Below are 57,671 nucleotides of genomic sequence, written 5' to 3'. Positions count from 1 at the left end.
GTAAATCGCTGTATTTAGTAATAACTTCAATCGCCGGACGTTGTTCATTGGCATTGAGACGGTGTTCATTGGTCACAACCTTAACTTGTGACCAATGACTTGTTACCAGAGGCATTAAAAACAGATAATTAACTTGTCTTTGTTTAGGGTTCGGACAATTAGAGCGATTACAAGACCATCAACCGCTAAATGTGACTTGGATACTTATACGTTGTTTCTGCTGGCAGAATCGAAATATCCAGGCTGCACCCGTTTGGCAGAAATCATGGAAGATTTGTCGCATGATAGTGTCAATAGATTTTTGTTACGTGAGCGATATGAACCCAAGGATTTATTTGAAGAAATAAAGCCAAACATCAATCTAATGGGAGGCACTTTAAGTGGAGATGATACAGTAATTGACAAGCCTCATAGTGACCCAAAAATAACAGAATTAATTGGTTACTATTACTCAGGTAGACATCATCGTGCTGTCAAAGGAATTCAGTTAATCACCTTGTATTACACGGATTTGTTAGGTAAATCTGTGCCTGTAAATTACCGCATTTATAACAAACAAGACCAGAAGACTAAATAGGTTGGCGGGGTAAACGACCCTGCAACTGTAATTGAGCCAGGCGATTAGAAGTTAAGGGAACAAGCGGATGAAACAGGTGTTTTGTCGGTGCTTCTTGATCTACGTGGTCAGCTTGTGCCAAGCGAAGATGGTTTTCATCGAGCAAAATAGGAAAAGAGAAATCTCCAGCTAGTTGGTTGTTTTGCAGTATCAACTGTTGCAAAATAGCCGCGCTATACTGACTACGCAATACGCCGATCACTTTGCCAGTATCAGGATTGCGGATCGGCAGATCGGCTAGTGCTGATGGAGTAATTTGAGGCGATCGCTTTTGTAAAGGCTGACTGCAACCACTCAAAAAACGGGCGCTACTAAAACCAAAGCCAGCCAATCCTAAAAATTTTAGGAACTCACGACGGTTGATTCGTCTTTGTCGAAATTGCTTAACTGCTTTAGCTACAGCTAAACGTTGTTGATAATCTGCGTCATTCATGAAAATGTATCTGAGGGAATTTTTTAAAAGTATTATTGAATCAAGTAATACCAATTTAAGAAAAGAATGCGACAGATAGAAATCAGGAAAGTCTTACTGGAGCTAGATTTCTTAATTGCGTTAGCGCAGCGTTAGCGAGCCTGCGAGCGTCATTGCGAATTGCGAATTGGTATAAGGTAAAACTATTGTCAACACCTCAGTAGTTAGTATTCCCAGATACGCTCAGAAATTTCAAAATACTGGAATTTCCATCACAAACTCAGTACCTTCACCCACAACAGAATTACAAATCAACTTACCACTGTGGGTTTCTTCGACAATTTGTTTAGCTATAGCCAAGCCTAAACCTGTACCTTTACCTACAGCTTTTGTTGTAAATAAATGGTCAAAGATTTTGCGTTTTACCTCTTCGCTCATGCCTTTACCATTATCAGTAATGGAGATTTTCACAAATTTATCTACTATTGATGTGGTAATTGTAATGGAGTTAGGGTCAGCCTGAATTTCCTCAAAATTACGGCCGTGACTCCATTCCTCTAATGCGTCAATGGCATTAGCCAAAATATTCATGAATACCTGATTTAATTGCCCAGGGAAACATTCAACTTGGGGTAGATTACCGTAATTAGTTATTACTTCAATTGCTGGACGTTGTTCGTTAGCTTTGAGACGATGTTTGAGAATCAAAATTGTACTATCAATACCTTCGTGAAGATTAAATGGCACTTTGTATTCTCTATCAGCACGGGAGAAAGTGCGTAGAGAAGTGCTGATATTTTTTAATCTGTCGCAAGCCATTGTCATAGAATCCAGCATTTTAGGCAAGTCTTCTATGGTATATTCCAAGTCAATTTCTGACTCGTGGTCGAGGATTTCTTCAGTTTTATCAGGTAAAGTTGCTTGATAAATTTTTAAATGTTCGATAATATCGGCAAAGGTGGGTTTAGCTTGTTTGAGACTGGCAGCAATAAATCCTAAAGGATTATTCATTTCGTGAGCGACACCAGCAACTAAGTTACCCAAGGCGGACATTTTTTCACTTTGAATAATTTGTAATTGGGCTTGTTGTAAATCTTGTAATGCTTTTTGTAGCTCTTGTGCTTTTTGTTGAATTTGGACTTCGGCAAGTTTGCGCTCAGTAATATCATCTGCTAGGGAAGCAACTCCAATTAACTCACCGTCTGCATTGACAAGCGGATTGTTATACCAAGCACAAATAATAGTTTTACCATCCTTGGTAATATTTTCATTGATACAGTAATTGCCACCTTGCTGCAATAAAAGATCGGTGGTAACCTGATTGATTTGTGTTTGAATCGGGGGAGGAATAATCAATTGGACTGAACTACCCAAAACTTCCTGTTTGCTATAACCAAATATTTTTTCTGCGGCTGGATTCCAGTCAGTAACACAGAAATTAGTATCCCACTCTATGACTGCCAGTGGAGTTTGTTGTACCAATAACTGGAGGCGTTGTCCTGATGCTTGCAAGCGAATCTGTGCAGAATTTAACTCATCCAGCGATCGCTCTAGCTGTTGTTTTGATTCCTGAGAATGTTGATAAAGTTGGGCATTTTCTAGAGAAATGGCAGCTTGAGCGCAAAGTAAATTCAGGAGTTCGATGCGATCGCTCGTGAACGCTCCCTTTAGGAAATTATTTTCTAGATATAAAATCCCCAGTAATTTACCTTGATGCAAAATCGGGCTACACAAAATACTTTGAGGCTGTTGACGGATAATATAGGGGTCATTGGCAAAGGCGATATCTGCGGTTGCATCCAATAAAACAACAGTTTGTTGACTGTGCTTGACTTTATAAATCAGCTTGTGGGGAATATCTTGTCTGTCTTCAATGGCAAGACTTTGCAACACAATGGGTTTTGTTCCTTGGGTAATTGCCCCTTGAATTAGCAGATGATTGTCTTGCAACAGCATCAACAGGCATTTATCAGCCCCAGCATTTTCGATGATGATGGAAAGTAATGATGCAAGTAGTTTGTCCAGTTCAATTTCACCAGAGATCGTCTGAGATGCTTTGAGAATTGCTTTTAAATCGAGAGTATCGGAGACACTGCTGCTGGATGTACCCGAACTAGTAGATGTCACAGTCCCCAAGGCGAAGATAGTTTCTTTAGTTGAAAGAGGCGAACGGCTTTGCTGTAATATGGGTGCAAACAATTGGGGATAACGTTTTTCTAAGTCCGCGACTTTGGCTTTTGCACCCCAACGGGCATAACAATAGTAAGCTTCAATCATATATTCTTGAGCTATACGCTGTTTGTCCCAATCAAGATAAAATTTGGCGGCGAGTTCGTTAGCTAGTGCTTCTTCTTGGATATATTCGTTAGCTTTCGCCCCAGAAATTGCCTTGTCATAAAATTCAGTTGCAGCGATTTTTTCACCCAAAACCCGATGACGTTCAGCCTCCACTAGATACCATTTATGCAAGTGATTCATGGTTGCTTGTTGCGCCCATTGATGCAGAATATTTTGATGGCTTTGCATCTGAAGCAGAATGTCTGCTGACTCGGTTGGCGACTGACTGGGTAAAAGTGCTAGATGTGTGAGGGCAGCATAAAAGTGGAAAATGCCAGTATGCACAGATCCGGCTGCTGCCATAAAATAGGGCTGGATTTGGTGAATATAGTCAAGGGCATTCTGATAATTGCTAAACAAGTAGGCAAGCATCAGTTTGTAGACATAGCCAAAAGCGATAGGCACGAGATCGTTGTCCTGCTGATGCTTCGGCCACATTAGTGTTTCATTGTAAAAAGTGCCAATCAAGTTATCAGGTTGGCTGACTGTTTCTTGCAAATTCTCCACTACTTGATGCACTGAGTTTACTAGAATACAAGCCGCATCCTGTTTCACTTGGGTCAAAAAAAGGCTGTAAGGAGGTAATTCGGCAGACAAAGTATCTAAGTTAACATTAGCGAACAATGAGATATGGGCATGACCTTGCATATTATAGCCAGCGTAGAGAAAATTCCCAGTTTCCATACAACCTGTATAGGCTTCTTTCATCGTCAATAGCGTTGTTAAAAGTGATTGTTGGCGATGTTGGATAAAACCTCCAAAAATGCCGGCGACAAGGCATTTCATAGCCTGATTATTGAACTTTTCATGTAACGAGATAGCTAAATAACCAAACTTGTAGCCAACTTCCACCTCATTAAAAAAAGCACATAATACCATGCCATAAATTACATATCCTATGGTTGAGGCGGGATGATTACCAAATTGCAGCGATAAGCGTACCATTGTTGCACTCAACAGGGGTAGTAAACTCGGATTACCAACCAATATGGGTGCAAACAAAATTTTCAACAATTGCATTGCTGCGATCGCTTTGGGTTCACTCATCATGGGTAAGTCGATGAGTGACTCGATTTCTCTGCCGTTGAGTTGGCCTTGCAAGTCTTGTAAGGCTTGGCTAATCTTTGCTTCGTCTGCTTGTGTGGGTAAATCTATGCCAAATTCTGCTAGTGCATCTCTGGCGATGGCGATCGCTTCTAACATCTGGCTGCGAGCTGTTTGGGCTGCGATTTGAATTTCAAAAATCTTCACTTTGTCAAAAATCGTTTTTGCCTGCTGCAATACTAGTGCAGCCTGTTGTTCCATGCTCTCAAAATCACCATTTAAATAACTGGCTTCGGCAGCTGCTACATACAAATTTAGGGCTAATTCATATTGTGTTTGCCAGCAGTCGGACTCTAAAAGGGCGATCGCAATTTGGAAATACTCGGTAGCGGCGGTATAAGCAGTAGCGGTTTGAGCTTTTACCCCAGCTTGAAAGTTTAATTGGGCTAGGGTTTGGCGATCGTTTGCTTGAGTGATCAATCCCAGCCCTTGATTTAAATGCCCAACAATATCAAAGATTCTTTCTTCTTGCTCATTCTCTAACAATCGTTGTTGAAGTAAGCGTCCAATTTGTAGATGAGTTGTTTGTTTTTGGTCATCAGGAATCAGAGAATAAGCGGCTTGTTGCACTCGGTCATGTAGAAATTTGTAATTAACGTTTTGTTGATTTTCTGGAGTAGATGCTTGAGTTTCTTGCCCGACATAAAACTTATAAACATCACCAATTGGTAAGATTAATCCTTCTTGTAATGCTTTCCATAAACAAGCTGCTGTTTCAATTTCCGATTGTGATGAAACAATGGCTAAAGTTGCTAAATCAAATTGATTACCAATACAAGCCGCTAACTGCAATATATTTTGTGTTGATGGCGGTAGTTTTTGCAATTGCAGACTCATAAAAGCCACAACATCATCTGTAACTGATTGCGCCTTGACTTCAGCTATATCACATTGCCAACAGCCTAATCCAAAATCAAATTTAACCAGTCCATCTTGATGTAATGCTTTCAAAAACTGGGTAACAAAAAATGGATTACCTTGAGTTTTTCGATAGATTAATTCAGAAAAATTCCATACCAATTCTTCTGGACATTTAAGTGTGTCAGCAACTAATTTATTGACTTCAACTTTACTTAAGGGTGCTAAGGTAATTGTGTTAATTGTTGCCTGTGTTTTCTGAATTTCACTCAAGGTCAGCATTAATGGATGTGCTGGGTAAACTTCGTTATCACGATATGCACCAATGATGAAAAGATGACCAGTATCTGTCATTAATAGCTGCATTAATTTTAATGATGCAGAATCAGCCCATTGCAAATCATCAAGGAATATTACTAAGGGATGTTCTTTAGTAGTAAAAACTTGGGTGAATTTTTGAAATAATAAGTTAAAGCGATTTTCGGCGGCTGTTCCTGATAGTTCTGGGGCTGGTGGTTGTTGTCCAATAATTTTTTCTAATTCGGGAATAACTTCAATAATTACCTGTCCATTTTCCCCAACAGCCTCTAATATTTGATTTCTCCATTGCTGAATCTGTACATCACTTTCAGTCAATAATTGCCCCATTAAATCACGAAATGCTTGGACAAATGCACTAAAGGGAATATTGCGTTGAAATTGGTCGTATTTACCTTTAATAAAATAGCCCCGTTGTCTAACAATCGGTTTATGCACTTCATTAACAACGGCTGTTTTCCCAATTCCAGAAAAACCCGCTACCAACATCATTTCTGTTGCGCCTTGGCTGACTCTCTCAAAGGCTTCAAGTAGAGTTTTTACTTCGGTTTCTCTGCCATAAAGTTTATCAGGGATGATGAAGCGATCGCACACATCACGCTGTGCAATTTCAAAACTTTCAATCTCACCAGTTTCTTTTAATTGAGTTAGACATCTTTCTAAATCAAATTTCAATCCTAATGCACTCTGATATCTATCTTCAGCATTTTTCGCCATCAGTTTACTGACAACTTCTGAGATAACTGAAGGGATATCTGGATGAATTTCATGTATGAGTGTGGGAACTTTCGCAATATGAGAATGCACCAATTCCATCGCATCATTAGATGCAAACGGTAATTCTCCTGTTAATAGTTCATAGAAAGTCACACCCAGGGAATAAAAATCTGTGCGATAGTCAATTCCCCGATTCATTCTCCCGGTCTGTTCGGGAGAGATATAAGCTAATGTTCCTTCTAAAACATTGGGGTTAACTAGAGTTTGGGTTTCTCTGGGTAATAATGAAGCAATACTAAAGTCAATTAATTTAACTTGCTTAGTTTGAGGATTAATTAATATATTGCTGGGTTTAATATCTTTATGAATAATTCGCTCGTGGTAGAGTAGGTTGAGGATGTCGCACAGTGCGATCGCTATTGCTAAAAACTCCTCTAAAGAGGTAACACCCTGATTTTCCGTAAAATAATCCTTGAGAGAAATTCCGCCAAAGTCTTCCATAACTAACATATAGCCATTATGTAGGGACTCAAGGCTATATGTTTGGATAATTAGAGGTGAGTTGAGATTTTTGCCAATGGTGTATTGATTGCGAAATAGCAACAATTCGCTAAAACTGGGATAAGGATTTTTCAGTAGTTTGATTACTACTGGTACTGAGTCACTGTCTCTGACTGCACGATAAACTAGCGTTCTGGAACCATTGTAAAGTTCTTGTGTAAGTTGATATCCCGGAATAATCACAAGATTGCTCACCATATTACATTTATCTGATAATTTCTCAATCTAGTATTCCCAGATGGATGAATTTATCTGTAACTTATAGCTAAAATTTAAACAAGTTAATCTACATAAATACGTGTATTCACTGACAACACGTCGGCAACATAGAGGACTGATATTTGATTTGGGAAAAAATCAGTACATTCAGATCAGGCTTCTTTCCTACTCCCGACTCCCCATTCCCTATTCCCTACCTACACAAATAAATTCAGAAATCAAACCGGATTCCTATAACTTATAAATGTGGATTTGTTTGACAATCTTCCGAAGCTTGCCTATTAGGAAGTCTATTACTTTAGCAACACATTTGGTAATCAGTGAAGAGTCACACCCAAAGAATAAAAATCGGTCTTTTGAGTAAGAATTCTTTCACCTTAAAGTTTCTAGCGATCGCTTATCTGATGATTGCACACTAGGCCATACCTGCGGTAAGTTCTTAAGATAGCGTGCGGTAAGTTCTTAAGATAGCGTACTGATAAAGATAAACAATCACAATCTACAGTTGCAAATGCGAGTTTTATCAAAAGCCCGTGACGAGGATTGAACTCGTGACCTCACCCTTACCAAGGGTGTGCTCTACCACTGAGCCACACGGGCTTAACATATCTTTGGAGTTATGAGCTATAATGCTGTTAACTCTGCTGAATACTCAGTCATTATAACTCATAATTTCACTTTGAGAAGGTGGGCCGGGCTGGATTTGAACCAGCGTAGGCGTAAACCAACGGATTTACAGTCCGTCTCCATTAACCACTCGGACACCGACCCGCATGTCCCACGATTTATTATCTTAGCAGTAGATTTTCATAACTGCAAGGGGAGCGAGAAAAGTTTTTAGCTAAAACAAAAAGAAGCCTCTCGCTCACTGCGACAGCAGGAGCGATGAGATGAATTTTTGGGTGGCGACGAACTGACCCCTAACCAATTCCAGCCTTCGGCTTGACAGGACAAGGGGTCGGTGAGGAGTCACCATGATCCCTTGTTTTTCTGGTATAATTATTTTGGTTAACTTCGCCCGTATTGGTGTCTGATAAGCCTCTGCCCAGTGGCACTGCGATCATTGGTAAGCGACTCCGTTGCACAGCATAAAAGTAAGTAGGCACATCTTGATTAATACAAATTACCTTCGGGTTTGTCCGATAGAGCAAATAGCGCAAAGTTTGGCGGTGTCGGTTTCCGTCCCGCCAAACTTTGCAAGACAGCCAGCATCTCATCCAGGACAGTGAAATTTGTAGGGTACAAGGTAAGAAATTGCATAGTCTGCGGTAGGGCATTCCGTGGACTCAAAACAAAGCTCATCGCCTCCGTTCGCGTAGCGTCTCCGTCAGGAGAAGCAATAGCTGGATTGGATGAGAAGCCCACACTGTATGCTTGCATCAGTGTGGGAGTATGTCACTCAGTTTCCAGAGATGTGTGTAGGGTGAGGATAATCATACCCACCCTTGGTTACTATCTTTGACTGCGACTAGAGATTAACTTAATAGTTCGCCTGTTTCTTGTAAAGAGTGTAAGCGTTGGTAAATACCTTCATGACGCAGTAGTTCTTCGTGGCTACCAACTTCCGCAATTCTGCCTTTTTCTAACACTACAATTTTGTCGGCTTCGCGGACTGTACTCAAACGGTGAGCAATCACAATTGTGGTACAAGTCCCTTGAATCGATCGCATTGCTAATTGAATGGAACGTTCTGATTCATAATCTAAGCTGGAGGTAGCTTCGTCAAAAATCAGCACATCTGGTTTAACTAACAACGCCCTCGCAATTCCGAGGCGCTGTCTTTGTCCGCCAGATAGCCTCACGCCACGTTCCCCAACAACGGTGTAATAGCCTTGGGGTAGGGTCTGGAGTACCTCATCAACTCTGGCAATCTTACAGGCTTCTTGCACCTCTTCCAAGGTGGCGTTTGCTCTACCGTAGGTGAGGTTATCCAAAATTGTGCCGTTAAAAACATCTACCTCTTGGTGAACGATCGCCAATCTGCGTCTATACTTACCCACATCCAAGGTACGAATATCCCGCCCATCAATCAGAATTTGACCATCTTGAGGTTCAAAATACCGTAATAGTAGTTTCACTAAAGTTGATTTACCAGAACCAGAACGCCCAACTAAAGCGACTGTTTGGTAAGGTTCAATCAATAAGTTGATGTCTTGTAATACTTTACGGTTAGCATCATATCCAAAACTCACTTGTGAGAACTCTAATTTCCCTGTAAATGTATAGGGTGATTCTGTCTCGGTTTCTGCATTTAATAAACTAGCTGCATCTGATCCTGTTGGTGCTTGCAAAAATTCGTGAAACCGCAACATTGAAGAATAGCGGCGTGCAAAAACTTCTGCTAAGGTGCTAATTGGTTCGAGTTCAGCATAAGCCATGCTAGAAAGAGTCAAGGTCATCACAAAATGACCGAGAGAAATTCGACCATTAACTGTGGCTGCTAAAGTTAACCCCAAAATCATAAACACACAAAACTGAATGACGCTTCTCTGCCAAGTAGCCAGTTTCACGTAATCTTTGTGGATACGATAATCAACTACTGTCAGTTCCCTTTGCAAACGCATATTTTGGCGTTTAAGTTCTTGGCTTTCTGTAGCAAATGCTTTGACTGTTTTGATATTTGTGATGATTTCTGATGTGCGACTTTCTGTATCTTCAGCGTATCTATCTACACGGCTTTCATGCCAGATTATTCGCTGTAAATCTTTTAAACTAAAACCGAGGATAACTACAAAAGAAATCAGATATAACAGCGCAATTCGCCACTCAATTAACAAGATAAACACAAAAATTCCCAACACACGTAATAATTTGGGAATCAACTGTCCGGCAATTTCTGGATAAGTCCAAGTGTGGTTGGAAATACCTCTTGCTACTCTGCCGGCAATGCGTCCAGGATTATTTACATCATAGAATTCTAAAGGGAGAGTGAGAATTTTTTCTATAGCTGTTTGACTTTTAGTGCGACGCAACTTTAAGGCGATATCCCAATGAAACCAATGAGTTAACCAAGGTTGTGTAGGCGCTCGCACTACCGTTACGATAAAAATTAAACCGAGTAAAACTACCAAAGATAGGGTTTTACCGACTGGGTAATTGGTAACTTCAGAAATAGATGCGATCGCACTTTGTAAAGGTTTATCTAACGGTTGGTTAGACAAAACATTTAAAATCTGCCCAATCGCATAGGGGACAATCAAATCAATAATTTCGTAAATGCTCGATGCAGTAATACTGAAAAGGCTCAGTTTCCAGTGGGGACGATAATAGTTGAGAATATCTCGAAATGTTGCCATGATCTATTCTGTCCAAGAGTGCGATCGTGAGCTTGGAACACTATACTACATACGTATTACAAAATAGTCAAGAGCTAATTTAGCAAATCATTCTTCTGGGTGATAATTATCTTCTACAGGAAAAAATTCTAAGCGATAGCGATAAAGCGCAACTGGTTGAGAAACCGCCCGAAAATAATCTGGATCTTGGGGAGAAAGATAAACAGCAGTAACTTGATCTGCCTCAATAGTAGGATTAGTTGTCACTAATTTATGGTAAGCAGTTGTAGATTCTACAGAATTAAAATAAGGGCGAGAACTGCCTTTAAATAGTTGTTGAAAAACTTCTGCTGTGATGTATTTATACTCGGAAATACTTTCTATAGCCCGTGCTGTGACAATCGAGACTAATTGCCGTTCTCCACGTAAAAGTGTAATTTGGCGATTAGGCGAATCTGGATCAACCTTCACAGATAATACTGCCTCTTTACCTAAATAAGCCTTAGCCAAATTCAAACTATTAAATGCTCTATCTGCTACTAAAACTGGTGGTAAATTATTGATTTGTGGAATAAATTTTATACCAGTTTCTATTGATGGTTTTGTTTTAATAAATCTGACAATAAAACTTACAGGCTGATTCAGTTGTTTACGGTTACTTTCAAAGCCAGGAGTAACAATATCTGGTGCTAATGGCGCTGCTAAATCTGCTAATGTACTTGTCACTTTCCAAGTACCAGCCATCCATTCAGGATAAGCTAAATCATCAGAAGCTGGCTGTACAGAAGTTAATTTTTTCCACTGAGGAAAGTTTTCTAAATGTTCAGATAATTCACCAGCTATTGCATTTCCACTCCAGCCCAGCAGAAATAAAACAATTAAGCAAAAACTACAAATTGCCTTCATTGTAATTTGGACGACTTGTGTGTACACCGTAGCCTTAAAAAGGGGGAATTTATTTCAAGTTTCCCCTTTTTAAGGGAGCCACTGGGTTGGACAGGTTCCCCGAATCCCTCAGTGGCTTGGATTTAGGGGGAATCTAAAATGTTTTGCAACTAACGAGATAGTTTTTAAAACATTTTCTAAAGTCAATAGTCTAAAGTCAAGAGTTGAAAGTTGATAATTTTTTACCATTGACTATTGACTATTAACTATTAGCTAAAATCTCGCAGCATTTTTTTCAATTCGAGATTATGCAGTTCTTCTTGTCCAATCATGCCACGGGCAAATTCTTCTAAATAGACACTAGCATTGCTGACAGTATCTAAGAGAGTTTTGTACAATTCTAATGCTTTCTTTTCATGAGACAAGCTTTCTGCCAAAATGTCTCTGACGGAATGCTTATAAGTTTCTTCCATTGGGGCAATTCTCAGGGTGGGATGTCCATCTAAACCTGTGAGAATTTCCCCGACTTGTTGAGCATGAAGTAAAGATTCACTGGCTTGGGCTTTGAAAAAAGCCACAATGGGAATACGATTCGGGCCAGTCACCATCAAGGAATAATGTGTGTAGCGTACTACTCCTGCTAACTCAAATTCCATTATGGTGTTGAGGAGTTCTATAGTCTTAGTTTGGTCGAGTTCTTGCATCAGTTGTTAAGTTCAGCAATATATAAATGGAGCCTGATGAGTCATTAATTAGGAATGAAGCACAGGAAACTTTTACGTTTCATCTCTAATTATTTGCTCATGGCTCACTTATTTTAAACGTTTGACTCTCTACTTTTTTGTTAGTTTAGAGTCTATCGCTGTGCTTGTGTACTTGATTTATCAATGATTTTTTGAGAATTCTGCTCAATGGTTTTGATTAACTGAGTCACTTCTACGGGGGTTTTGACTGGTTTGGCGGGAGGAACGGCGCTAGGCCAAACTTTTACCAAGTCACTGAAACTAGCTTCTATGGCTTTATTTGCATCGGGGCTACTTTGCGCTACTTGGCTAGAAATACTTTTATATAAGTCATCGGCATAAACCACAAAACCACGAGAGTCTTGATATTCAATGGCTGCGGCTATTTTACCATCTGCGATCGCTGCCCCATATTCAGAGTTAGCAGCATCCAACAAGCCATTAATTACCTGAAGCACAAATCCTGGCTTTGTGCGTTGCGCTTCTGGTAGAACTGCGATCGCACCATCTACAGATTCTACAGAAGCAGTAAAATCAGTTTTAACTTTGGCATTCTTGGGATTTGATTTGACTAAATCTTGCAAACTCACCAAAGTTGTCTTGAATTCTTTCACTTTGCGTTCATTCAACTGATCTTCGACATCCACATAAATTTCCTCAACTGGATGTCCAATATGAGGTTCGGCTTGTTTTGGCAGGTTTTTGTCTAACAATTCTTGGGCTACTAACAGGTGTCCTTTCATTAAGCCTAACTTGGTCATGTAATCGACATCTTTGGCTTCACCTGTTAACACAACTTCCTGAACCGTTACTTGGTCTTTAATTTGGTCGAACTGTTCTTGGGTAATTACTTTTTTAGTCACTAAATCTTCGGGACTAGCATAAGGACGACTAGCTTGAATTTTGTTTGATAAAGCCGGTACACCTAATTTTGCTTCAAATTTATCTAATTCTGACAATATCGCTGTATTAATATTAATTTTTGCTTTGCCGCCATGACCGCTATGAGTTGTCGCTTCTGTGACTTGGGCTGTTGAGGGTGAAGTGGTTGCTGGCGCAGAGGGATTTTCTGCGGTTGGGGTGTTGTTACAAGCACTCAGGCTGACAATTGCAGCAGTAGCAATAGTTAAACAAAAGTATTTAAATTTTTTCATGTTTTTAACAGCTTGTATGACTTAGTGTCGTAGATTTAGCTATGCTCATTTTCTAGCTAATGCCATACTTTAGCAACTAGTGATTAAAATTTTGTATGTATTTTAATGTTTTTTTCAATATATTTGAGATATAAAGCTACTAACATTACTGTTTGTTGTTGATTTGACGTAAATTCACTCGTTGAATTTAGTTAAGAAGTTTTGCGAGGAGGTTGCGAAGATTTATCAGCAATTACTTCAAATTGACCCATGCAACCATTTTCTGCGATCGCATCTTGATGAGGATGGAACATATACTTACCTGGATAGCGGAAAGCAAATTCTAAAATGTGCCGTTCTGCAACACCCATCGTAATCACATCCGTCTTCTCACTGGGAGTCATCGTCATTCCACTGCGGTACACATCAAAGAAGTTGGCGTGTAAGTGAAAAGTCACCGCCGGATCATATTCAATGATGTTAAGAACATACAAACGAATCAATTGATTTTGATAAATTGGGATGGGATTATCCATGAAGTGATGTGGTAATCCGTTAAAAGCATAATATTCATTGTGGCTGTCGTCATTGACATCATATCCAGCCATGACTAACACCATCTCATCAGCCGGGGGGCGCGGTGTGGGAGGATCAATAATAAACATCCCATATAAACCCTTGGCAATATGACGAGTCACTGGTGCAATATGGCAGTGGTATAAGTGAACCCCATAAGGTTCTGCGTCAAATTCATAAATTGCTGCACTACCATTGCTGACTGGACGAATACCGTCCATCTCTGCGGGATGAACACCATGAAAATGTAGAGAGTGAGAATGTCCCGCCTTATTGAGAAATAGTATCCGCACACGTTCGCCTTGCTTCGCCCGTAACGTCGGCCCTGGAATACGACCATTTAAATCCCAAACATTATAGGAAACAGCACTATTAAGCTGAATGACAGAAGTCCCCGCAGTTAACTGAAATTCTCTGACAGTCCGTCCGTTCTCCTGCTTCACTACGCCATAATCGAAATTTCGTAGCATCTGCATAGGATTTGTAGTTTGGCTTGTTGCTGCTATTGCCAACGGTGGGACTTTGACTATCGACTTGCTTTGTGCATTCAGAGTATGCCAAAGTGCAGCAGTACCAGCAACCCCAGCACCGCATATTCCCAGTTTCAGCAGTTGACGACGGCTGAATAGTTGCTCTTTACCCAGAAGCAAGTTGTTGGGCATCACCTTAAAATCACAAAAATGGCACAAAAAAAGTTGCAAAATATTTGCAACTAATTTCTTCAATAGTATAAGAATTAAGAATAACTGTCAATAATTGACGATTATAGATTGACATCTATCTGTAGTTATAAATCTCAGTTAGAGGTATGAATTTTGTCTGTGCGAAGCTGTAGATAATTACCCTAAATGATTTACCAACATCTATCTCCCTTGTCTACCTTGTCTCTCTGATTAATATCTAAAATAGGATGCCTATATATCCCCCAGACTCTAGCTCCTAACCTCTCATGTAAAATCGAATGTATATCAAGATGAACGTGCAATCATGTCAGATTTAAGAGCAGAGTTAACAGAAGGTTTAGATGAGGCGGAATGGGATTGGTTAATTCCCCATGTGCAGCGCGATGCAGTGATTTTGGTAGCACAAGGGCTAAGTTTGTTAGATGTAGGAGAAGCGATCGCAAATGATAACACCCAATCTGTACAACAGTGGATTGATGAGCAACTAATTACCAAACCTTCCGTAGACCAAGTGGGAATATGGAATGGCGATCGTCAAAAACGCTTTAATACTCTAATAGTACAGCCCTTTGTGCTAGTACAAGAAATGGCTGCATAGGCAACTAACAAAGTAAAAAGTAAAAAGTAAAAAATAGATTTTTGCTCTTTTACTTTTTATCTTCTACTCTCAATTCTGGATTTACCACCCTTGCTAGGATCATTTGCACCAGTATAACCAGTTGCTACCCACATTAACGCTCTAGCTCCATCACGGATAGATTTTTCTATCGGTTCCGGTGGCGATTTTGAAGGAACAGAAACTGGCTGAAAGTCAATTCCTCGGCTACCTAAGATGATCTCACCAATAACCGAAGCACGACGCATGTGGAAATCAGAAGTAATCAAATAAACTCTTTTTATCCCCTTGGCTTTCAAATCATCTACTAAGCTGGTAAAATTAGTAACTGTATCTACCGCTTCATAATCCAAGTGTAATCTCTTGGGATCAACACCAGCCTTGACAAATACACTGCGAGTTGTTCTAGGGGGACTTCCACCCGTAATCCAGATGGGTAACTTCGGATGCTTACGTACAAACTCCGCAGTAAATTTCTCTCTTTCTAATTTTTTGGTTGAACCACCCAATACCAATACTGCTTGAGGTGGCTGGGTTTGTTTTTGAACTTCTTTGTAACCGAACCAAAATAATATCGGTAAGGTAAGAACCATAAACCGAAAAGATTTACCTGTAAACAAAAAATTGTTCTTCAAGGCTCTATGATTTCGTGTGACTAAGACGTAGATTCTCTGAATAAGCTAAAAGTATAAGTTAGACTAGCAGATTTTTAGCAAATCTACCCTGTTTTGTCTAGGGAATTTGCTGTTTATGCCTACCGAACTGGACATAAAACCAATCAGCAGGTATTTAAGAGTTAAATTCACACAAATTCGGAAGATTCCGTAAAAACTGCTGACCAAATTTGTTGAACTTTACTTTGATACAACGACGGGACTGGTGCGTCTCGAACGCACGGCCTAGCGCTTAGGAGGCGCTCGCTCTATCCAACTGAGCTACAGCCCCAACTACGAAGCATAAATATAATAGCAGTAGTTTCAGCTAGAGTGCCACGAACTGTCCCAAGAACCACCACCTATTTCTAAACCACACAGAGAACTCTGTGATTTTAGGATAATTTGAGATTGTTTGTCACTAATTTTTCGCAACTCCAAATTCAGATTTCCTTGCATAGTATCTCGACAACAGTGCATTAAGCCATTTGTTGTCGGCGCACGTAGGGGTGTACCTGGTAGATGCGTAGTTCCTGTCAACTCAACCTCGTAGTTTAAATTTCTAGCGTGCATTTGCCATCTACCCCAAGGTTGAATTTTCCATTGCACTTGGGAGTTCCAAGGGACAAATTCATAAAATTTGCCTTGATAATGCACTCCAATCATGGCGACAGATTCCATCCACCACAATACACCGCGTCTACCACCACCTGCGGTTAATGCTAAGTCAGGTTCGCCATCAAAGCAATTACAGTTGAGCCAAAACCATTTTTGCGGAAACGCCCCGCCCCAGTTTTTCTCACCATAGGCTGGCGCGTTGGTAAATTCATAAATTTTGCCGTTCCAGTCTATCCAACCACTAGCTAAACCGTGCGCCATTAAAATTTGCCAGCCCGGTTCAAAAATCTGTGAAAATGACAGCCAGCCAGCAGTTGATTGCTGAAGACTATTGTGATTTCCCCAACCATATATCGGCTGAATTTCGTACAACCAGCGACAATAAAAACCCGTTGCAGGATCACGAATGATTCCCTGATTGATCTTAGCTGTGGCTTGGTAACCTTCTTGAATATGTTGTGCAAATTCTGTGGGTAAAAGGTATATGGGTTGAGTGCTGAGGTTGGTTTTTCCCCAATGTCCTAAAGCTAAGACATCTCGACTAGCCCAAAATTTTTCTACATCGGGAAAAGTCCGGCATAAATACTCATCGTTTGGGCCGAGGACTTGGGCTGCACCACCACTATAAGCTTTACCACCAGTGGGATCTTCAATGGAGTACATGAAAGCAAAGGTTTGTCCGCAGTCTGGCAAGGTTACACGATAATACCAGCCTTCAAAAAAACGGCGATCGCTACCATCCCAATGATAGCCACTATGGGGTGTCTGAGATTTGCTGGGACAGGAAAACATCTATTTAATGTATGTGCTAGTTGACTATTTTTTAGTATGAGCGATCGCCTGTCAGCAAGCTTGACCATTTTGAAGTAACAGGTAATGAGTAATGGGTATTAAGTAGTGAGTAATAAGTAAGTTTTTGACTCATTACTCATTACTTCTTTCAATCAGTTGCCGTATCCACCCCATACTCATTCTTTTGGCAGATGATTAACTCCCGACTCTAGATAGAACCGTCGATGTAATTGCAGAATGTATGCTGAATATCATTAAAAGCCAAGTAAAAAAAAGAACTAAACTTTTGGAAGTTCTTTGTAAATTATTATGGCAATTGCTTTTTTAGCAAAGGTTTAGCTTTGTCAACCAATATTTTAGGAGTGTAATTAATATTATGACAAATTCAGGCGATCGTGAAACTTATAACAGCGAAACTAAACAACAATCTTACACCGATAATTATGGTAACACTCACACCAACGTGACCCGCACCAGTGAAAGTGTTAACAACAATGTGAGTTCTTACAGTAATGGTTACGCCAATGGTCGAGAAATTGAGCGTAATTACCAACAAGCTAATTTAGCCGCTCGTGACAATGAAAATGCCTCTCGTGGTTTGCTATTAGGAATTTTGCTCACATCTTTAGCTGGCTTAATTGTTGGTGCATTTTGGTACTTTAATCAACCCAGAGAAACAGTAATTAACGAAACTCAACCAGTCGTAACCCCTTCACCTAACAGTGGGCTTCCATCTCCCCAACCACAACAAACCACAATTATTGAAAGAACCAGAGAAGTACCTATTGTAGTTCCTCAACAGCAAGTGCCACCAGTCAATATACCTGCTCAATCAGACATTAATATCACCGTTCCATCTCAACAGCCGTCCAATTCAGAAACACAAACTACCCCTCGCCAAGATAGTACTAACAACTCGGCCGATGGGAGTCAAACGAATACATCTAAAACTGTCATACCTCAAAGCTCAGATCAACCCAACGGCTCATCAAATACCAATTCTTCTACTACTGATAATATTGGTAGCGACAAGAATCAGTCTAGATAATTATCCCCTCCTTACGGTGTACACGGAAACTCTCTCTGGGCAAACTTGTGTGTACACCGTAGCTCACAAACTAGGAGTAGGGAGTAGGAAAGAGCGTACTGATTTTTTTCAGAAATCAAATATGAGTTCCATAGGCGGTAGGGAGATATTAAGAAAAGTTAAGCAAAATGCTAACTTTTACTAAATTTATTTGATTTATAGGGGCTACTTATCAAATACTGTAAAAAATAGAGTTACCAAATTAATTATTTGGTAACAATCAGCGTGAAAAATTACCCCTGAATTACAATTAAAGTCGTGATTCCGCCTATGGAAGCTTTATTTTGTTTGTCTCCCCGTTACCGTCTTGATGATGAGTTTCCTTGGTTAGAAGGGATTGATCCCAGCCGCCAATATTGGATTGCAGTCAACGGAGACAAAAGTTTAACCATAGCTATTCCTGGGTTAGTGGTTGATTCCATCAGCGATTTTAAACAGGCTATCCGCCAATTTCGTGCTTTACAACCAGGAGAGAAAATGACTTTGGTCAGAATGGCTGAAGCTTGTAAGATTTACTGTGTTAGCCTGAATTGCTATGCGATCGAAATGGAAGTTAATAATGTTCCTGTTTGGCACTTGTTTGATCAAGAAACTTTAGATAGCCTGCTTATGACAGCGCATCCTGATTGGATATGCGCTCCAGCAGATGTTGAATTGGGTAGAAAATTGTTAATGCGCTCTTTGCAGTTAGCAGTGGCTACTAAGAGTTAGGGTCTAATGGCTAGGGATTAGAGGTTAGTATTTTTGACGCTGCACTGATAAGTTTTGAAATAAGAACTAAATCAGAAAAACTTGTTTTCTAGCCACTAGCCTCTAAACTCTAACCCCTATTTTGTGGCTGTAACGCTAATAATTCTTGGGGAGAAGCTAAGAGTTTGATTTTGGTATAAGTAATTTGCCGTTGTTGGTTCAAGATAAATAGCCAGATAACATTTACACCACACCAAGAGGTTTGAGCTTTACCTGTTACTTGAACTTGGATGTGGTTATTTTCTATATTTTCAATAATTCCTTCACGGGGATAGGCTTGAAGTCCTTGGGCTTCTTGTTGTAAATAAGCTGCGATCGCATCTTTCCCCACAATACCAGACTCAAAAGGCGGATACATCACACCATCTTCAGAAAACAGTGCGGCTGTTTGTTGAAATTGACCCGCATTGAGACTGGCAAAATAATCTAAGATGCAAGGTTCTGTAATTCCTGCAATTTGAATTGCACTTATAGATTCAGCAGTTTTCATAAAATTAGTAGTATTAAGCTAACTAAAAATTAATTTGAATATAAAAGTAAAAATAAAAAAAGCTGCTTTTGAAGTAGATTGTTAACTTGCACTATTCCTCAAGAAAGAATTTGTTCCCAGATAAAAATCTGGGAACAGTGTTTGGCAAATCATTGAGGTTGGGAGGATATCACAGATTAGTCAGCTAAAGGGTCAACACCCATTTCAGTAACTACTTTGCGAAGAACAGTAATTTGTTGACCAAAATCTAATTCTTTGATTGCTTCTAATACTTGTCCACCATCACGAGAAAGCTTGTAGTCGCTTGGTACTGGTACAACAAAACCCTTGACCATTAACTCTGACAATTCATACCAAAAAGCTAACTTGGTGTTATTGCTCAAAATACCATAAGAGCGAGTGAGGGCAGTATTTTTCTTGGCAACCAAGTCACGCATAAAGTTTAGTTGCTCTGTGTGGGAAATCTGCTTGATTTGATTCAGTAGACCTTCAGCTAACTGTAAACGAGCTGCACCTGTAGCTGCTGGTGTAATAGAACGTCCCATTTCTGTGTAAGCATACCACAGCACTGCTAGTTGGTCATCCACACTTAGGTTTTGAAATACGGTAATGGTGGAAGTCACGGCATCAACAGCCTGGATGCTGTAGTTAACAGCATTGGAGAAGCGGGTTGAAGCTGAATCAGAAGTGAATGTCATGATGGCACCACAGTTGATTAGTTAAGTGTGCTGAGAATCTAGTCAGAGGTTTGCAGTATTTTTTGTGGCTTTGCCTCTGACATTTCCATGTTGCATCATTTATTTACAAACCGCAAATAAAATTTACAAATAGGTGGGCTGGCAAATTTTCTATGGCAGATTTGACAGTAGAGTGTATAATTAAGCAACCAAAATTTGAGCAGAGTTTAGCTCAAACACATGAATCAAAATTCTGTAACTAGCCAAGCAGTCAAAGAAAAAGCTGTAGAATTAGGCTTCCACAAAGTGGGAATTGCTGCTGTAGAAGGGGTAGATCATACAGAAGTTCAAAGACTGCAAGCATGGATAGCACTGGGTTATCACGCTGATATGGAGTGGATGGATAATCCCAAGCGGCAAGATATTCGTTTAGTGATGTCAGAAGCGCGATCGCTTGTGTGTGTGGCACTGAATTATTACACTCCACATCAACGCCCCGAAGGTGAAGAATACGCCAAAATATCCCGCTACGGTTGGGGACGAGACTATCACAAAGTAATGCACAAGAAACTCAAGCAGCTAAATAGCTGGTTAGAATCTCTGGGTGAAGGTGTAAAAGCCAGGTACTATGCAGATACTGGCCCTGTGCAGGATAAAGTCTGGGCGCAAAAAGCAGGAATTGGCTGGATTGCTAAAAATGGGAATGTGATTACCAGAGAGTATGGCTCTTGGGTATTTTTGGGAGAAATTGTGACCAACTTAGAACTAGAATGCGATCGCCCCCATACACAACATTGCGGTAGCTGTACTCGTTGTTTAACAGCTTGCCCCACTGGTGCAATTACGCAACCCTTTGTAGTAGATGCTAATCGCTGTATTGCGTATCATACAATAGAAAATCGGGGGGAAAAATTACCAGAGGCGATCGCACCACACTTGCAAGGCTGGGTTGCAGGTTGTGATATTTGCCAAGATGTTTGTCCTTGGAATCAGCGATTTGCCCAGACAACCGACGTGGCAGATTTTCAACCTTATCCTGGGAATATCGCGCCCAAGCTGATAGAATTAGCAAAAATCTCAGATGAGGAGTGGGATCAACAATTTCCGGCATCAGCGTTGCGGCGGATTAAGCCAGAAATGTTAAGACGGAATGCCCGTGCTAATCTTGACGCATCTAGGCAAAATAATGACTCAGAAAGTAATCGTTTTTGATTTTGATGGCACAATTGCAGATACAGTAGATGCTCTTGTTGGTATTGCCAATCGTTTAGCGACAGAATTTGGTTATAAACAAATCACTCCTGAACAACTCGCTCATTTGAGAAATTTAACTTCTAGAGAAATTATTAAATACTCAGGCGTATCTCTCCTAAAGATTCCGTTTCTCCTCAGAAAAGTTAAATCAGAACTCAAGAATAAAATTCACGAATTTCAGCCAATTCCTGGAATTAAAGAAGCACTCACAGAACTGAAAGATCATGGTTATCAGTTAGGAATTATCACATCTAACTCTAAAGAAAATGTTACAGCTTTTCTGAATAACCACGAATTAGATAACCTATTTGATTTCATTTATTCTGGAGTCACAATTTTTGGCAAAACAACCATCATCAATAATTTATTAAAGCAAAAACAACTCTCAACTCAAGCTGTAATTTACGTTGGTGATGAAACTAGAGATATCGAAGCATCCAAAAAAGCCAATATTAAGGTAGTGGCTGTCACTTGGGGGTTTAACTCTCCAGAAGTCTTATTAAAGCAAAAACCTGACTTTTTAATCAATCATCCTAGCGAACTGCTAGATGTTATTCAAAATTGTTGTTAATTTTCCTGTGTGATCTAGCAGATGTCTAAGTATAAACCTATTAATCCCAATGCTTCCAGCAATCAATACTTTCCTCATCTATGAGGCTAAGGCTATGAAATTAAAAATGAAGTATGAAAGATAAAGTAGAACAATTCATACTTCACACTTCATACTTCATACTTCATACCTTAGATGGCTATTTTTTAGGTTGACCTTTTTCTATAGCTTGTTTGACTAAATCATCACTAACATTAGATACGCCTTCATTATCAGAACGCCCAACTTCTTTAGCTAATTCTAAATAATCATCGGGGTTCCCTGTAGGCTGTGCTTCAGTGGTTCTATCTTCAGCTTCGGGAATTTCTAATTTAGGTGCAGTTGCAGCTTGGGCGGCGGCTTCTCCTTCGGGAGTGCGATCTATTTCACTGATGCTAAACTGCTGTGCGGCTGCGTAATCAGCATCAAAATCGACTTTTTGTAATTTTTCCTCGCCACTAGCCATATTTTCGGCTGTTAATTGTGCATCATGGGTAGTAGCTTCATTAGGATTGGGTTTTATTGTATCAGCCATAATTTAACACCTTGTGTAATTTGATTAAATTCTGGGGCGATTGTATCAAGGTAAATTTATGAATTACTGCCACCTAGAGAGAGATTATTACCTCTATTACAAGACAGAGATAAGTTTTAATCCTCTATTAAAATAAGTCTTTCTCTGGGAGGGAGATTGTAATTACAAAACCTTGTTAACTCTTAGTTTGATATGTTAATTTCCTGGTGATAAATCATGACTGCAAATTACGAAAATAATGCTACTCAAGCATTAAGCAACGCAACCCAAAGTGTGGTAAAAGCTTTTAATAAGTTAGATACTGATGCTAAATTAGCATGGTTTTATCTGGTTTATGAAAACATGGGTGACTCTATTACTCCTGCGGCTCCGGCTGCTGCTGAACCAGAATTAGCACCGCTTTTATTAAATGATTATTTACAACTTTCTGAGGAAGCACAATTAAATGTAATGCGGGATATAGTTAACCGCAAAGACACAGAATATTCCCGCGCCTATGGTGCATTAAAAGAAAATAATCAATTATTAGTTTGGTATGTTTGGGCAGTAGCAATGGGTGATACAGTAGTTGATTTTCCTGATGATTACGAAACTGGTAATGCAATTAATGATTTGCTGTCTCAAATTGAAGGATTAGATTTTGAAGCACAAATGTCAGTTTTTAGAACCATAGCGGGTGAAATGGGCTACAGTGATGTCCAACCCATTGAAACACAAGCAGAAACTGGTAAAACTTCCAGTCTGTAAAGAGGCTAGGGGCTAGGGGCTAGTAGTCCACCAACCCAATATTGCTGTGTAGACCCTGTAAGGGAGCAGGGGAGCAGGGGGGAATGAAGGTACTCTCTACCCTGCCCCTCTGCCAGCCACCACACAAAGTTCTCTTGGCAGACTACTAGAGGCTAGATAAAAAGAACAATGCGAAATAATGTATGTAGAGGGGAGGCTAGGATCTGGGGACTAGAGGTTAGATAAAAAGCCTGTAGTGGCGTAACTTCAATATCTCAAAATTAATACCTTTCCTAGCCTCTAACCTCTAGTACAGGTCGGCGTAAATAAACAGACCACACTTCGGCTACGCTCAGTGACCATAAAAAATTGCTAAAAGGCTTGTGGTATCGTTATTCTTTCTTTTTCCTTTTGCCTTTTTACTTTTGCCTTGTTGTACTAACCTCTAGCCTCTAACCTCTAGCCTCTAACCTCTAACCAGCCAAGTGAGTCAAATCATTGGGTGTGAGATGAGAGTGTATGATTTCACCATCGCGGAACCAAACAATGCGCTGAGTTTGTCGGGCGACATCTGGTTCGTGAGTTACCATGACTACGGTGATCCCACTGGCGTTTAATTCGGTGAAAATGTCTAGTACCTCTTGGGTGGTGCGAGAGTCAAGTGCGCCTGTGGGTTCATCGGCGAGGAGAACGACGGGACGGTTGACAATAGCACGGGCGATCGCTACTCTTTGTTGTTGTCCTCCTGAGAGTTGATTTGGTTTGTTGTTTAGGCGCTTTTCTAAACCAACTCTGGTTAAGGCGACAACGGCGCGATCGCGTCTTTCTGTGGGGTTAACATTAGCATAAGCCATTGGCAACATCACGTTTTCTAAGGCTGTCAGTTGGGGTAATAGATGGAATTGTTGAAAGACAAACCCCAATTTTTTGTTGCGGATATGTGCCAAAGCTTTATCATCCATTTGGGCAACATCAACGTTATCTAAATAGTAATGTCCGTCTGTGGGGCGGTCTAAACAGCCGATAATATTCATGGCTGTGGATTTACCTGAACCAGAAGGCCCCATAATTGAACAATACTCGCCCTCGTTGATGGTCAAGTTGACATTGTTCAGTGCTTTGACTTCAGTTTCGCCACTACCGTAGGTTTTAAAGATATTTTCTAAACGAATGATTGCCGATTTTGGTACAGGGTTAGGAACTAGAGAATCGGTAAGAGAAGCAGTTGCCATAAATATAGTAATTAGGTTTGATTTTTGAAATTATCTTTACAGGTTAGGAGTAGAAAGTGGGGAGTGGGGAGTGGGGAGTAGGAAAGAGCGGTTATTTTTTACAGGACTTACGCACCAAAATTGTCTGTAGGGATTGGGTGCGGGGGTGAAAGGGTATGGGGCGTAAGGGGTTTTGAATACTTACACCCTTACACCCTCATACCCCCGCACCCTGTTCTAAAACCCTACTTTTTCGTTTTTTGCGTAAGTCCTATTTTAATTAGAAGTCCCTTACCTGCCATATCACCCTACAGGAAGAATAGGGTTTATCTAATCATAATGATAAACTTTTTCAATAAATTGCATAGTTTTGTGACTGACTGATCTAGCTATACTACCGAAGAGTGTTGGTTTGAAAGGCTTTTATCCCTGAATTAACTAACTTAATTTTAAACTTGACTATTCTAGAAGGTTAAGAGAGACTAACTAATGACAGATGTAATGACTTATTAAAATAATAACTTTTGTAAATTTTCTGAGATATTTATATTGAGAGATGGAACATTAGTTAAAAAATGGCAAGTTTGTGTCTAAGTAACAATGTTCCCTGGACAGGATTCTTAGCATTGTGCTAGGGGGTACAGTCCAAGCTTACTATCGTGGTTGGCCAAAAGCATGGAGACATTAGAATTCATAATTTATCCAGACGGTCGGGTACAAGAGAAAGTCACTGGCATTGTGGGTGCTTCTTGTGCTGAAGTAACAGAGGCAATAGAAGCACAGCTGGGGCAAGTACTTAATCAAGAGCCAACCTCAGAATATTTCGCCAATCAGTTACACCAATCGAATCAGGCGAATACGCAAGCTACTTACAGCGAATGGTAAGTTTTCTAACAGTTTATTGTCGTTGATTTACAACCACCATGTCACACTTTAGCCAAATTAAGACTCAAATCCGTAACCTTGATTCTTTAAAAGATGCGCTAACCGATTTGGGCATCGACTGGAAACCAGGCCCCCGCGAGGTACGTGGCTATCGCGGTCAAACCCATCCTGCGGAAGTCACCATTGAGCAGGAAAATGGCTATGACATCGGCTTTAGATGGAATGGCAAAGAATACGAATTAGTAGCTGACTTGCAGTACTGGCAACAAAATCTGTCTGTAGATGGTTTCTTGCGCCAAGTCACCCAACGTTATGCTTACCAAACAGTGGTTAAGGAAACTGCATTGGCTGGTTTTCAAGTTGCTGAACAACAAAAAAATGCAGACGGTTCTATTCGCTTAGTAGTACAACGCTGGAGTGCGTAATGGCTGATTTTCTGCCTTCGCCGGAGGAACAGGAAGATAATCGTTCCGGTTTGGAACCAGAATTAGGGGGTTTTTTGCGGGATAACCCAGAACGTTCTGGTTTAGAGCCGGAGTTGGGTGGAGTGTTACGCCAAAAGGGTGTTTATGTTGACGAAATCACCTGTATTGGTTGTAAACACTGCGCTCATGTTGCGCGAAATACTTTTTACATTGAACCAGATTACGGGCGATCGCGCGTAATTCGCCAAGACGGGGACGCGGAAGAAGTCATCCAAGAAGCAATTGACACTTGTCCGGTTGATTGTATCCATTGGGTAAATTACACAGAACTGAGAAACTTAGAAGATGAGCGCAAATATCAAGTAATTCCTGTTGTTGGTTATCCGGTAGATATGGCAGTTGCCACTTCTGAAAAACGGCGTAAAAAACAAAAACTCAAAAACAAAAAATCCCGTTATTAAAATAAACAAATTAAATAATTACAAAAAAGGGCTGGTTTATCCAGTCCTTTTTTCGTAGCTGGGGAGGGGGGAGTAGGAAACCTGGATTTCTCTCTTGTGAGAGAAATCCAGGGGTGTGGGAGGTGTGGGAAGTGTGGGAGGATGGTGAAGAAATCTTTCCCCCCACACTCCCCACACTCCCCTCTCTCCCCTCTCTCCCAACACTCCCTGTGCCTCTAGAATGTGTCACGCTGGTAGTACATATTTTCAAGCCTTGTTTGTCCCAGCGAGAATGTCTAATCAAGTTTGGTTATCACAGTTGCGAAAAAACAGAGCGATCGCAGTTATCCGTGCGCCCAAAATCGAAATAGGAGAAAAAATGGCGATGGCGGTAGCATCTGGAGGAATGCAGCTAATTGAGATTACCTGGACTAGCGAACGCGCCGCAGAATTGATCGCTAAATTACGGATGAAATTACCAGATTGTCTAATTGGCACAGGTACACTGTTCAACGTGCAGCAGTTACAAGATGCGATCGCGGCTGGGGCGCAATTCTTATTTTCACCCCATATTGATATTGAAATGATTCACACCGCAGTCGCTAAAGATGTGCCAATCATTCCAGGGGCGCTGACTCCTACAGAAATTGTCACAGCTTGGCATCACGGTGCTAGTTGTGTGAAAGTTTTTCCTGTGCAAGCAGTAGGCGGAGCCAGTTATATCAAAAGTTTACAGGCTCCCTTGGGTCATATTCCTTTAATTCCTACAGGTGGAGTCAGCCTAGAAAATGCTTCCGAATTTATCCAAGCTGGGGCTGTTGCTGTGGGCTTAAGTAGTGAATTGTTTCCAAAACAGTTGGTAGCAGCAGAAAATTGGCAAGCGATCGCCCAATCTGCCAGTAACCTGATGCAGAATTTAGCGTAGCAAAATACACATCTACTGATTTTTTAGGCTACAAAGTAAAAAGGAAAAAATTCTTAAGACTACCTGGTAAAAGTGCATACATCATGAAAAGTCTGATTGATTCTCACCCAATGCACCACTTCAAAAAATTAGTGATTGGTGCAGCAGTATGTTTGAGTGTGATTGGTGTTTGCACAAATACAGTCACAGCCAGTTCCAAAAACGAGACAATTAAACAAAACATCCAAACCTTACAAAAATCCGACCAACGTTGGATACAGGTTAATCTTGCAACTCAAAGATTAACAGCCTGGGAAGGCGGAAAAGCTGTTTACGCAGTTACTATTTCCACAGGCAAAAAGTCCACTCCCACACGTACTGGCAGCTTTACAATTCAGTCTAAACATAAATCAACCCGAATGCGTGGTAGAGATTATGACGTTCCCAACGTACCCTATGCAATGTTTTACCAAGGTAACTACGGAATCCACGGAGCTTACTGGCATAAAAAATTTGGTACACCTGTAAGTCATGGTTGCATCAATGTCGCACCGAACCATGCTAAGTGGTTATTTAATTGGGCATCCGTCGGAACACCTGTTGTCATTCACAAATAACCTAGATTAATGCACAAAGCTAGGGTATTGGGTGAGGCTGCTGATTTTGTAGCTTTTCAGAGGTGAAAAATTCATGCCCAATCCTTTCCCGAATGAGTAAAATTTGCAGTGGGAAAAGTTATTTTCGCATTCTTTAAGTAATAAGTAATGGGTAATCAGTAAATACTCATTACTCATTACTTATTACTCATCACTCATCCTAAAATCAAACCTCTACCTGTTTGATTTCTGCATTTGTTACTTGGTCTAGTTCGATAAACTTTGGCCCCATAATAATAACTATCACCATCATTAATAGACTCGTCACCATAATAATGCTCACTACATTAGGGTCGGAAAAATTACTCGTACCCACTAATAATGCTGCGGCAAAATTGCGTTGGGCAGTTCCCACGCCTAGCACACGTTGGGTATCAATTCCAGGTCCGCCTAAAAGATAACCAACACTAAAGGAGAAAATAATAAAGACCGCACAAACAAAGATTGCACCTGTTTTTAATAATGTGATGATATCGTTAGTATGAATAAATAGTCTGACTACCAGACCTAAAAGTAATCCAGCACTAGATAACTTGAAAAAAATTGGCTGGATAATGGGAGCGATCGCAGTAAATTTAGCTTTGATCAATAATCCAATTACTAATGGGCTAACCATCAGCAATAACAAGGGTTTGCCAATATCCCAAGAGTTAATTTCTACACCTTGCACCACTAATGGCAGTACAATCGGCATATAAAAAATAGTGCCAAGCATCAACAGCATCATTAATCCTACAGAAAAGGCGATATTACCCTTAACTATTTGAGCTAGTTTCGGCAAAGCTGGCGGCCCCGATGCTACTGCCATGACTAGTAGACCATCTTTTAACGGTTCACTTAAAGGTACTATTTGTACTAGCAAATAGATAAAAAGTGGCACTAAAACAAAATTCGCCAGCAGAGATGACACAACAAGCCGGGGACTGCGAAGAGGTTCCCAAATTTGTTGTAGCGTTAAACTTAAACCTGCACCCAACATAGTGCAAACAATGAATGTGAACAGTGCAAGCTTGTCAGTTAATACTAATAGTTCATTCATGATTTAATTCATCGTGCAGAATAAAATATTTAGGGATATGGCAATCCTAAATGAGTCGTGAAAAACATAGATATAGAAACGAACCGCCAAGGACGCAAAGGTAAGAAAGAAGAAAAAGATATAGAAATTTTACAAATGATTTAGGACTGCTATATAGGGAACAGAGAACAGGGAATAGCAAAAGAAGACAAAGATTCGAGTTGTATTAAAGCCCATTCCCCAATCACAGTTAGTGAGCGAACTTGTACTGAGCGTAGCCGAACCACTACTCCCCACTCCCCATTCCCTACTCCCACTCTCTATTACTTCAACTCCAAACTGACTTGTTGTAAGTTACCAGTAAAAGCAAAGGGTACTTGATAACTATCTACAACTGGAGTACCTGTATCTCTGCCAATATCAAAAGTTTCGTCTAGGGCTAAACGGTAAGCGATGGTTTTTTCTATGCGTCCTTCGGCTACCTGTTGGTCGTTAATGAAAAGTTTGCCGATGCCGCCTGCACCTACACCACCGTCATAATCAAAGTTGAACCGCAGTGTAGATTTACCAGGAGGTAACTTTTCTGGGGCTTGGATGATGTAACGGGCAGTATTGGCGTAGTTGTAGATATATGTGGGCTTACCATCTTCTAGGAAGAAACTCCAACCAGCAAAGCGTCCACCTTGGGTTAAAAGGACACCTTCAGCACCATTTTCAGGAATTTCTACGTTAGCTGTGATGTTGAAAGAGCGATTTTTGAGATTGGGGGCGCTACCTTCGGGAATGCCCACTGTACCAGGATAGTAGGTGAAAGTGGTGCGTCCTTTGGTGAGGCTGGGGCGAATTTTCACATCAAATCTTTCGGCGATGCGATCGTCTAACGGTAATACTTGATGTTTGCGGGCTTCTTTTAAAAACAACTTTTGCAGTTTTTCTAGCTTCTGGGGGTTTTGCTTGGCTAGATTCTTCGCTTCGCTGAAATCTTCGGCAATGTTGTACAGTTCCCACTCATCTGTCTCAAAGCTGCCTTTTACCGTCCGTTCCCAAGGTAAGCGACCATGACGCGCAGCTGCTACCCAACCTTCATGGTAAATTGCTCGGTTGCCCAGCATCTCGAAGTATTGAGTTTCTCGATGGGAGGGCGCATCAGCTTGGTTAAAGGTGTATGCAAGGCTAGTACCTTCGATCGCTTGTTGTTTGACACCATTAACTTCTTTGGGGACAGCAATTCCCGCTACTTCTAAAATGGTGGGGGCAATATCAATTACATGATGAAATTGACTGCGAATACTACCTTGGTCTTTGATATTGTCGCCCCAGGAAATTACCAAGGGGTTGCGAGTCCCGCCAAAATGAGAGGCGATTTGCTTTGTCCATTGGAAAGGCGTGTTAACTGCCCAAGCCCAAGCCGCCGGAAAATGGTTGAAGGTTTTGGGGCTACCCAAGTCATCATAAGCAGCTAGTAGTTGTTGGAGATTTTCGGGTACACCGTTGAAAACTTGCAGTTCGTTGACGCTACCTGTTAAACCACCTTCGGCACTCGCACCGTTATCTCCAACGACATAAATAACTAAGGTGTTATCTAGTTCACCGAGTTGGTCAACGGCATTAATTAATTTGCCGACTTCATAATCTGTATGTGCTAAAAATCCAGCAAATACTTCAGCCATGTGGGCATAGAGTTTTTGCTGTTCGGCGGAGAGGGAATCCCACGCTGGCAATTCTTGGGGGCGGGGTGTAAGTTGGGCGTTGGCAGGAATTACACCCTGTTGTTTTTGACGGGCAAAGGTTTCTTGGCGTAATTTATCCCAGCCTTGGTTAAATTTGCCTTTGTACTTTTCAATCCACTCTTTGGGGGCGTGGTGGGGTGCGTGGGTGGCTCCGGTGGCGAGGTAGGCGAAAAAGGGTTTTTCTGGCGCGATGGATTGTTGATTGCGAATCCAGGCGATCGCATGGTCTACTAAGTCAGGTGTTAGGTGATAATCTGGCTTGTTGGGTTTGTCTACACGTTTAGTATTTTCGACCAAAGCCGGACTCCACTGGTTAGTATCACCACCAAGAAAGCCGTAAAAATACTCAAACCCTAACCCGGTAGGCCAGCGATCAAAAGGCCCGGCGGCACTGGTTTCAAAGTCTGGTGTATTGTGCCATTTCCCAAAAGCTGAGGTGTTGTAGCCATTTTGTCGCAGGATTTCGGCAACGGTGGCAGCACTTTTCGGCAAAATTGTTGTGTAGCCAGGATAACCTGTAGCTAATTCTTCTACTACCCCTGTATTGACTGAATGGTGATTGCGTCCAGTTAACAAAGCTGCTCTGGTAGGCGAACACAGGGCTGTGGTGTGAAATTGGTTGTAGCGTAATCCTCTTTCGGCGAGGCGAGTTAGGTTAGGCGTATCCACCGGGCCGCCAAAGGTGCTGGCTTGTCCAAAACCGACATCATCTAGAATTACTAGCAAGACGTTGGGGGCTTTGGCTGGGGCGGTGATGGGTTGGGGAAAGTCTGGTTGTGATTCTTTATAGGTGAGGCCAATTTTACCTTTGAATTCTGGGAAGGGAACGGGTAAAACTTCTGATGTAGCTGCAAAGGCGGGGCTATTGACCATCAACAAAGTGATGAGCAAAGATAAAGCGATCGCCTTTGCTATTTCTCTGAACAATTCCCAATGCTTGGATTTAAACTTCATTCTGCATCCTTTCTGTAGTCAAATTCATTACTAAGCGAAACCCAATATGAGTTGTTCCCGTATCGGGTGCTTGAGATTCTCGCGCCGCCGGACGGAAGCGGCTGCAATAGTTAGGCGCACACAAATAAGACCCACCTTTGATAACGTGTAGAGCAATTTCTGTGGGTTTATTCGGGTCAAAGCTGGTTTCTGGGCCTGTGGGATTGAGCGTGTGGGTTTTGTGGTTGTGTCCCGGTTGAAACCAATCGCTCGTCCATTCCCAAACATTACCTGTCATGTCGTACAGACCATAACCGTTAGGCGAAAAGGAACCAACGGGTGCAATACCGACATAACCATCTTTTTTAGTATTAAAAAAGGGAAAAATGCCTTGCCAAGTGTTGGCTTTTTTCGCGGAATACTGGTCGCCCCAAGTATAAGTTGCATTATCTAATCCTCCATGAGCCGCATATTCCCATTGCGCTTCTGTCGGGAGTGATTTACCTGCCCATTGGGCGTAGGCTAGGGCATCTGTGTAGGCAATATGCACGACTGGATAGTTATCTTGATTTGTGATGGCACTTTCCACTCCAAAAGGATGTTGCCAATTCGCCCCAGTCTGCCAATGCCACCAACTTAAATACTTTGCGCCTGGTTGGGCTATTTCAAACACCAGAGAACCCGGTAATCTCTGTTCATCTGGCAAATCAGGAAACTGTTCTTTGGGTAAAGGACGCTCGGCAATGGTGACATATCCTGTTGCTTTGACGAAGGCTGCAAATTGGGCGTTAGTTACTTCATATCTATCAATACAAAAGGAACTAACTTTGACTTCTTGTGCGGAGAGTTCTTCTAGATAACCGGAATTATCAGATCCCATCGTGAATGTGCCACCGGGAATCATCACCATTTCTGCTGGACAGGAATTGGAACTAGTGGCAAAGGCTGGAGGCGTGATGAGTGAGAGTGCGATCGCTACTCCCGTAATTAACCACAACCCTAAAAAACTTTTCCTTGACTTAAACATTCTGAAAACTATGACTTCGGCTCGGCAGCAATAACTAAATTGCACTTTTCATTAAAAACATCCAAAGTGATTCACAATAGTATTTACTGCTCAAAAAAACAAATTAAAATTCAAACTAAACTTTATACAAACTCATACTGCATAAAGCTTACGCAGATTAAGAACAATATTAATAATTGCTAAAAACCGAACTTTTGATAAAAAGCTAAGTAGGTCGGATCTAAATAAAATTAACTAGTTAAATTCGTCATTTGCCCTAACTTGTGAATTGGCCTTTAGGCATTTTCATCTGACTAGCCGCTAACACGTCCATATCATCTGTCAAGATTTAAGACAAATTGACACTGTATTACCTAGTTCCGTTTATTTTTACCGACTTACTTAAATTTAAATATTGGTCTCATCTGCTTAAACTACTGCATACCTATCGGGATATCGTATTTAAGTACAATAATGAAACTACAGCTTAAACAAAAATAAGTCAATAACCTTGTTGATTCTCAATTGAGTGGGACTTACGCAGTGAGATCAAAAACCAAGGGTTTTGAGAAGGCTGAGGAGTTTCGTCGTGAGCGTCAGCCGAACAGTGTAATTATTCACAACCCTCATACCCAATCTTCACAGACCAACTTTGTGGGTAAATCCTGAATTTTATAGAGAAGGAAATACAGCATAATTTTAACTATTGACCCTTGACCATTGACCAATGAGCAAAAAGCAAAAATTTCCCTACTTGGTAGGCTCTAAGTGGACAGCACAGAAAAAAGTAGACGGTTGGAGACACTTTCAAGTCGCTAACCGCAAAAATCAAGGTAAGTGGGTTTATGCGGAAATGGTTGCATCCTGTGACCCTAATGTTCGTTTCTGGATTAACGCCAAACTCTTACAAGACCGTTCTCAGTGGCTGGCTGGCTGGCAATCATTACAAGAAATGGAAGCAATTTATAGCGGTTCTAAGTTTATTGAGGGGTGAAGGGTCAGATTTTAGCATTATTGACTGAGTATAAGTACTCAAATTACCAAAATTTTTAGTCAAAAGCCTTAATTTTATAATTTTTCACAAATGCAGTACCGAGCGTTAAAAATTAGCCTTGAGATAGTCTACTGAGTGGCTAAACAAGGCTAATTTGCGCTCTAAAAAACTCGTATTGCTACTCATCACATTGGGTTAGGGATTTTCCTCTCCACTGCCAACCCTACGCCCATATCGATTAGGCATTAAAAGGAGAAGATTCAATAAAAACCTTATGCCAAGGGAGTTTGAATATTTTTGTCTATTGTAACTATTTTTATATAAATAAATAAATAAAATATTTAAAAAACAATTTTTTAGAATTAATAAAGATTTTTTATAGATTTTAAAATCAAAATTAAATTATTATTAGCCAATAAACCTTTTTGCTTCATTTTTTAGATTTATGCCCCCTTTATTTTCTATGCAATTTCGTCAATAATGACACTCAACTACCTCACACATTGCCATCGGCGGCTAGGTGAAGGCCAATGTTTGAGCCAAAAGTTTGACAAAAAACTATAAGAGGCAAATAACAGTGAAACTAGCAGTCTACGGAAAAGGCGGTATTGGCAAGTCAACAACTAGCTGTAACATATCTGTCGCTTTAGCCAAACGGGGCAAAAAAGTGCTGCAAATTGGTTGCGACCCGAAACACGACAGCACCTTTACCCTGACTGGATTTTTGATTCCGACAATTATCGACACTCTCCAGTCCAAAGATTATCACTACGAAGATGTTTGGCCAGAAGATGTCATTTACAAAGGCTATGGCGGTGTTGACTGCGTAGAAGCTGGCGGCCCTCCTGCGGGTGCAGGGTGTGGTGGCTACGTAGTTGGGGAGACCGTAAAATTACTGAAAGAACTCAACGCCTTTGATGAATACGATGTAATTTTATTTGATGTGCTGGGTGATGTAGTTTGTGGTGGCTTTGCGGCTCCTTTAAACTATGCAGATTACTGCATGATCGTTACTGATAATGGCTTTGATGCTTTATTTGCAGCAAATCGAATTGCCGCTTCCGTCAGAGAAAAAGCCCGGACTCACCCATTGCGTTTAGCTGGTTTAATTGGCAATCGGACATCAAAGCGTGACTTGATTAATAAATATGTAGAATCAGTCCCCATGCCTGTTCTAGAGGTTTTACCTTTAATTGAAGATATCCGCGTTTCTCGCGTCAAAGGTAAGACATTATTTGAAATGGCAGAGTCAGATCCTTCCCTGAACTACGTTTGCGACTATTACCTCAACATTGCTGACCAAATTTTGGCAAGACCAGAGGGAGTAGTACCGAACGACGCTCCCGATCGCGAATTGTTCTCTTTGTTGTCTGATTTTTATCTAAATCCGCGTAAACCACAGGTTCCTAATTCAGAAGAGGAATTAGACTTGATGATTGTATAAATCACCAAGTTCTCAGGATGAGGGACAAATATGGCTTTCTTTAGTAGCTTTACAGATTCAATTAGACAAAAGTGGTTGCAGTTCTTCCAGGTTAACCGTGACTGGATTACCTTGCACATGGAAGTCGAGTCAGTGTATACCCCCGATGGCGGCAAGCGACCACCTTCTTACCTCATCCTGGGAGTTGTGAACGCGCTAGAACCAAAACTAGCGCAGTTGATGATGCCCTTTTCCAAATTGAATGCTGATGCTGACACCTTAATTGAAGTGTTGGAACTGCATTTTGACCCAGACATTGTCCTTGGTAATCGCTTGAGTAATCCTCCAGTTGAACCAGAGACAAACCAAGAAGAGTCAACAATTGTGCTGCCAGATGACAATGTTGATGATGAAACCTTAGCAATTTCTCATCTCAACGGTTTTGGTTTAGATGCTAGTGAATTAAAGGATAAGGAACCCAACCAAGAATTAAATGATGTTTCCTTGTCTAATGAACAGAACGGCAAACATGAGCCTCAAGCTGCGATGCCTTTGGCAACGTCTTCGACGAACGCACTTGAGACTGATGATTTTGGCGATGTTTCCTTTAAAAGTGACACCACATCAGCAACCAAACTAGATGAAGAAATTCTCGGCGACTTAAACCCACCAGATGAAAACGCTTTTAATGATGTTTTGTCTGATGTTTGGGGTGATGAAACCGGATTGCAAAAGGGTGAAGAAAATAATGATTTTCTAGGGGAAGAATTACCAACTGGTGTTTTTGATGACTCAGAAATTGCCCGTCTCTTCCCCAACAGTTAATAGTTACTGTTTCAGTTGAATTTAGGGATTGCTCACTGTGCTGTACAGAGTAGGGAGTAGGGAGTAAGCAGTAGAGAGTAGGGTATGATCATCCTCTCACTACTTATTCACTCCCCAACTCTTCCTATTGCTGACCCTACATTCATCTGCCTTTAAATTACAAGGGGAGAAAACCAAAATGACTGTCGCGCAACAACCAGAAGCTTTAAACTTTGAGTGCGAAACTGGGAATTACCACACCTTCTGTCCGATTAGCTGCGTGGCGTGGTTGTACCAAAAGATTGAAGATAGCTTCTTCTTGGTGATTGGGACAAAAACCTGTGGCTATTTTCTCCAAAATGCAATGGGGGTGATGATTTTTGCTGAACCCCGTTATGCAATGGCAGAGTTAGAAGAAGGTGATATTTCAGCACAGTTAAATGACTATGAAGAATTAAAGCGGTTGTGTGAGCAAATAAAACGCGATCGCAACCCCAGTGTAATTGTCTGGATTGGCACTTGCACCACAGAAATTATCAAAATGGACTTGGAAGGTTTAGCACCCAAGTTAGAAAGCGAAATAGGCATTCCCATTGTTGTCGCCCGTGCCAACGGTTTAGATTACGCTTTTACCCAAGGTGAAGACACTGTTTTAGCCGCAATGGCACATCGCTGTCCTACCCAAGCGCCCATAACCGAAAATGAGAAAAACGAGCGCAACGCCATTCAAAAACTGCTCAACTTTGGTAAGAAAAAAGAAGATGTAGTTCAAGAAGAATCAGAATACGTAGATCATCCACCTCTAGTTCTTTTCGGCTCCCTCCCTGATCCAGTTGTTACCCAGTTAACCCTAGAATTAAAGAAACAAGGCATCAAAGTTTCTGGCTGGCTACCAGCTAAACGCTTCACAGAACTACCCGTGCTAGAAGAAGGATATTACGTTGCAGGTGTTAACCCCTTCCTCAGCCGCACAGCTACCACCTTAATGCGTCGCCGCAAATGCAAATTAATTGGCGCACCCTTCCCCATCGGCCCTGATGGAACTCGCGCCTGGATAGAGAAAATTTGCTCAGTGTTTGGCATTACACCCAAAGGACTAGAAGAACGAGAAGCACAAATCTGGGCAGGCTTAGAAGACTACGTAAAACTAATTCGTGGCAAGTCTGTATTCTTCATGGGTGATAACCTGCTAGAAGTCTCCTTAGCGCGGTTCTTGGTACGTTGTGGAATGACAGTCCATGAAGTTGGCATTCCTTACATGGATAAGCGTTACCAAGCAGCAGAATTGGCAATGTTAGAGCAAGCTTGTCAAGAAATGGGTGTACCTTTACCCAAGATTGTCGAAAAACCAGATAATTACAACCAAGTGCAGCGCATTTATGAGTTAAAACCCGACTTAGTAATTACTGGAATGGCTCACGCTAACCCATTAGAAGCACGCGGCATTAATACCAAGTGGTCAGTAGAGTTTACCTTTGCTCAAATTCATGGTTTTAGCAATGCCCGTGACATCTTAGAGTTAGTCACTCGCCCACTGCGTCGCAATAATAATTTGAAAGACTTGGGTTGGGATAAGTTAGTCAGAGAAGAAGCCAAGATTTAAGTTGTGTGTGGCAATTTAATCAATAAACCATAGCAATCCTAAATCATTTGTGAACTTCTTTTTCTTCTCTTTGTTCTCTTTCTTTGTGTCCTACCCTGCGGGAAGCCGCTATCGCGTCTATGAGTCCTTTGCGGTTCGTTAAAAAGAATATTTTTTCACAACTCATACCAATTAACGGAATTACTGATACAAATCACTTTATCTGTACTTCTGCTTCCGGTCGCCGAGCAAAATCGAGGCGATGGTTGGATATATGTATCATGTTTAAGGTGAAATAGTATCAGAAAAGATTGCTATATCAGGCGAACAAAAGTTCGCCTTTTTGCTTTTTATTTCGGTCAAAGGTGTAAAGAATGTCTAATTTAACTAACTCCCTAAATCAAATTCTGAAATGGTTAGAAAACAACCAACCTGAATTTGCATCCTCATTCTTACCGGGATTAAGTTGAGATTGGTAGGTTGGGTGAAGCGAAGCATAACCCAACAAAGGTTAGGCTAAACTTATAGAAATTTAAAATCAGTTTAATGCGTAAGTTAGGCTTTAATTCGCCTTATTAACCCCTGTAGTAACAAGATTAGCTCCTGAAAAAATCAGATTGAGCAAATTATCAGACTTATTAACTTGAGCAGGTTGTCCAGTTATCTCTCTTAACCAAGTAACAACCTGTTTAGTTCCGACTTCTCGAATTACACCGCCAACTCGTTCTAATGTTCCATTTGCTAAACCTTTAACAACCCAATCAGCAAGCATAAAGGTTACCTGTAACTGGTAGATTCACAATTTTCTCCTCATTCTTGACATTCACAATCTCTCCTCAATTAAGTATTCCCAGTTACACCTACTAAAATTGATGACTACACTCAGCAAACAAGTCTAAGCCAGTTAGTGGGGTGTTGCATAAATGCCATATAGCTTTAGGAAAAAGCCCAGCCTATGGTTTCCCTACTTCAGCCAAGTGGCATGTGTAGGTGTTTAAAACCCTTATACCCCTTATTTACAGATAACCCTGGTACGTAATTCACATCATTAAAAAGTTAAATTTTTAACACTTACCAGTAAAATAGTTAAATTTTTAACATACTCAAGTACAAATACTTAAGAATTTAAAATTACAATATTTGTTTGCTGATAAATTGTTTAGACAAAATAAATTACTCATTAAAGATTGATTCAAACCTTTATTTAGCAAGCAATAGATATCAAAGTAATTATTTATCAACTACTTAAATATCTTTGCATAAGTATTTAAAATAGTTGCTTTATAAAGTTAAAGATTTGAATTACTATCTGGATATTTAATACCAGCTATGTCAAGATAAATTTCTAGCTTCATATTCTTATTCCCGGAACTTTAGATGAGCATCTCACCAGCTAGATTCAAAAAACCTTACATTAAATTGCTGAATGAATATCTAACATCTAGAGTTATTCATTTGAGAATGAGTCTGGGTTACTACAAATTTGCTATCAATTATCAAACCTATCTCTTTTGAAGATGACTGCTTGTTAGTAAATAAATTTTGAATAACAATACCTTGATATCTAATGAGATTCATTTGTTCCTTGTACCTTTAAGTATGTAGTTAGTTAATACATAATTTATGCTCATACTCAATCTTGTACTGCTCTAACATCTCAAAGGAACAACTGAAAAAACAGATATCCTAATATGTCGAATTTTCCACCATCCCAGTAAATACCTTGATTTTTAGTTTTATCAATGTCATCTACCCATATTTAATCTCGCATTTTCTGACCAAAAACGAATCTGTAAATATAATGAATACTCAAAAATTTTCTACTCCTAAAACTGTTGTTTCTTTAATCGATTTGGTTTTTCAGCAATATCAAGATGAATTGGCTGTCATTGTAGAAGATCAGCAGTTTAGTTATGGTGAGTTGCAGCGACGGACAGAACAGTTATCTCAATACTTAACAGCCCAAGGTTGGCTACAACCTAACAGTTTAGTTGGACTTTGTATTGAACCTTCTTTTGAAATGATTGTTGCAATCTGTGCCATTTTAAAAGCAGGTGCAGCGTTTGTACCGCTTGATCCTGATTTACCTCGTCAGCGACTCAGCTATATGATTGCTGATGCTAAATTAACTACAATTTTGACACAGCAAAAGTTTGCTTTTGACCTTGAGCCAGCTATGCGGCAGAGTGGTTTGGATGGAAAAATGTGTTTTTTAGACACTCCTACTGTCTGGCAACCTTTAACCACGTCCTTTGCGTTAGACCCCGTAGAGTCTGAGCAATTGGCATATATAATTTATACATCTGGCTCCACTGGTATACCTAAAGGCGTAATGTTGACCCATCAAGGTTTGCTCAATCTTGCAGAAGCTAGTTGTAGCACTTTTAATATCACACCGGGCTTGCGCTTGCTTCAGTTTGCTTCTATCAGTTTTGATGCCGCAGTTTGGGAAATCTTCACAGCATTATGTGGTGGAGCAACTTTGGTATTAGGTGCAAGAGAGCAAATGCTTCCTGGACAACTCTTGGCAAACTTCATCACAAAACATCAGGTGCATTGGGTGATGTTATCTCCTTCTGTACTTGCAACACTCACACCTTTCCGCAATCACTTAACTGATTTACGTATGGTTGTGGTAGGTGGTGAAGTTTGTCCTGTCTCGCTTGCTCAAGCTTGGATATCACCCCAAACTCGCTTTTTCAATGCTTACGGGCCAACAGAAATTACTGTTTGCTGTACAATGTACGAGTTTCAGCCACAGGATATTAATCTACCTATTGGTTATGCACTGCCAAATGTAGAGCTATATGTTCTTGATGAAGAACTTCAACTTTGTCGGCCTGGTGAAAAAGGTGAGCTATATGTAGGCGGGATGGGAGTAGCCAAAGGCTATCTCGACAAACCTGAAATTACCAGTTCTCGTTTTCTGGATAACCCGTTTGGTGTGGGCAAAATTTATAAAACGGGCGATGTTGTTTATGAAGATGCCGATCATCCTGGATTAATACACTATGCAGGTAGGTCTGATCATCAGGTAAAAATTCGGGGCAAGCGCATAGAAATAGAAGCCATTGAAATGATACTTGCTCAACATCCAGGAGTACAGACGAATGCAGTTAAGGCAATTAAAACTACACGTATAGAAAGTAGTGATGTAGCAGAAAATTACGGTATATCAATGCTGGTTGCATACGTCGTGCCGAAAGCTGGGCAGTTTTTGACAGAAAAGCACTTACAACGCTTTGCAGCCGAGCAACTACCAGATTATATGGTGCCTACACGTTTTGTATTTATGGATGAATTACCTTTGCTACCTAATCGCAGCAAAGTAGACCGAAATTCTTTACCAGAATTGCCTCAAACACCATCTTTTGTTACCGATACGATGGACAACTCCATCAAAATTGCAGTAGTGTTTGACGAAGCTTTAGAGTTACCGACTGGAACTTGCAAGCCTCACTCTAATTTCTTTGAGATGGGTGGTAGTTCCCTGTGCATAGCGCATGTTTTATATGGGCTGGAACGGGATTTTGGTGTGACTATTCCTTCTCGCTTAATTTATGAATATCCCACACCATCGGATGTAGCAAGATTATTAGAGCAATTTAAACTCAAAAGTGAAAGCGTCACTCATGATAGACACATTGATTTAAAGGCAGAAGCTGTACTTTCACCAAATTTGAATACATCGATTTGGCAACAACCACCACAAGCTAAATATGACTGTGCATTGATTACAGGTGCAACAGGTTTTCTGGGCGCACACTTGCTGGATGAACTGTTGAGAAGAGGTAGCTATAGAAAAATCTATTGCTTGATTAGAGCAGAAAGCCAAGCCATTGCGATTGAAAGGCTACGTACCACTTTCATACAATATCAGTTACCAACGGCGAAACTTGAGCAGGTAAATGTTCTTAATGGCGATCTCGAACAACCACAGTTGCAACTATCAACACAATTATTTGACCAACTGGGTGACGAAGTTGATCAAATTTACCATGTAGCTGCTGATACTAATTACATCAAACCTTACTCATTGATCAAAAAGCCCAATGTTGATGGAACTGCAAATATCCTGGCGTTAGCAGCGCATCGTCGGCATAAAACTCTGCATTACTTATCTACTTTGGCTGTTTATGGCTCAATCACTTCATTACTAGGTATAAATGATGTCGTAGAAGACCTTGACATTGACCTATGTGAAGGAATTATGTCTGTAGAGTATGGATATGTACGCTCAAAGTGGGTTGCAGAAAGAATGCTACACTCAGCCAAAGAACAAGGATTAGCAGTTTCGATTTACCGCCCTGGTTTTATTTCTGGACACAGACAAACCAAAATCGCTAACCTGAATGATATGTTTTACCGCTTTGTGAGTGGTTGTATTCAGATGGGTATGTATCCAGAGTTTCCTGAAAAACGTTGGGTTCCGACACCTGTAGACTATGTGGCTGAAGCGATCGCTCATCTTTCACTGGATACAAAATATACTGGTGGTCAGTACAATATCCTTGTCCCTCAAGAAAAGGAATTAAGTCATTTAGAAATATTTGAATACATTGAGGAGTTGGGCTATCCTCTACAAAAGATTTCGCCAAAAAATTGGTTGAATGCACTATCTACTCTACCAACTACGAATCCTTTACATCCATTAATTTCATTCTTCCAAGAGAAAGTATATCAAGACCGTAGCACTATTTTGGAGGTACACCATCGCACTCCCAACTTCCTGACAGAAAATGTTCTTCAAGCTATCGAGGGTACTAATATTGAATGTCCAGCAATAGACAAAAATCTGATTAGACAATACTTACCCAACTTTGATAGACATTTCTTAAGTAGACAGCTCCAAAATCCAGCCGCCCTCAATTATTAGTAGTTAACTAGATTCCCAATTTTAAAGCAAAATTGGGAATCTGAGTCTTATACTTCTACAAAATCATAGGCTGAATAGAGTACCACAATTCTTAATTTGTAACTCAGGAAAAGATAGTTAACCTTTTAAATATTTTGTGTTTATTCACAAAGGTAATAATTATGTTAGCAGTGGATTCAATATCAGGGTATGACTTAAACGAAATGCTCCATGAAGGAGATGATACCATTATTTATCGTGCTAGATCAGTATATGACCAACAACCGATTATTCTGAAAATACTGAAAGCCGATTATCCTTCCATAGATGCGATCGCTCGTTTGAGACATGAATATAAAGTTACCGCTAACCTAGATTTAGCAGGTGTAATTAAAACCTTAAGGCTAGAAACTCATAAAAATAGACTGGCGATCGTATTTGAAGATATCAATGGCTACTCATTAAAACAACTGCTAAGTCACAGCAAACAAGACTTAAAGAGTTTTATGAGCATTGCAATTCAATTAGCTAAAGCTCTAGTATCTGTACATAGTTGTAATATTATTCATAAAGATATTAAACCTGCCAACATCATCATTAATCCCGAAACTAGAATTGTCAAACTCACTGATTTTAGTATTGCATCACGTTTAGATAAAGAAACCACCCAACTAGCTAACCCCAATCAACTAGAAGGTACTTTAGTTTATATGTCTCCCGAACAAACTGGGAGAATGAACCGTAGCCTGGACTATCGCAGCGATTTTTACTCTCTGGGAGTGACTTTTTATGAAATACTGACCGACCAATTACCTTTTCAAAGTGATGATCCTCTAGAATTGGTTTACTCTCATATTGCTAAAGAACCTACAGGCATTGAAAAATTAAACCCTGAAATTCCTAGCGCCATCTCTGCTCTAGTTAATAAATTGATGGCAAAAAATGCTGAAGACCGCTACCAAACAGCTAAAGGATTGTTAGCAGATTTAGAAATTTGTCGGGAAAAATTAGAAACAACTAGTAAAATTATAGATTTTACACCTGGTCGCCTAGATGTTTTAAGTCAGTTACTAATTCCTCAAAAGCTATATGGTAGAGAATCTCAAGTTAATTCACTTTTAGATGCTTTTGAGCGTGTTAGTCAAGGCAAACGGGAATTGGTATTAGTTTCTGGTTATTCAGGAATTGGGAAATCTTCAGTAGTCAATGAAGTCAATAAACCCATCACTCGTGCTAAAGGCTTTTTTATTAGTGGTAAGTTTGACCAGTTTCAACGTAATGTTCCCTACGCTTCATTGATTCAGGCTTTTAGTTCGTTAATGCGGCAATTGCTGACAGAAGATGACCAAAAGTTTGAAACATGGCGGCGTAAAATATTAGCTGCGGTGAAGTCCTATGGCAAAGTTATTATTGATGTCATTCCCGAAGTGGAATTAGTAATAGGCAAACAACCAGATGTAGCACCACTAAATGCAGCAGAGTCACAAAACCGCTTCAATCGTGTTTTTACAGATTTTATCCGCGTCTTTGCTACAAAAGATAACCCTTTAGTCATCTTTTTAGATGACTTGCAATGGGCTGATTCTGCTACTCTCAAGTTGATAGAATTGTTAATTAACGACCCAAAAACCAAATATTTACTGTTAATTGGGGCTTATCGCAATAATGAAGTTAGCATTACACATCCTTTAATTCAAACAATCGAAGAAATTAGCAAAAAACACAACATTGTCAACAACATTGTGTTACAAGCTTTATCAGTTGACAACTATCATCAATTAATTGCCGATACACTACATAATAATTCAGTAAAAATCAAAGTACTAGTAGATTTACTGTACAATAAAACGGCAGGTAATCCATTTTTTTTAACACAATTATTACTAGTATTACATCAAGAGAAACTATTTGAATTTGACTTTCATCTTGGTTCGTGGCAGTGGGATATAGAGAAAATCCAAAGCATTGGAATTATTGATCAGCGTATCGTAGAATTAATTGCCAATAGAATTAAAAACCTGCCGATCGCCACCCAAGAAATATTGAAACTAGCTGCTTGTATTGGTAATAGATTCTCACTGGATATTCTTTCTATTGTTAGCGGTAAATCTCCAGCAAGTACTGCAAATGATTTATACTCTGCATTACAATGTGGATTAATTTTACCTTTAAGTGATGCTTATCGCATCCCCTTAGTATTTGAACAGGAAGAATCTGCAAAACTAACTTTTGATTCTAAGCAGATTGCTTATAAATTCTTACATGACCGTATACAACAGGCTGCTTATTCATTAATTCCTGAAAGTCAAAAACAAGAAACACACTTACAAATAGGTCGTTTATTACTAGAACAGACACCTGCGGAATTAATTTCAGAAAATATTTTAGATATTGTTAATCAACTAAATGTTGGTTGGGATTTATTAACTGAAGAATCTGAAAAATATCAACTAGCAAATCTAAATCTGATTGCAGGCAAAAAAGCTAAAGCTGCTACAGCCTATGAGGCTGCTGCAAGATATTTAAACATAGGTTTAAAACTTTTGACAGCAGATAGTTGGCGAACCAGCTATGAACTCACGTTAAATTTATATACGGAAACCACAGAGTTAGAATATTTAAATGGGAATTTTGAACAATCTAATTATTTAGGAAATATTGCTATAAGTCGAGCTATTAATATTCTGGATAAAGTGAAATTATATGAAGTAAAAATGTTAATTTGTATGGCACAAAATCAGATGCCAGAAGTTCTCGAAATCGGGGTAAAATCTCTCAAAGAATTAGGCGTAAATTTACCAAATAAACCTACACAAATACATGTTTTATCAGCCTTAGCTGAAACCAAAATCGCATTGATAGGGAAACCAATAGAAAAGTTAGCCTTATTATCAGATATGTCTGATCCTTATAAACTAGCAGCTATGCAAATACTATTGCAAATTGTACCGGCTGCTAGTCAAGCAGGTTCTTTTCTATTTCTGTTATCTGTTTTGGCAATGGTGAGATTATCGATTAAATACGGCAAATCACCTGTTTCGGCTTATGGTTATGCAGCTTATGGTACTGTTTTAACTGATAAATTTAACCAATTTGAAACAGGATATAAATTAGGTAAGCTGGCAGTTAAATTACTAGAAAATACGACGGCTAACTCAATTAAAGCTACAGTTTACTTTGTACATAATGGTACAATTAGCTTTTATAAACAGCCCCTTAAAGAAACAATACCACCACTTATAGAAGGGATGCAGAGTGGACTAGAACTAGGTAATATCGAAAATGCTGGTTATTGTGCTGTAATTGCGGGATATCATGCTTTACTGTCGGGAGAAAATTTAGAATCGGTAGAACATAAAATATCTGGCTACGTTGATTTAATGCAGAAATTAAAGCTGGAATCTCTAGCAGCAGCTACCAGCCTTTTTAGACAAGCAGCTTTAAATTTACGCTCTAAGTCATCGCACAAAGCCGTGTTAATTGGTGAGGCTTTTGATGAAATTACGATGGCATCGGAGTTATTAAAGAATTATTCTTTTAAAGGTTTTTATTATGGCTGTAAAACTATAGTTTGTTATTTATTTAACGAATATCAACTAGCAGTAGAAAATGCTGTATTAGCAGAAAAAACTCATGCAGATAATGTGGGTTTGCTAATTTATGTTGCCAATAACTTTTATTACTCTTTAGCTTTGACAGCACTTTGTAATCAAGCTGAACCTGCACAAAAGCAGCAATATTTAAAGCAAGTAGCTGCTAATCAAAAGCAAATGAAAAAATGGGCGACACAAGCACCATGTAACTTTCAGCATAAATATGATTTAGTAGAAGCTGAAAGAGCCAGAGTTTTGGGTCAATTTCAACTAGCAATAGACTTGTATGATCGTGCTATTGCAGGAGCTAAAAATAATGATTATATTTCGGAAGAAGCTTTAGCAAACGAACTTGCTGCCAAATGTTATATAGAGTTTGGTAAAGAAAAAATTGCCAAAATGTATATGACAGAAGCTTATTATGCTTATATTCATTGGGGCGCTTTAGCAAAAGTTCAATTATTGGATGAAAAGTATAATCATCTAATTATTCGTAGTGTAAATTCTAAACAATTAGAGATAGATGTTACCCGCACCATTGCTACAACAAAAATTAATTATACAGGCACAACAAGTAATAACGATGGTGTTTTAGATTTAGCAACAATCCTGAAAGCTTCACAGGCAATTAGTGGCGAAATAGTGCTTGATAAACTTCTGGAAAAGCTTTTACAAATAATTTTAGAAAATGCTGCGGCTCAAAAGGGTTGTCTGATTTTACTGAAAGATAATGAGTTATTCATAGAAGCAATCAACGATATTGATAGTAACGCAATTATTTTGCAATCGACTCCATTAAAAGCAAGTGAAGATATCCCAGGTTCTATAGTTGAGTACGTTGCTAGGACTCAAGAAGTTTTAGTCATTAATGATGCTATTTCTGAGGCTAATTATCAAGGCAATGCTTATGTTCAAAAGCATAAACCAATTTCGATATTGTGTAACCCTATCTTCTATCAGGGTAAATTTATTGGCATCTTGTACTTAGAGAATCGACTGATTGCTAGTGCATTTACCAAAGAAAATATCAAAGTATTAAATTTAATTACCTCTCAAGCAGCAATTTCTTTAGAAAATTCTCGACTATATCAGCAAGCTCAAAACTATGCTAAACAATTAGAGTCTTCGCTGTCTGATCTCAAGGAAATGCAATTGCAATTAGTCCAAAGTGAAAAAATGTCTACTTTGGGTAATTTAGTTTCCGGTATAGCTCATGAAATTAATAACCCCATTGGATTTATTATAGGCAACCTAAAACCTGCGAATGAGTACATACAAGACTTATTCAAGGTAATAGACTTGTATGAAAAACACTATCCTCAACCAGTATCAGAAATTACTAAAACTCGCCGAGATGTTGATATGGAATATGTGCGGGAAGACTTACCGAAACTAATTGCTTCTATGCAAGAGGGAGTCAACCGTATTTATGATGTCAGCTTAAGTTTGCGTACCTTCTCTAGAGGCGATACTCAAAAACCTAGCATTTGTCATGTTCACGAAATTATTGACAGTACAGTTTTAATTCTCAAGCATCGTTTGAAAGCTTCTCAAGCTCGTCCAGCAATTGAAGTTGTCAAAAATTATGATGACTTACCATCAGTGCGCTGTTTTCCTGGACAACTTAGCCAAGTGTTTATGAATTTGATAGCTAATGCTATCGATGCGTTGGAAGAATCAAATGTGGGACGTAAGATGGATGAGATTAAAGCTCATCCCAACCGGATTACACTCACTACCAAACTCAATGAAGAGCATGATAGGGTGTTAATTTCCATTCAAGATAATGGGATAGGGATACCTCCTGAAGTTAAACAGAAGATTTTTGATCATTTATTTACTACTAAACCAGTAGGTAAAGGAACAGGTTTGGGATTAGCGATCGCTCGTCAAATTATCATAGAAAAACACGGTGGAAGTATTCAGGTAAATTCTCAACCTGGTGAGGGAACCGAGTTTATCATCCAGTTACCAATATAAGCCTGAGCCGCAAATAAGTTTTTTTAGTCTCAAGCTAAACGTAAGTATGACGTTTAGCTTAGGTACTTTTGTACTGATTGATGTGCCTTTCCTCACAAAATCCTCAATTTTATTACGTAATATCCATAACCAAGCCAAATACAAGTTTTCTAGAACAGTTCGACAAAAATCTCAGGCTTATGGAAAGATGCTATGAAAGTTGAACAACCATTATCTCAGGAACCGACACCAGAAGAAGTGCGGGAACTAGAAAAATTGAAAACCATGATTGAACAGTATGTACAAGATGGTGAAATTACTCACCAAGAAATTCAAAACTTTTACTGTGCAATGTTCGCTCATGGAAAACCTAGTGCAGATCAAATTTACCGTTCACTAGAGTTGTATAGAAACATTATTGGAGAAAAGCTTAACAAACTTGAAGTTTGGTATGAGCCACCCAGTAATTAAGTAAGTGGAGACAATTATTTAGAAGACGCATTTCGACTTCGCTCAATGCTCATACCAAAAACCTCTTCCCACGTCAGCGAAATCAAAATCAAACTTTCTTCTTCATTTAAACTCCATCCCTTTATGGGTGGAGTATTCACCGATTCTGAATTCTGACTTCTATTTATAACAGTAGCCAAGTTGCTCAGGACATTGGCAAATTTTGAAGACAGCAAAACACTTTAAACTCTTTTACATACTTCGTTTAAATGTAAAGAATTGATAACTTTCTCTAAGGTTAAAATATTACTTGTTAAAATAAAAACATAGTTTGCTAAACATTTAGCTACAAAGTCTCTCTTTTTAAATCCTTTATTATTGCTCTGATACTCAGTGATTAGCTTTGAAGATACTTTACTTTAAAAGTATCTTTTTTATTGTGAATATAGGAATACGGTTTGATTCCTGAATCTAGTTGTGTGGTGCGCGTTCGCAAAGCGTCTCGCACAGAAGCGCAGCGCCAGCGCGATAGGCAGGGAGTAGGAAAGAAGCCTGCTCTAGGTGTACTGATTTTTTCCCAAATCAAATATAAGTCCTATACATACAACCTCTCTGCATGATTTTGGGTTTTAAGCTTGTATCTCATTTACCCAAAATACGCTATGACTAACTATCAAATTTGTTCTGATTAGATTAGTAACTGTTATCTGCTGTGTCTTGATTTTTGATATTCAATATCAAAATTAACAATTTTTATTCAAATTTGATCTAAAGCCACAAAACTGATATTAGTAATAATACTGTTGACTGATAACTTTGTACAATACTTTATCTGTCTAACGATAGATTGACTAGGGTATCCCAATTCTATCAATCTGACAGTTACAAACTAGCATAACAAAATTTAAATTAATGCTGAGATTTCAACAGAACTATTATACAAAGTTCCTAAAAGCTTGGCCTTATTACATCACAATTTTAATTTTGTTGGTGGTTTTTGCTATTTACAGCTATTCAATTTTCACCGAAAAATTATATTTAGGAAGCTTTGTAGATAAAGGAGCGCGTTTCTTAATTGCTATGCAATATGCTCAAGAACCAAGCAAAGCTTTAGAGCTAAGTTCTTGGGTAGCAATTTGGCCGCCTATTCCTTTTATTATACAGTCTTTTATTCTGCGCTTGGTGCTGTTTCTGGGAGTGTCTGATATTAGTTTAGGTATTAAAGCCATTGAGTTGACTAGTGTTACTCTTGTTTTAATAGGTTTCTTTTTTATTAGTCGTGCTGTTGCTCTACAAACTAATGATAGCACTGGTGTTTTAGCTTGTTTAATGTGCTTATGCACGCCTTTACTATTGGATTTGGCACATACTCCAATGTCGGAAGGATATAGCTTTTTCTTTGTTGCAATAGCTATCTACAGTGTATTGAATTATCTGGAATCAAATAAAAAAATCAGTTATGTAATTGCAATATTCTGCTTTGTTTTAGCTTATTTTTGTCGGACAGAAAGTTTATTTTTTTCTTTGATTGCTGGAGCTTTTCTGATCGCACATAAACGCTGGAAGCCAGCACTATTGCTAGTAAGTATCACAATAGCAGTAGCATTAGCTCAAATATTAGGGGCTAATTTTTTGATCCAAGGTAACAAAATTTATGATAGGGACATCTGGGGAGAACCGCCATTAGAAAGGTTAAGACAAGCACAAAAAATGCTGCTGGTATTGTTGAGATATAATAAAAAGCTGGTTTTTCTGTCGTTAATATGGATTATCCCTCTAGTTTATTTTCAGTTCAGTCAGGGAGCTAAGGCGAATAATACAATCATTACTGCTCCCAGAAATATTCAGCCTAATTTGATATATACTCTACGTCGATTCCGAAATTGGCTAGTTAATGATGCTATTGCTATTTGGACTATTTTGTTTTTATTTTCACTAGCATTCCCAGTTATTCTCATAATTAGAGGTGGGCTGACTTATCAACCAAGATTTATGTTTTGGGCTAATATTTTTATGATTGTTATGCTTGCCCTAATTATTGCGCGGACTAATTATATTATTTCTTCAATAAGAAATAGAAAATTAGGGAAACAGTTAGTGATTGTAAGTCTGACATTAGCAACAGTGTTCTCTCTTTCATCTGGATTTTCTTATGCAAGTGCAAGTGTGAAAATCCAGAAAATGCCATCTGATGTCAAGGATGTGGTTCATTTTATATCTGAACATCAAGTATCAAACACTCGCATAGCATTTGATTTTTTAAGATGGGAAGAATATAGTTTAGCTGCTTATTTATTAGATCCGAAAATTAAGACGGTTGCAACTCAATTTTCCTTGAGATGGACTGTGTTTCCGCGAGAGATTGATCCAGAAGTGACATCTTTGTTAAGTGAAAAATTTGATATCCCTGCGCCGGAAAATACACCAGAAGGACAAGTGGCTATTGTACACGCTTATATTCATGCTAAACATCCTGGATATTTTGTCATAGCCAGTAATAGTTTGTATGAAAAGCTCAAGCAAAAATATAAAAATCAAGAGATAGTCAATGGTGCTGGGACAATTAACCGTCTGCGAAAGTACTTAACTCCAAAAGATACTGCTAATTCAATCTTTGATTTTCAATCGCCTTATATTTTGCCTGACAAGAAAATTATCTTGACGAAAGTTTATGAGAATGATTCTTTTATTGTTCTTAAAAATGTCAGAATTCCGGAGCCAGAAGTCAGGATTCAGAATGTTGGTATATGAAGTAAAATTCTTCTAGGTCAATCGATAAATTATTACTCCAAACGTAGACACCAGTAAACAACCAATAATCAGTCCAAAACAATATAGGAATCGGGCGTATCGTTTTTTATTTAAGGTGTGAAGGTCACAAAGACTCGTGGTTTTATCAGTTTTAACGTGGCGTGTAAAAGGTTTAAGGGCTATTAAGCTTATCGAGGCTATGTTTTAAATTATTTCGTCTCCCCGTCAGGGCGATCGCTTCATAATGGTAGTTAACAATTTGAATTTACTGTAGATCGGTTTATATCAGTGCATCCACAACCCAAACTCTCAAAACACCAACCAGTATACAAGCAGGATTTATCTCCTTTTCCTCAACCTCTTGACAAATGTGCAATTCTCTTAACCTCTCACGGATGTAATACAAGCTGTATGGAAATTAACAAGTTTGTTTTTACTTAAAAAATCAAGATACTTTTGATGCTGAGATAATTGAGATAAAACCGTTAAATCAAGAGTTTACACGGAGAAATATAAAAAAATAAAGAAGTTTCGGCACAATAGCAGCTAAATCAGCAAAAGAGAAAATAAAGTATTATGGGATACATTTAGAAGACGGCGATCGCGTCATTCTAACAAAACAGTGTGAGGAAAAAATAACATGTCTCATTTATTGTGGAAAACACTGGTATTATCTCCAGTCTGTTTAGGCGTAGCTATTTTATGTTCATCCAAGGTAGTAGCGGCTGAAATTGAAACCAACTTACCCACACCTCAACAGCAGTTGATTTCTCAAGCCACAACTGAAGCCAGTCCAGTTTTAGAACAAGTCAACCAATACAGCCAAGAAGGTGAAAACCAAACTTCCCTATCTCAAGTCACCTCAGTTTCGCAATTTTCCGATGTACAGCCCACAGATTGGGCATTTCAAGCATTGCAATCTTTAGTTGAACGCTACGGATGTATTGCAGGTTATCCTAACGGTACTTATCGCGGTAATCGTGCTTTGACACGTTATGAATTTGCCGCAGGTTTAAACGCTTGTTTAGATAGAGTTAATGAACTGATTGCAACAGCAACCGCCGACTTAGTAACAAAAGAAGACTTAGCCACACTTCAGCGTTTGCAAGAAGAATTTTCCGCAGAACTAGCAACCTTACGCGGTAGAGTAGACGCACTAGAAGCACGCACCGCCGAGTTAGAAGCGAATCAATTTTCCACCACTACCAAACTCGTGGGTGAAGCTGTTTTTGCTGTCACCGATAGCTTTGGCGACAACGACAACAACAACACCGTCTTTCAAGATAGGGTGCGTCTCGACTTCCAAACCAGCTTCACAGGTAAAGATATCCTACATACTCGGATTGCCACTGGTAACGCCAGTGTTTTACCTTTAGCAAACAATACTTTTGAAGGAACGCAAACATTTAATGTGTTCCTTGGTAGTGGCAATAGTGCGTTTATCGATTGGTTAGCATATTACTTCCCTGTTGGTAACTCACAAGTTTATGTTGCAGCTACTGGCGGTATTCATAGCGATTACGTTCCTACCGTCAACCCCTACTTTGAAGATTTTGACGGTGGTAATGGTGCTTTATCTACCTTTGCTGGCGAAAGTCCAATTTATCGTATCGGTGGCGGTGCAGGTGCGGCGCTGAACTTAGCCTTTGGTGGTGGCGGTACTTTTAAACCTTCATTAACCTTGGGTTACTTAGCTTCCGAAGGAAATAACCCCAATTCTGGTTCCGGTTTATTTGCTGGTAACTATGCAGCTTTAGCACAATTAAACTTGAATGTTGGCGATCGCCTTACCTTAGCTGCCACCTACGTTAACGGGTATCATGGTGCAGGTAGCGCCTTATTCGATTTTGGTTCAGTAACCACTGGTGTTGTTGGTACTCGACAAGCTAACTTTGTCGATAGTGGTAATCCCTACGTCAGTAACTCCTATGGTTTTGAAGCAGCTTTCAGACCTAGCGATAAACTATCCATTAGTGGTTTTGCCCTCTATAGCCAAGTTAGAGGCTTTGGCGCTAATGATGATGGCGAAGTTTGGAGTTATGGACTAGGGGTAGCTTTGCCTGATTTCGGTAAAAAAGGCAACGTTTTAGGCATTTTTGGCGGCGCTCAACCCTATCTTGGTAGTAACACTAACAGCAATCCTTTCCACATCGAAGGCTTTTATAAATACCGCGTCAGCGACAACATTTCCATTACCCCTGGTGTAATTTGGTTAACCAATCCTGGTCAAACTGCTAATGCTGATGATGCAATCATCGGTACTTTGAGAACCACCTTTACTTTCTAGAAAGTTTCATCAGTTAAAGATGTCTCTTGTTTAGAAATCAAGATACCCGACTTCTTTAATAAGTCGGGTATCTAATACCATTTCACGAAATTACTGATAGAAATCGCTTCCTCTGCAACTCTGCTTCTGGTCGCCGAGCGTTCGCGCAGCGTCTCCGTCAGGAGAAGTCGAGGCGCTACTTGCATATCCGTATCATTTTTAAAGTGAAATGGTATAAGCAAATGCGATTTTCACAAATTAAATAGAATAGCTGGATTAATATTAAAAGTCATTTGCAGGGAAGATGGCTAGTTCTGTTTCTGGGTCGAAAAAGTGAATTTTTTCGGGATTGATTGATAACCATAATTGTTCGCCAATCTTTAGCTGTCGGTCTGTGGGAACTCTGACTTGCAAGTAAGGCGCATTAGGGTCTATTGGAGAGTCTGGTTCAGTTAGTCTGACACTCAAGAACGCATCATTGCCGAGATTTTCTACCAAATCTACTTTGACAGGCAAATTTTTAGTAGCAGGTAAACTCAGGTTCAGATGTTCGGGACGAATACCTAAAATTAAGGTTTGTTTATCATATTTTTGTAGGGCTTTTCCCCAACTTTCGGGAAGGGTGAAACGAAAGAGGGGATGGTTAATTAATAATGGTGCAGAAAATTCTACCGGGATAAAATTCATCGGTGGTGAACCAATAAATTCAGCGACGAAGCGGTTAGCAGGACGGTTATATAGTTCTAATGGGGAAGCAAGTTGTTGAATTTGACCTTGATTCATGATGGCGATGCGATCGCCCATTGTCATTGCTTCTGTTTGGTCGTGGGTAACGTAAATTGTAGTTGTGCCTAATTGTCGTTGCAATTTTACAATTTGAGCGCGAGTTTCTGCCCTTAATTTGGCATCTAAATTAGATAATGGTTCATCCATTAAAAATACTTGGGGATTACGCGCGATCGCTCTTCCTAATGCTACCCTTTGTCTTTGTCCCCCTGATAATTGTTTGGGTAAGCGATTTAGCAGCATTTCAATTTGTAATAATTGCGCCACAGAATGCACCTGTGTCTCAATTAATCTTTCTTTTGCGGAGACATAACGCAATCCTTTGGGTAATTTCCTTGTTCCTCCAACCAAAAGATTTTCCGCCCAGTTAGGAAGTTGGGAGCGTTGATTTACCCCACTACTTAATTCTCTGCGGCGTAACCCAAAAGCAATGTTGTCATACACCGTCATGTGGGGATAGAGGGCGTAATTTTGAAACACCATTGCAATGTCTCGTTCTTTGGGTGGTAAATCATTCACCAAGCGATCGCCTACTAAAATATTGCCACCAGTCAGGGTTTCTAAGCCTGCAATTAACCGCAGCAGAGTGCTTTTACCACAGCCAGAAGGCCCCACCAGCACCATAAATTCACCATCGGCTATTGTCAGGTTAATTCGCCGCAAAACATTAATATTCTCCACACGTTCTGGGGTTGTACTGCTGTCGCCTTTACGCGGAGGGAAACTTTTATAAACGTTTTCTACAATTACTTGCGCCACAGGTATTAGTGATTGTCCTTGGTCATTATTTATAAGTCATTGGTCATTAACTGAAAACAAATGACCAATGACAAAGGACATTTTAACGCCCATCAGCGATTAAGTACCCAAATTCTCAAATCAGAATGACATCTGTTTTAGAGCATACTACCCGCCACTCACAGGCGGAATTAGTACCACTTCATCACCATTGTGGAGTAATGTCTCTGGTTCAACAAAAATCAAATTGATACCAAAGCGGGTGATATCGCGCCATTTAGCGAGTTCTGGACGTTCTGCAATCAGGCGATCGCACACGGCTTGCACTGGTGTACCTTCAGGAAGTTCCAGCACCAATTCTGACAACCCAAAAGCTTCTTGATAAGCAGCAAATAATTTTACTGTGACAGTGATTGCAGATGTAGACATACAAAAGCTTAGTATTCTAGAACTTTGCTCAATCTAGAGTTTCCTAGACTGAGATATGACACAGCTTCTTCAGCCACTGTCATTTGTAACCAATAGTACAACTTGGATATTTGTTTATGTAGTTAGCAAAAATACTATCATCCATTCTTCCATAAAAAATGATGAAAAAAGTAAATAGCACAGATACAAAAAATTATGTTTTGAGAAGAGATGAATAGTAATCAAGGTGTAAGGGCTTTTCTTACTTACACCTCTACACTGTAGATTTTTGTCTGAATTTATGAGTTTAATTACTCAATTACAGTTAGCGCCGCTAGGGGTAGCATCAGGATAAAAAGTCCGAATACCACCTGATCTTCTGACAAATACAGCTTTAAAAGTTCTACCTTCATCAGTCACACTGAGAAGACAGGTTTGGTTAGTGCTGGTAGTGTTGGGGTTATTTTTGTAACCCAAAGATGCGTTAGACAAAATTTCCTCGGCATTCAAAGTATAAGGATAACCTTTAATGCTAGATTGAGAAGTCCCACTACCTACTCTCATGATCGCACCTATAGTGTAGATTGTGTTCGGCACGACTTCTTCGTTAGATGTATTATTGTTCAGTCGTCCAGCTAAACCTTGATTTTGCAACTGTAAATAACGACCAACAAAATGCAATCCACCAATAGCACCCCCTTGTACTGGTTCACCGCAGAATACATGGTCAAAACCTGCGACATTAAACCACACATCGGTTAAATCGTTCAAGAAATCAACTGTGGAAGTCCGACCTGGTTTGAGATATCCTCCCACATAATTCTGAATATTTGCCAATACAGTGGGGTTATTATTCATCAATGTTTGGAAACCAGTGCGACTCACAACTGTACCTGGAGCGCCGCAAAGATTCACTACTGCTGTGTCAAAGCTATTGAGAGATGGGGCGGGAGGCGTGACATCAGCCGGACTACCATAAGCCAACCCAGACACAGAGTTGTTGACGTTATCAAAGAAAGGTACAGAACCTGGGGGTAGAGAAGAAGTAGAACCGTAATCAGTAATTACGATGTCATCAATATTGGTTCTGTTTGCAGTTCCATCAGTTTTGCGAATGTCACAGCGAACTGTACCAGGAATATTGGCGGTAATAGTCGCTGTTTGCAAGGTTGTAGAATTGGTATTAACAATTGCACCTACTGGTGAGTAAGAAGCGCCACTGTTAGTTGAACACCAAACGCCCCAGCTAGAATTACCATCATTACCAAATTTAGCGTGTTTGACAGTGATCGAACCTGCACCTGTAGTCCGGTCAAATCTCATGGAGAGAATACCACTATTGCGGATACGGGCAGATTGAGTACCATTTTTGACATCAGTGCTAAGATTCCCCAGTAGAGCATCATTAAAATTCCATGTACCTGTTCTCAGCACAACATTTGCTGCTGCATAACTGCCTTTTGTACCAATTTCAAAATCTTCCGTAATTGTGGCACTATTGGCACTACTTACACAAACAGTAAATAGGATAAATGTTCCAACTGATATCTGTAAGGGAAAAGCTAACTTAGACATACTTAATTGATTTAATTAGTGGGTGATAGCGAACTAGAAAAGACGATAATTTCCGTTACTTTTCAGATAACAAAATCATCATGTAAAATACAGTAGATGAATTTGAAAAAACACATTACAGTTAGCGACGCGGCTATCAATTATCCCGTCTTTTTATTAAATCTCGATTAAATCTCAGTTAAAGTTTAAGTTAGTAACTTATTCTCTAATTCAGTAATCAATCTTCATCATTTACCCAGAGTATTCCCATCTGTGTTTGAGTTACAAAAATTACTCCTGTGTCAAAGGTTGCTGGTGTCAGAGAATCCCAAGCAATCATGGCAGAATAGTTATTAACAAATTCTGCGTTAGTAAAAAATTTACAGTGAGGTTGAAATAAATCAAATACTTGATGAGAGATTCTTTCTGCCTCTTCTACCTGCATAATTTTTGAGGAATAGGCTAAATCTTGAGTCAGGACAAATACTATAATTTTGTTGGCTGCTGTTTGCGTAATTTCTTGCCAGCGATCGCCAATACCAACATAACCTATTTGTCTAACAAACAAATCAAGAATTTCTGTTAAATTTTCAGCCTCGTCAAGCAGAAGATTAGAGGTTATTTGTTTAATTTCAAACAAAACATTTCCTTGATTACGTTTTGATAAGATTTCTGCTCGCAATTCTCTAACTACTGAAGAATCTACACTGTCTAATATTTTTAGACTCATTTTATGTAAATTAATGTATCAGTATGATATTTGAATGTAATGGCAAACAACCATTCACCTATAGGAGTCCGATTTGATTTCTGAATCTAGTTTTGTGGTGCGCGTTCGCAAAGCGTCTCGCAGAGAAGCGCAGCGCAAGCGCGATAGGCAGGGAGTAGGGAATGGGGAGTAGGGAGTAGGAAAAAAGCCTGACCTGGGTGTACTGATTTTTTTCATAAATCAAATATGAGTCCTATAGAACCCATTTGGGATCTATGAAGTAGCTAACCGTTTGAGCATAAGTCTGACAAAACAGAGATGAATTTTAGTCGTCGCATTCTCCAAAGTTCTTTCAAAATTTTTGACC

At 39.6% G+C, this 57,671-nt stretch carries 43 protein-coding genes, 3 tRNA genes and 2 pseudogenes (1 of these 48 running past the window's edge); 21 read left to right on the top strand and 27 right to left on the bottom strand.

Translation table 11 applies throughout. The features are described 5' to 3' along the window. A pseudogene (locus H6G79_RS26015) lies at nucleotides 1-67 on the bottom strand (sensor histidine kinase) (its annotated part extends 377 nt beyond the left edge of the window); the annotation flags it as partial. A 150-nt stretch (nucleotides 68-217) separates the two neighbouring features. On the opposite strand from H6G79_RS26015, the pseudogene H6G79_RS26010 reads away from it, so the two are divergent. Continuing rightward, a pseudogene (locus tag H6G79_RS26010) lies at nucleotides 218-574 on the top strand (IS701 family transposase); the annotation flags it as partial. Here the strand turns inward: H6G79_RS26010 and H6G79_RS26005 are convergent. The 11 genes from H6G79_RS26005 to H6G79_RS25955 form a co-directional block, all read right to left on the bottom strand. Beyond that, nucleotides 570-1,049 carry a hypothetical protein gene (locus H6G79_RS26005; protein ID WP_190591550.1) on the bottom strand — a complete coding sequence of 160 codons (480 nt, stop codon included), beginning with the start codon at nucleotides 1,047-1,049 and terminating at the stop codon, nucleotides 570-572. The pseudogene H6G79_RS26010 and the gene H6G79_RS26005 overlap by 5 nt on opposite strands. Nucleotides 1,050-1,280: 231 nt before the next feature. After that, nucleotides 1,281-7,121: an AAA family ATPase gene (locus H6G79_RS26000; protein WP_190591549.1), complete on the bottom strand. Its 5,841-nt coding sequence runs from the start codon at nucleotides 7,119-7,121 to the stop codon at nucleotides 1,281-1,283. A 549-nt stretch (nucleotides 7,122-7,670) separates the two neighbouring features. After that, nucleotides 7,671-7,742 (bottom strand) — tRNA-Thr (locus tag H6G79_RS25995). Nucleotides 7,743-7,830: 88 nt separating this feature from the next. After that, nucleotides 7,831-7,913 (bottom strand) — tRNA-Tyr (locus tag H6G79_RS25990). Between the two features lie 149 nt (nucleotides 7,914-8,062). Continuing rightward, the gene (locus H6G79_RS25985) at nucleotides 8,063-8,248 is read right to left on the bottom strand and encodes a hypothetical protein (RefSeq protein ID WP_190591565.1); all 186 of its coding nucleotides are present in this window, start codon (nucleotides 8,246-8,248) and stop codon (nucleotides 8,063-8,065) included. Between the two features lie 7 nt (nucleotides 8,249-8,255). Next, nucleotides 8,256-8,522, bottom strand: coding sequence for a hypothetical protein (locus H6G79_RS25980; protein ID WP_190591564.1), 267 nt, complete (start codon nucleotides 8,520-8,522; stop codon nucleotides 8,256-8,258). 95 nt (nucleotides 8,523-8,617) lie between these two features. Then, nucleotides 8,618-10,438: an ABC transporter ATP-binding protein gene (locus H6G79_RS25975; RefSeq protein ID WP_190591548.1), complete on the bottom strand. Its 1,821-nt coding sequence runs from the start codon at nucleotides 10,436-10,438 to the stop codon at nucleotides 8,618-8,620. An 87-nt stretch (nucleotides 10,439-10,525) separates the two neighbouring features. Next, on the bottom strand, nucleotides 10,526-11,323 hold the full coding sequence (locus tag H6G79_RS25970) for a DUF6816 family protein (RefSeq protein ID WP_190591547.1): 798 nt from the start codon (nucleotides 11,321-11,323) through the stop codon (nucleotides 10,526-10,528). 248 nt (nucleotides 11,324-11,571) lie between these two features. Further along, nucleotides 11,572-12,006 (bottom strand): bacterioferritin, encoded by a 435-nt coding sequence (locus H6G79_RS25965; protein WP_190591546.1) that lies wholly within the window; start codon nucleotides 12,004-12,006, stop codon nucleotides 11,572-11,574. A gap of 152 nt (nucleotides 12,007-12,158) precedes the next feature. Further along, a complete protein-coding gene (locus H6G79_RS25960; RefSeq protein ID WP_190591545.1) occupies nucleotides 12,159-13,199 on the bottom strand; it encodes a helix-hairpin-helix domain-containing protein in 1,041 nt (346 codons plus the stop codon). Nucleotides 13,200-13,390: 191 nt separating this feature from the next. Continuing rightward, the gene (locus H6G79_RS25955; protein ID WP_190591544.1) at nucleotides 13,391-14,416 is read right to left on the bottom strand and encodes a multicopper oxidase domain-containing protein; all 1,026 of its coding nucleotides are present in this window, start codon (nucleotides 14,414-14,416) and stop codon (nucleotides 13,391-13,393) included. Nucleotides 14,417-14,741: 325 nt separating this feature from the next. On the opposite strand from H6G79_RS25955, the gene H6G79_RS25950 reads away from it, so the two are divergent. Continuing rightward, nucleotides 14,742-15,035 (top strand): DUF2288 domain-containing protein, encoded by a 294-nt coding sequence (locus H6G79_RS25950; RefSeq protein WP_190591543.1) that lies wholly within the window; start codon nucleotides 14,742-14,744, stop codon nucleotides 15,033-15,035. A gap of 56 nt (nucleotides 15,036-15,091) precedes the next feature. Here H6G79_RS25950 and H6G79_RS25945 read toward each other — a convergent pair whose 3' ends face one another. From H6G79_RS25945 to H6G79_RS25935, 3 genes are all read right to left on the bottom strand, one after another. Continuing rightward, complete coding sequence (locus H6G79_RS25945; protein WP_190591562.1) at nucleotides 15,092-15,646, bottom strand: YdcF family protein; 555 nt, start codon at nucleotides 15,644-15,646, stop codon at nucleotides 15,092-15,094. 278 nt (nucleotides 15,647-15,924) lie between these two features. Continuing rightward, nucleotides 15,925-15,998 (bottom strand) — tRNA-Arg (locus tag H6G79_RS25940). A 32-nt stretch (nucleotides 15,999-16,030) separates the two neighbouring features. Beyond that, nucleotides 16,031-17,116 (bottom strand): tocopherol cyclase family protein, encoded by a 1,086-nt coding sequence (locus tag H6G79_RS25935; protein ID WP_190591542.1) that lies wholly within the window; start codon nucleotides 17,114-17,116, stop codon nucleotides 16,031-16,033. A gap of 376 nt (nucleotides 17,117-17,492) precedes the next feature. Between H6G79_RS25935 and H6G79_RS25930 the strand changes: the two genes are divergently transcribed. After that, nucleotides 17,493-18,164 carry a hypothetical protein gene (locus H6G79_RS25930; RefSeq protein ID WP_190591541.1) on the top strand — a complete coding sequence of 224 codons (672 nt, stop codon included), beginning with the start codon at nucleotides 17,493-17,495 and terminating at the stop codon, nucleotides 18,162-18,164. Between the two features lie 309 nt (nucleotides 18,165-18,473). Continuing rightward, on the top strand, nucleotides 18,474-18,914 hold the full coding sequence (locus H6G79_RS25925) for a hypothetical protein (RefSeq protein ID WP_190591540.1): 441 nt from the start codon (nucleotides 18,474-18,476) through the stop codon (nucleotides 18,912-18,914). Between the two features lie 109 nt (nucleotides 18,915-19,023). Here H6G79_RS25925 and H6G79_RS25920 read toward each other — a convergent pair whose 3' ends face one another. Beyond that, nucleotides 19,024-19,443, bottom strand: a complete 420-nt coding sequence (locus H6G79_RS25920; protein WP_190591539.1) for a nuclear transport factor 2 family protein — start codon at nucleotides 19,441-19,443, stop codon at nucleotides 19,024-19,026. A gap of 176 nt (nucleotides 19,444-19,619) precedes the next feature. Then, the gene (locus tag H6G79_RS25915; RefSeq protein ID WP_190591538.1) at nucleotides 19,620-20,141 is read right to left on the bottom strand and encodes an orange carotenoid protein N-terminal domain-containing protein; all 522 of its coding nucleotides are present in this window, start codon (nucleotides 20,139-20,141) and stop codon (nucleotides 19,620-19,622) included. A 219-nt stretch (nucleotides 20,142-20,360) separates the two neighbouring features. Here H6G79_RS25915 and queG point away from each other — a divergent pair, with 219 nt between their 5' ends. Together queG and H6G79_RS25905 are read left to right on the top strand one after the other, a co-directional pair. Continuing rightward, nucleotides 20,361-21,332 carry a tRNA epoxyqueuosine(34) reductase QueG gene (gene queG / locus H6G79_RS25910; protein ID WP_190591537.1) on the top strand — a complete coding sequence of 324 codons (972 nt, stop codon included), beginning with the start codon at nucleotides 20,361-20,363 and terminating at the stop codon, nucleotides 21,330-21,332. Further along, a complete protein-coding gene (locus tag H6G79_RS25905) occupies nucleotides 21,307-21,945 on the top strand; it encodes an HAD-IA family hydrolase (RefSeq protein ID WP_190591536.1) in 639 nt (212 codons plus the stop codon). Before queG ends, H6G79_RS25905 begins: the two co-directional genes overlap by 26 nt. Nucleotides 21,946-22,123: 178 nt before the next feature. Here the strand turns inward: H6G79_RS25905 and H6G79_RS25900 are convergent, their stop codons facing one another. Beyond that, nucleotides 22,124-22,498, bottom strand: a complete 375-nt coding sequence (locus H6G79_RS25900; protein ID WP_190591535.1) for a hypothetical protein — start codon at nucleotides 22,496-22,498, stop codon at nucleotides 22,124-22,126. Between the two features lie 216 nt (nucleotides 22,499-22,714). Between H6G79_RS25900 and H6G79_RS25895 the strand changes: the two genes are divergently transcribed. Then, the gene (locus tag H6G79_RS25895; protein WP_190591534.1) at nucleotides 22,715-23,245 is read left to right on the top strand and encodes an orange carotenoid protein N-terminal domain-containing protein; all 531 of its coding nucleotides are present in this window, start codon (nucleotides 22,715-22,717) and stop codon (nucleotides 23,243-23,245) included. A 452-nt stretch (nucleotides 23,246-23,697) separates the two neighbouring features. Here the strand turns inward: H6G79_RS25895 and H6G79_RS25890 are convergent, their stop codons facing one another. After that, nucleotides 23,698-24,456 carry an ABC transporter ATP-binding protein gene (locus tag H6G79_RS25890; RefSeq protein WP_199332980.1) on the bottom strand — a complete coding sequence of 253 codons (759 nt, stop codon included), beginning with the start codon at nucleotides 24,454-24,456 and terminating at the stop codon, nucleotides 23,698-23,700. Between the two features lie 654 nt (nucleotides 24,457-25,110). Between H6G79_RS25890 and H6G79_RS25885 the strand changes: the two genes are divergently transcribed. The 5 genes from H6G79_RS25885 (at nucleotide 25,111) to H6G79_RS25865 (ending at nucleotide 27,706) form a co-directional block, all read left to right on the top strand. Beyond that, a complete protein-coding gene (locus H6G79_RS25885; RefSeq protein WP_190591533.1) occupies nucleotides 25,111-25,320 on the top strand; it encodes a DUF2997 domain-containing protein in 210 nt (69 codons plus the stop codon). Nucleotides 25,321-25,358: 38 nt separating this feature from the next. After that, the gene (locus H6G79_RS25880; RefSeq protein ID WP_190591532.1) at nucleotides 25,359-25,745 is read left to right on the top strand and encodes a DUF1257 domain-containing protein; all 387 of its coding nucleotides are present in this window, start codon (nucleotides 25,359-25,361) and stop codon (nucleotides 25,743-25,745) included. Then, complete coding sequence (locus H6G79_RS25875; RefSeq protein ID WP_190591531.1) at nucleotides 25,745-26,206, top strand: ferredoxin; 462 nt, start codon at nucleotides 25,745-25,747, stop codon at nucleotides 26,204-26,206. The genes H6G79_RS25880 and H6G79_RS25875 overlap by 1 nt, the downstream gene beginning before the upstream one ends. Before the next feature lie 271 nt (nucleotides 26,207-26,477). Beyond that, on the top strand, nucleotides 26,478-27,110 hold the full coding sequence (locus H6G79_RS25870) for a bifunctional 4-hydroxy-2-oxoglutarate aldolase/2-dehydro-3-deoxy-phosphogluconate aldolase (RefSeq protein ID WP_190591530.1): 633 nt from the start codon (nucleotides 26,478-26,480) through the stop codon (nucleotides 27,108-27,110). Nucleotides 27,111-27,193: 83 nt separating this feature from the next. Further along, entirely contained in the window at nucleotides 27,194-27,706 is a 513-nt protein-coding gene (locus H6G79_RS25865; RefSeq protein ID WP_190591529.1) for a L,D-transpeptidase, read from the top strand. A gap of 205 nt (nucleotides 27,707-27,911) precedes the next feature. On the opposite strand, the gene H6G79_RS25860 is transcribed toward H6G79_RS25865, so the two are convergent. From H6G79_RS25860 to H6G79_RS25850, 3 genes are all read right to left on the bottom strand, one after another. After that, on the bottom strand, nucleotides 27,912-28,784 hold the full coding sequence (locus H6G79_RS25860; protein ID WP_190591528.1) for a bile acid:sodium symporter family protein: 873 nt from the start codon (nucleotides 28,782-28,784) through the stop codon (nucleotides 27,912-27,914). Between the two features lie 302 nt (nucleotides 28,785-29,086). Continuing rightward, nucleotides 29,087-31,447 carry a sulfatase-like hydrolase/transferase gene (locus tag H6G79_RS25855; protein ID WP_190591527.1) on the bottom strand — a complete coding sequence of 787 codons (2,361 nt, stop codon included), beginning with the start codon at nucleotides 31,445-31,447 and terminating at the stop codon, nucleotides 29,087-29,089. Continuing rightward, on the bottom strand, nucleotides 31,437-32,453 hold the full coding sequence (locus H6G79_RS25850; RefSeq protein WP_190591526.1) for a formylglycine-generating enzyme family protein: 1,017 nt from the start codon (nucleotides 32,451-32,453) through the stop codon (nucleotides 31,437-31,439). Before H6G79_RS25850 ends, H6G79_RS25855 begins: the two co-directional genes overlap by 11 nt. A 706-nt stretch (nucleotides 32,454-33,159) precedes the next feature. On the opposite strand from H6G79_RS25850, the gene H6G79_RS25845 reads away from it, so the two are divergent. From H6G79_RS25845 to H6G79_RS25830, 4 genes are all read left to right on the top strand, one after another. Then, entirely contained in the window at nucleotides 33,160-33,426 is a 267-nt protein-coding gene (locus H6G79_RS25845) for a TIGR02450 family Trp-rich protein (RefSeq protein WP_190591525.1), read from the top strand. A 577-nt stretch (nucleotides 33,427-34,003) separates the two neighbouring features. Next, nucleotides 34,004-34,870, top strand: coding sequence for a ferredoxin:protochlorophyllide reductase (ATP-dependent) iron-sulfur ATP-binding protein (bchL, locus tag H6G79_RS25840; protein WP_062295146.1), 867 nt, complete (start codon nucleotides 34,004-34,006; stop codon nucleotides 34,868-34,870). Nucleotides 34,871-34,900: 30 nt separating this feature from the next. After that, nucleotides 34,901-35,674: a DUF5331 domain-containing protein gene (locus H6G79_RS25835; protein ID WP_190591524.1), complete on the top strand. Its 774-nt coding sequence runs from the start codon at nucleotides 34,901-34,903 to the stop codon at nucleotides 35,672-35,674. Between the two features lie 178 nt (nucleotides 35,675-35,852). Continuing rightward, nucleotides 35,853-37,256 (top strand): ferredoxin:protochlorophyllide reductase (ATP-dependent) subunit N, encoded by a 1,404-nt coding sequence (locus H6G79_RS25830; protein ID WP_190591523.1) that lies wholly within the window; start codon nucleotides 35,853-35,855, stop codon nucleotides 37,254-37,256. A 541-nt stretch (nucleotides 37,257-37,797) separates the two neighbouring features. Here the strand turns inward: H6G79_RS25830 and H6G79_RS25825 are convergent. Beyond that, nucleotides 37,798-38,007, bottom strand: a complete 210-nt coding sequence (locus H6G79_RS25825) for a hypothetical protein (RefSeq protein ID WP_190591522.1) — start codon at nucleotides 38,005-38,007, stop codon at nucleotides 37,798-37,800. Nucleotides 38,008-39,036: 1,029 nt separating this feature from the next. On the opposite strand from H6G79_RS25825, the gene H6G79_RS25820 reads away from it, so the two are divergent. The 5 genes from H6G79_RS25820 to H6G79_RS25800 all read left to right on the top strand — a co-directional run bounded on the left by H6G79_RS25820 (nucleotide 39,037) and on the right by H6G79_RS25800 (nucleotide 53,130). Further along, nucleotides 39,037-42,111, top strand: coding sequence for an amino acid adenylation domain-containing protein (locus tag H6G79_RS25820; RefSeq protein ID WP_190591521.1), 3,075 nt, complete (start codon nucleotides 39,037-39,039; stop codon nucleotides 42,109-42,111). 161 nt (nucleotides 42,112-42,272) lie between these two features. Further along, the gene (locus tag H6G79_RS25815; protein WP_190591520.1) at nucleotides 42,273-47,663 is read left to right on the top strand and encodes an ATP-binding sensor histidine kinase; all 5,391 of its coding nucleotides are present in this window, start codon (nucleotides 42,273-42,275) and stop codon (nucleotides 47,661-47,663) included. Nucleotides 47,664-47,855: 192 nt separating this feature from the next. Beyond that, a complete protein-coding gene (locus H6G79_RS25810; RefSeq protein ID WP_190591519.1) occupies nucleotides 47,856-48,113 on the top strand; it encodes a hypothetical protein in 258 nt (85 codons plus the stop codon). A 969-nt stretch (nucleotides 48,114-49,082) separates the two neighbouring features. Beyond that, entirely contained in the window at nucleotides 49,083-50,843 is a 1,761-nt protein-coding gene (locus tag H6G79_RS25805) for a glycosyltransferase family 39 protein (protein ID WP_313934325.1), read from the top strand. A gap of 640 nt (nucleotides 50,844-51,483) precedes the next feature. Then, nucleotides 51,484-53,130: an iron uptake porin gene (locus tag H6G79_RS25800; protein WP_190591517.1), complete on the top strand. Its 1,647-nt coding sequence runs from the start codon at nucleotides 51,484-51,486 to the stop codon at nucleotides 53,128-53,130. 261 nt (nucleotides 53,131-53,391) lie between these two features. On the opposite strand, the gene H6G79_RS25795 is transcribed toward H6G79_RS25800, so the two are convergent. The 4 genes from H6G79_RS25795 to H6G79_RS25780 all read right to left on the bottom strand — a co-directional run bounded on the left by H6G79_RS25795 (nucleotide 53,392) and on the right by H6G79_RS25780 (nucleotide 57,325). Next, nucleotides 53,392-54,654 carry an ATP-binding cassette domain-containing protein gene (locus H6G79_RS25795; protein ID WP_190591516.1) on the bottom strand — a complete coding sequence of 421 codons (1,263 nt, stop codon included), beginning with the start codon at nucleotides 54,652-54,654 and terminating at the stop codon, nucleotides 53,392-53,394. Between the two features lie 147 nt (nucleotides 54,655-54,801). Beyond that, nucleotides 54,802-55,062 carry a MoaD/ThiS family protein gene (locus H6G79_RS25790; RefSeq protein WP_190591515.1) on the bottom strand — a complete coding sequence of 87 codons (261 nt, stop codon included), beginning with the start codon at nucleotides 55,060-55,062 and terminating at the stop codon, nucleotides 54,802-54,804. Between the two features lie 294 nt (nucleotides 55,063-55,356). Next, nucleotides 55,357-56,616 carry an EndoU domain-containing protein gene (locus H6G79_RS25785; protein ID WP_190591514.1) on the bottom strand — a complete coding sequence of 420 codons (1,260 nt, stop codon included), beginning with the start codon at nucleotides 56,614-56,616 and terminating at the stop codon, nucleotides 55,357-55,359. Nucleotides 56,617-56,833: 217 nt separating this feature from the next. Continuing rightward, on the bottom strand, nucleotides 56,834-57,325 hold the full coding sequence (locus H6G79_RS25780) for a hypothetical protein (RefSeq protein ID WP_190591513.1): 492 nt from the start codon (nucleotides 57,323-57,325) through the stop codon (nucleotides 56,834-56,836). Nucleotides 57,326-57,671: the final 346 nt, after the last annotated feature.

Origin of the sequence: Anabaena sp. FACHB-83 (assembly GCF_014697485.1) — a bacterium.
Classification (GTDB): Bacteria; Cyanobacteriota; Cyanobacteriia; order Cyanobacteriales; family Nostocaceae; genus Nostoc_B.
The sequence above is the reverse complement of the archived record's forward strand: the minus strand, read 5'-3'. Positions and strand labels throughout refer to the sequence as shown.

Coding starts and splice junctions, on each gene's coding strand:
- H6G79_RS26005 (WP_190591550.1), bottom strand. CDS start 1,049: ATGAATGACGCAGATTATCAACAACGTTTAGCTGTAGCTAAAGCAGTT.
- H6G79_RS26000 (WP_190591549.1), bottom strand. CDS start 7,121: ATGGTGAGCAATCTTGTGATTATTCCGGGATATCAACTTACACAAGAA.
- H6G79_RS25980 (WP_190591564.1), bottom strand. CDS start 8,522: ATGCAAGCATACAGTGTGGGCTTCTCATCCAATCCAGCTATTGCTTCT.
- H6G79_RS25975 (WP_190591548.1), bottom strand. CDS start 10,438: ATGGCAACATTTCGAGATATTCTCAACTATTATCGTCCCCACTGGAAA.
- H6G79_RS25970 (WP_190591547.1), bottom strand. CDS start 11,323: ATGAAGGCAATTTGTAGTTTTTGCTTAATTGTTTTATTTCTGCTGGGC.
- H6G79_RS25965 (WP_190591546.1), bottom strand. CDS start 12,006: ATGCAAGAACTCGACCAAACTAAGACTATAGAACTCCTCAACACCATA.
- H6G79_RS25960 (WP_190591545.1), bottom strand. CDS start 13,199: ATGAAAAAATTTAAATACTTTTGTTTAACTATTGCTACTGCTGCAATT.
- H6G79_RS25955 (WP_190591544.1), bottom strand. CDS start 14,416: ATGCCCAACAACTTGCTTCTGGGTAAAGAGCAACTATTCAGCCGTCGT.
- H6G79_RS25950 (WP_190591543.1), top strand. CDS start 14,742: ATGTCAGATTTAAGAGCAGAGTTAACAGAAGGTTTAGATGAGGCGGAA.
- H6G79_RS25945 (WP_190591562.1), bottom strand. CDS start 15,646: ATGGTTCTTACCTTACCGATATTATTTTGGTTCGGTTACAAAGAAGTT.
- H6G79_RS25935 (WP_190591542.1), bottom strand. CDS start 17,116: ATGTTTTCCTGTCCCAGCAAATCTCAGACACCCCATAGTGGCTATCAT.
- H6G79_RS25930 (WP_190591541.1), top strand. CDS start 17,493: ATGACAAATTCAGGCGATCGTGAAACTTATAACAGCGAAACTAAACAA.
- H6G79_RS25925 (WP_190591540.1), top strand. CDS start 18,474: ATGGAAGCTTTATTTTGTTTGTCTCCCCGTTACCGTCTTGATGATGAG.
- H6G79_RS25920 (WP_190591539.1), bottom strand. CDS start 19,443: ATGAAAACTGCTGAATCTATAAGTGCAATTCAAATTGCAGGAATTACA.
- H6G79_RS25915 (WP_190591538.1), bottom strand. CDS start 20,141: ATGACATTCACTTCTGATTCAGCTTCAACCCGCTTCTCCAATGCTGTT.
- queG (WP_190591537.1), top strand. CDS start 20,361: ATGAATCAAAATTCTGTAACTAGCCAAGCAGTCAAAGAAAAAGCTGTA.
- H6G79_RS25905 (WP_190591536.1), top strand. CDS start 21,307: ATGACTCAGAAAGTAATCGTTTTTGATTTTGATGGCACAATTGCAGAT.
- H6G79_RS25900 (WP_190591535.1), bottom strand. CDS start 22,498: ATGGCTGATACAATAAAACCCAATCCTAATGAAGCTACTACCCATGAT.
- H6G79_RS25895 (WP_190591534.1), top strand. CDS start 22,715: ATGACTGCAAATTACGAAAATAATGCTACTCAAGCATTAAGCAACGCA.
- H6G79_RS25890 (WP_199332980.1), bottom strand. CDS start 24,456: ATGGCAACTGCTTCTCTTACCGATTCTCTAGTTCCTAACCCTGTACCA.
- H6G79_RS25885 (WP_190591533.1), top strand. CDS start 25,111: ATGGAGACATTAGAATTCATAATTTATCCAGACGGTCGGGTACAAGAG.
- H6G79_RS25880 (WP_190591532.1), top strand. CDS start 25,359: ATGTCACACTTTAGCCAAATTAAGACTCAAATCCGTAACCTTGATTCT.
- H6G79_RS25875 (WP_190591531.1), top strand. CDS start 25,745: ATGGCTGATTTTCTGCCTTCGCCGGAGGAACAGGAAGATAATCGTTCC.
- H6G79_RS25870 (WP_190591530.1), top strand. CDS start 26,478: ATGTCTAATCAAGTTTGGTTATCACAGTTGCGAAAAAACAGAGCGATC.
- H6G79_RS25865 (WP_190591529.1), top strand. CDS start 27,194: ATGAAAAGTCTGATTGATTCTCACCCAATGCACCACTTCAAAAAATTA.
- H6G79_RS25860 (WP_190591528.1), bottom strand. CDS start 28,784: ATGAATGAACTATTAGTATTAACTGACAAGCTTGCACTGTTCACATTC.
- H6G79_RS25855 (WP_190591527.1), bottom strand. CDS start 31,447: ATGAAGTTTAAATCCAAGCATTGGGAATTGTTCAGAGAAATAGCAAAG.
- H6G79_RS25850 (WP_190591526.1), bottom strand. CDS start 32,453: ATGTTTAAGTCAAGGAAAAGTTTTTTAGGGTTGTGGTTAATTACGGGA.
- H6G79_RS25845 (WP_190591525.1), top strand. CDS start 33,160: ATGAGCAAAAAGCAAAAATTTCCCTACTTGGTAGGCTCTAAGTGGACA.
- H6G79_RS25835 (WP_190591524.1), top strand. CDS start 34,901: ATGGCTTTCTTTAGTAGCTTTACAGATTCAATTAGACAAAAGTGGTTG.
- H6G79_RS25830 (WP_190591523.1), top strand. CDS start 35,853: ATGACTGTCGCGCAACAACCAGAAGCTTTAAACTTTGAGTGCGAAACT.
- H6G79_RS25825 (WP_190591522.1), bottom strand. CDS start 38,007: ATGCTTGCTGATTGGGTTGTTAAAGGTTTAGCAAATGGAACATTAGAA.
- H6G79_RS25820 (WP_190591521.1), top strand. CDS start 39,037: ATGAATACTCAAAAATTTTCTACTCCTAAAACTGTTGTTTCTTTAATC.
- H6G79_RS25815 (WP_190591520.1), top strand. CDS start 42,273: ATGTTAGCAGTGGATTCAATATCAGGGTATGACTTAAACGAAATGCTC.
- H6G79_RS25810 (WP_190591519.1), top strand. CDS start 47,856: ATGAAAGTTGAACAACCATTATCTCAGGAACCGACACCAGAAGAAGTG.
- H6G79_RS25800 (WP_190591517.1), top strand. CDS start 51,484: ATGTCTCATTTATTGTGGAAAACACTGGTATTATCTCCAGTCTGTTTA.
- H6G79_RS25790 (WP_190591515.1), bottom strand. CDS start 55,062: ATGTCTACATCTGCAATCACTGTCACAGTAAAATTATTTGCTGCTTAT.
- H6G79_RS25785 (WP_190591514.1), bottom strand. CDS start 56,616: ATGTCTAAGTTAGCTTTTCCCTTACAGATATCAGTTGGAACATTTATC.
- H6G79_RS25780 (WP_190591513.1), bottom strand. CDS start 57,325: ATGAGTCTAAAAATATTAGACAGTGTAGATTCTTCAGTAGTTAGAGAA.